This is a genomic window from Methanocalculus chunghsingensis, from assembly GCF_018132105.1.
GTDB classification, from domain to species: Archaea; Halobacteriota; Methanomicrobia; order Methanomicrobiales; family Methanocorpusculaceae; genus Methanocalculus; species Methanocalculus chunghsingensis.
The window spans coordinates 168084-225754 of record NZ_JWHL01000002.1 but is presented as its reverse complement, the minus strand read 5'-3'; the positions used below and the strand labels follow the sequence as shown (position 1 = coordinate 225754).

At 54.6% G+C, this 57671-nt stretch carries 52 protein-coding genes (2 of these 52 cut by a window edge); 26 read left to right on the top strand and 26 right to left on the bottom strand.

Annotated features, from left to right (window positions below):
- Positions 1-1150, top strand: partial view of a proton-conducting transporter transmembrane domain-containing protein gene (locus RJ53_RS02705; RefSeq protein ID WP_211530068.1) — the 3' portion only. 344 nt of this gene lie to the left of the window's left edge; 1150 of the gene's 1494 nt are visible here — the last part of the coding sequence; the start codon falls outside the window, past its left edge; the stop codon is at positions 1148-1150.
- Positions 1151-1152: 2 nt separating this feature from the next.
- Here the strand turns inward: RJ53_RS02705 and RJ53_RS02700 are convergent, their stop codons facing one another.
- Positions 1153-3114, bottom strand: a complete 1962-nt coding sequence (locus tag RJ53_RS02700) for a complex I subunit 5 family protein (RefSeq protein ID WP_211530067.1) — start codon at positions 3112-3114, stop codon at positions 1153-1155.
- A 473-nt stretch (positions 3115-3587) separates the two neighbouring features.
- Between RJ53_RS02700 and RJ53_RS02695 the strand changes: the two genes are divergently transcribed.
- Positions 3588-5012, top strand: a complete 1425-nt coding sequence (locus RJ53_RS02695) for a dihydropteroate synthase-like protein (protein ID WP_211530066.1) — start codon at positions 3588-3590, stop codon at positions 5010-5012.
- A gap of 7 nt (positions 5013-5019) precedes the next feature.
- Here the strand turns inward: RJ53_RS02695 and RJ53_RS02690 are convergent, their stop codons facing one another.
- Positions 5020-5373, bottom strand: a complete 354-nt coding sequence (locus RJ53_RS02690; RefSeq protein WP_211530065.1) for a hypothetical protein — start codon at positions 5371-5373, stop codon at positions 5020-5022.
- Positions 5374-5523: 150 nt separating this feature from the next.
- On the opposite strand from RJ53_RS02690, the gene RJ53_RS02685 reads away from it, so the two are divergent.
- Positions 5524-6423 (top strand): PPK2 family polyphosphate kinase, encoded by a 900-nt coding sequence (locus RJ53_RS02685; RefSeq protein WP_211530064.1) that lies wholly within the window; start codon positions 5524-5526, stop codon positions 6421-6423.
- A 122-nt stretch (positions 6424-6545) separates the two neighbouring features.
- Positions 6546-7250 (top strand): DUF4013 domain-containing protein, encoded by a 705-nt coding sequence (locus RJ53_RS02680; RefSeq protein ID WP_211530063.1) that lies wholly within the window; start codon positions 6546-6548, stop codon positions 7248-7250.
- On the opposite strand, the gene RJ53_RS02675 is transcribed toward RJ53_RS02680, so the two are convergent.
- Together RJ53_RS02675 and RJ53_RS02670 are read right to left on the bottom strand one after the other, a co-directional pair.
- Positions 7232-7486: a hypothetical protein gene (locus RJ53_RS02675; RefSeq protein WP_211530062.1), complete on the bottom strand. Its 255-nt coding sequence runs from the start codon at positions 7484-7486 to the stop codon at positions 7232-7234. The two genes, RJ53_RS02680 and RJ53_RS02675, sit on opposite strands and share 19 nt — an antisense overlap.
- Positions 7487-7586: 100 nt before the next feature.
- The gene (locus tag RJ53_RS02670) at positions 7587-8942 is read right to left on the bottom strand and encodes an MFS transporter (RefSeq protein ID WP_211530061.1); all 1356 of its coding nucleotides are present in this window, start codon (positions 8940-8942) and stop codon (positions 7587-7589) included.
- A gap of 26 nt (positions 8943-8968) precedes the next feature.
- Between RJ53_RS02670 and RJ53_RS02665 the strand changes: the two genes are divergently transcribed.
- Positions 8969-9586: a class I SAM-dependent methyltransferase gene (locus tag RJ53_RS02665; RefSeq protein WP_211530060.1), complete on the top strand. Its 618-nt coding sequence runs from the start codon at positions 8969-8971 to the stop codon at positions 9584-9586.
- Here RJ53_RS02665 and RJ53_RS02660 read toward each other — a convergent pair.
- The 3 genes from RJ53_RS02660 to RJ53_RS02650 form a co-directional block, all read right to left on the bottom strand.
- Entirely contained in the window at positions 9576-11078 is a 1503-nt protein-coding gene (locus RJ53_RS02660) for an MBL fold metallo-hydrolase (protein ID WP_211530059.1), read from the bottom strand. The genes RJ53_RS02665 and RJ53_RS02660 overlap by 11 nt on opposite strands.
- 77 nt (positions 11079-11155) lie before the next feature.
- Entirely contained in the window at positions 11156-11914 is a 759-nt protein-coding gene (locus tag RJ53_RS02655) for a PP2C family protein-serine/threonine phosphatase (protein ID WP_211530058.1), read from the bottom strand.
- A gap of 77 nt (positions 11915-11991) precedes the next feature.
- Positions 11992-12441: a ribonuclease III domain-containing protein gene (locus tag RJ53_RS02650; RefSeq protein WP_211530057.1), complete on the bottom strand. Its 450-nt coding sequence runs from the start codon at positions 12439-12441 to the stop codon at positions 11992-11994.
- 124 nt (positions 12442-12565) lie between these two features.
- Here RJ53_RS02650 and RJ53_RS02645 point away from each other — a divergent pair, with 124 nt between their 5' ends.
- The 8 genes from RJ53_RS02645 to RJ53_RS02610 all read left to right on the top strand — a co-directional run bounded on the left by RJ53_RS02645 (position 12566) and on the right by RJ53_RS02610 (position 24554).
- Positions 12566-13516 (top strand): FecCD family ABC transporter permease, encoded by a 951-nt coding sequence (locus RJ53_RS02645; RefSeq protein ID WP_211530056.1) that lies wholly within the window; start codon positions 12566-12568, stop codon positions 13514-13516.
- The gene (locus RJ53_RS02640; protein WP_211530055.1) at positions 13513-14784 is read left to right on the top strand and encodes an ABC transporter ATP-binding protein; all 1272 of its coding nucleotides are present in this window, start codon (positions 13513-13515) and stop codon (positions 14782-14784) included. Before RJ53_RS02645 ends, RJ53_RS02640 begins: the two co-directional genes overlap by 4 nt.
- 65 nt (positions 14785-14849) lie before the next feature.
- Entirely contained in the window at positions 14850-15848 is a 999-nt protein-coding gene (locus RJ53_RS02635) for a DUF4352 domain-containing protein (protein ID WP_211530054.1), read from the top strand.
- Positions 15849-16049: 201 nt separating this feature from the next.
- Positions 16050-17471, top strand: a complete 1422-nt coding sequence (locus RJ53_RS02630; protein WP_211530053.1) for a DUF4430 domain-containing protein — start codon at positions 16050-16052, stop codon at positions 17469-17471.
- A gap of 20 nt (positions 17472-17491) precedes the next feature.
- The gene (locus RJ53_RS02625; protein ID WP_211530052.1) at positions 17492-20758 is read left to right on the top strand and encodes an outer membrane protein assembly factor BamB family protein; all 3267 of its coding nucleotides are present in this window, start codon (positions 17492-17494) and stop codon (positions 20756-20758) included.
- Positions 20755-22710: a helical backbone metal receptor gene (locus RJ53_RS02620; RefSeq protein WP_211530051.1), complete on the top strand. Its 1956-nt coding sequence runs from the start codon at positions 20755-20757 to the stop codon at positions 22708-22710. The genes RJ53_RS02625 and RJ53_RS02620 overlap by 4 nt, the downstream gene beginning before the upstream one ends.
- Before the next feature lie 81 nt (positions 22711-22791).
- Positions 22792-23832, top strand: coding sequence for an ABC transporter substrate-binding protein (locus RJ53_RS02615; protein ID WP_211530050.1), 1041 nt, complete (start codon positions 22792-22794; stop codon positions 23830-23832).
- Positions 23829-24554 (top strand): sugar phosphate isomerase/epimerase family protein, encoded by a 726-nt coding sequence (locus RJ53_RS02610; RefSeq protein WP_211530049.1) that lies wholly within the window; start codon positions 23829-23831, stop codon positions 24552-24554. Before RJ53_RS02615 ends, RJ53_RS02610 begins: the two co-directional genes overlap by 4 nt.
- Before the next feature lie 11 nt (positions 24555-24565).
- On the opposite strand, the gene mmp10 is transcribed toward RJ53_RS02610, so the two are convergent.
- Genes mmp10 through RJ53_RS02550 form a run of 12 tightly spaced genes read right to left on the bottom strand, consistent with a single transcriptional unit; the run spans position 24566 to position 37903 of the window.
- Entirely contained in the window at positions 24566-25795 is a 1230-nt protein-coding gene (gene mmp10 / locus RJ53_RS02605) for a methyl coenzyme M reductase-arginine methyltransferase Mmp10 (RefSeq protein ID WP_211530048.1), read from the bottom strand.
- Positions 25796-25824: 29 nt separating this feature from the next.
- Positions 25825-26988, bottom strand: coding sequence for a DUF362 domain-containing protein (locus RJ53_RS02600; protein WP_211530047.1), 1164 nt, complete (start codon positions 26986-26988; stop codon positions 25825-25827).
- Positions 26989-27000: 12 nt separating this feature from the next.
- Positions 27001-28827, bottom strand: coding sequence for a threonine--tRNA ligase (locus RJ53_RS02595; protein WP_211530097.1), 1827 nt, complete (start codon positions 28825-28827; stop codon positions 27001-27003).
- A gap of 53 nt (positions 28828-28880) precedes the next feature.
- The gene (dcd, locus tag RJ53_RS02590) at positions 28881-29438 is read right to left on the bottom strand and encodes a dCTP deaminase (RefSeq protein ID WP_211530046.1); all 558 of its coding nucleotides are present in this window, start codon (positions 29436-29438) and stop codon (positions 28881-28883) included.
- 16 nt (positions 29439-29454) lie between these two features.
- Positions 29455-30171: an RNA methyltransferase gene (locus RJ53_RS02585; RefSeq protein ID WP_211530045.1), complete on the bottom strand. Its 717-nt coding sequence runs from the start codon at positions 30169-30171 to the stop codon at positions 29455-29457.
- A gap of 3 nt (positions 30172-30174) precedes the next feature.
- Positions 30175-30855 carry a phosphoglycerol geranylgeranyltransferase gene (locus RJ53_RS02580; protein ID WP_211530044.1) on the bottom strand — a complete coding sequence of 227 codons (681 nt, stop codon included), beginning with the start codon at positions 30853-30855 and terminating at the stop codon, positions 30175-30177.
- Complete coding sequence (locus RJ53_RS02575) at positions 30852-33641, bottom strand: DNA topoisomerase I (RefSeq protein ID WP_211530043.1); 2790 nt, start codon at positions 33639-33641, stop codon at positions 30852-30854. The genes RJ53_RS02580 and RJ53_RS02575 overlap by 4 nt, the downstream gene beginning before the upstream one ends.
- 17 nt (positions 33642-33658) lie before the next feature.
- The gene (gene gatB, locus RJ53_RS02570; RefSeq protein WP_211530042.1) at positions 33659-35071 is read right to left on the bottom strand and encodes an Asp-tRNA(Asn)/Glu-tRNA(Gln) amidotransferase subunit GatB; all 1413 of its coding nucleotides are present in this window, start codon (positions 35069-35071) and stop codon (positions 33659-33661) included.
- Positions 35068-36366, bottom strand: a complete 1299-nt coding sequence (gene gatA / locus RJ53_RS02565; protein ID WP_211530041.1) for an Asp-tRNA(Asn)/Glu-tRNA(Gln) amidotransferase subunit GatA — start codon at positions 36364-36366, stop codon at positions 35068-35070. Before gatA ends, gatB begins: the two co-directional genes overlap by 4 nt.
- Position 36367: 1 nt before the next feature.
- Positions 36368-36637 carry an Asp-tRNA(Asn)/Glu-tRNA(Gln) amidotransferase subunit GatC gene (gatC, locus tag RJ53_RS02560; protein ID WP_211530040.1) on the bottom strand — a complete coding sequence of 90 codons (270 nt, stop codon included), beginning with the start codon at positions 36635-36637 and terminating at the stop codon, positions 36368-36370.
- Positions 36627-37643, bottom strand: a complete 1017-nt coding sequence (locus RJ53_RS02555; protein WP_211530039.1) for an asparagine synthase C-terminal domain-containing protein — start codon at positions 37641-37643, stop codon at positions 36627-36629. The genes gatC and RJ53_RS02555 overlap by 11 nt, the downstream gene beginning before the upstream one ends.
- Positions 37644-37696: 53 nt before the next feature.
- Entirely contained in the window at positions 37697-37903 is a 207-nt protein-coding gene (locus RJ53_RS02550; RefSeq protein WP_211530038.1) for a hypothetical protein, read from the bottom strand.
- Between the two features lie 169 nt (positions 37904-38072).
- Between RJ53_RS02550 and RJ53_RS02545 the strand changes: the two genes are divergently transcribed.
- From RJ53_RS02545 to RJ53_RS02525, 5 genes are all read left to right on the top strand, one after another.
- Complete coding sequence (locus RJ53_RS02545; protein ID WP_211530037.1) at positions 38073-38468, top strand: DUF2178 domain-containing protein; 396 nt, start codon at positions 38073-38075, stop codon at positions 38466-38468.
- Complete coding sequence (locus RJ53_RS02540) at positions 38461-38667, top strand: helix-turn-helix transcriptional regulator (protein ID WP_211530036.1); 207 nt, start codon at positions 38461-38463, stop codon at positions 38665-38667. The genes RJ53_RS02545 and RJ53_RS02540 overlap by 8 nt, the downstream gene beginning before the upstream one ends.
- Before the next feature lie 114 nt (positions 38668-38781).
- Positions 38782-39450 carry an ABC transporter ATP-binding protein gene (locus RJ53_RS02535; protein WP_211530035.1) on the top strand — a complete coding sequence of 223 codons (669 nt, stop codon included), beginning with the start codon at positions 38782-38784 and terminating at the stop codon, positions 39448-39450.
- A complete protein-coding gene (locus RJ53_RS02530) occupies positions 39447-40616 on the top strand; it encodes an ABC transporter permease (protein WP_211530034.1) in 1170 nt (389 codons plus the stop codon). Before RJ53_RS02535 ends, RJ53_RS02530 begins: the two co-directional genes overlap by 4 nt.
- A gap of 59 nt (positions 40617-40675) precedes the next feature.
- Positions 40676-41065 carry a nuclear transport factor 2 family protein gene (locus RJ53_RS02525; protein WP_211530033.1) on the top strand — a complete coding sequence of 130 codons (390 nt, stop codon included), beginning with the start codon at positions 40676-40678 and terminating at the stop codon, positions 41063-41065.
- 1 nt (position 41066) lies between these two features.
- Here the strand turns inward: RJ53_RS02525 and purB are convergent, their stop codons facing one another.
- Positions 41067-42407, bottom strand: coding sequence for an adenylosuccinate lyase (gene purB / locus RJ53_RS02520; protein ID WP_211530032.1), 1341 nt, complete (start codon positions 42405-42407; stop codon positions 41067-41069).
- An 88-nt stretch (positions 42408-42495) separates the two neighbouring features.
- Between purB and RJ53_RS02515 the strand changes: the two genes are divergently transcribed.
- The 4 genes from RJ53_RS02515 to mobA all read left to right on the top strand — a co-directional run bounded on the left by RJ53_RS02515 (position 42496) and on the right by mobA (position 47062).
- On the top strand, positions 42496-43896 hold the full coding sequence (locus RJ53_RS02515; protein ID WP_211530031.1) for a sensor histidine kinase: 1401 nt from the start codon (positions 42496-42498) through the stop codon (positions 43894-43896).
- A gap of 95 nt (positions 43897-43991) precedes the next feature.
- Positions 43992-45989: an ATP-dependent DNA helicase gene (locus RJ53_RS02510; RefSeq protein WP_211530030.1), complete on the top strand. Its 1998-nt coding sequence runs from the start codon at positions 43992-43994 to the stop codon at positions 45987-45989.
- Positions 45980-46447 (top strand): methylated-DNA--[protein]-cysteine S-methyltransferase, encoded by a 468-nt coding sequence (locus RJ53_RS02505; RefSeq protein ID WP_211530029.1) that lies wholly within the window; start codon positions 45980-45982, stop codon positions 46445-46447. Before RJ53_RS02510 ends, RJ53_RS02505 begins: the two co-directional genes overlap by 10 nt.
- Before the next feature lie 12 nt (positions 46448-46459).
- Positions 46460-47062 carry a molybdenum cofactor guanylyltransferase gene (mobA, locus tag RJ53_RS02500; RefSeq protein ID WP_211530028.1) on the top strand — a complete coding sequence of 201 codons (603 nt, stop codon included), beginning with the start codon at positions 46460-46462 and terminating at the stop codon, positions 47060-47062.
- 2 nt (positions 47063-47064) lie between these two features.
- Here the strand turns inward: mobA and RJ53_RS02495 are convergent, their stop codons facing one another.
- Together RJ53_RS02495 and RJ53_RS02490 are read right to left on the bottom strand one after the other, a co-directional pair.
- Positions 47065-47832 (bottom strand): dihydroorotate dehydrogenase electron transfer subunit, encoded by a 768-nt coding sequence (locus tag RJ53_RS02495; RefSeq protein WP_211530027.1) that lies wholly within the window; start codon positions 47830-47832, stop codon positions 47065-47067.
- A complete protein-coding gene (locus tag RJ53_RS02490; protein ID WP_211530026.1) occupies positions 47825-48712 on the bottom strand; it encodes a dihydroorotate dehydrogenase in 888 nt (295 codons plus the stop codon). Before RJ53_RS02490 ends, RJ53_RS02495 begins: the two co-directional genes overlap by 8 nt.
- 53 nt (positions 48713-48765) lie before the next feature.
- Between RJ53_RS02490 and RJ53_RS02485 the strand changes: the two genes are divergently transcribed.
- A complete protein-coding gene (locus RJ53_RS02485) occupies positions 48766-49632 on the top strand; it encodes a malate dehydrogenase (protein ID WP_211530025.1) in 867 nt (288 codons plus the stop codon).
- Positions 49625-52030: a DNA-directed DNA polymerase gene (locus RJ53_RS02480; RefSeq protein WP_246495943.1), complete on the top strand. Its 2406-nt coding sequence runs from the start codon at positions 49625-49627 to the stop codon at positions 52028-52030. The genes RJ53_RS02485 and RJ53_RS02480 overlap by 8 nt, the downstream gene beginning before the upstream one ends.
- On the opposite strand, the gene RJ53_RS02475 is transcribed toward RJ53_RS02480, so the two are convergent.
- The 3 genes from RJ53_RS02475 to RJ53_RS02465 form a co-directional block, all read right to left on the bottom strand.
- Entirely contained in the window at positions 52025-52675 is a 651-nt protein-coding gene (locus RJ53_RS02475; protein ID WP_211530023.1) for a small multi-drug export protein, read from the bottom strand. The genes RJ53_RS02480 and RJ53_RS02475 overlap by 6 nt on opposite strands.
- 47 nt (positions 52676-52722) lie before the next feature.
- Positions 52723-53145 carry an S-adenosylmethionine decarboxylase gene (gene speD, locus RJ53_RS02470; RefSeq protein ID WP_211530022.1) on the bottom strand — a complete coding sequence of 141 codons (423 nt, stop codon included), beginning with the start codon at positions 53143-53145 and terminating at the stop codon, positions 52723-52725.
- A 270-nt stretch (positions 53146-53415) separates the two neighbouring features.
- Positions 53416-56220 carry a M1 family metallopeptidase gene (locus RJ53_RS02465; protein WP_211530021.1) on the bottom strand — a complete coding sequence of 935 codons (2805 nt, stop codon included), beginning with the start codon at positions 56218-56220 and terminating at the stop codon, positions 53416-53418.
- Between the two features lie 80 nt (positions 56221-56300).
- Here RJ53_RS02465 and RJ53_RS02460 point away from each other — a divergent pair, with 80 nt between their 5' ends.
- Positions 56301-56531 (top strand): hypothetical protein, encoded by a 231-nt coding sequence (locus RJ53_RS02460; protein WP_211530020.1) that lies wholly within the window; start codon positions 56301-56303, stop codon positions 56529-56531.
- A 219-nt stretch (positions 56532-56750) separates the two neighbouring features.
- On the opposite strand, the gene RJ53_RS11755 is transcribed toward RJ53_RS02460, so the two are convergent.
- Positions 56751-56882 (bottom strand): hypothetical protein, encoded by a 132-nt coding sequence (locus tag RJ53_RS11755; RefSeq protein ID WP_281412417.1) that lies wholly within the window; start codon positions 56880-56882, stop codon positions 56751-56753.
- A gap of 481 nt (positions 56883-57363) precedes the next feature.
- Here RJ53_RS11755 and RJ53_RS02455 point away from each other — a divergent pair, with 481 nt between their 5' ends.
- On the top strand, positions 57364-57671 hold the start of the coding sequence (locus tag RJ53_RS02455; RefSeq protein WP_211530019.1) for an ornithine cyclodeaminase family protein. Its footprint extends 631 nt past the window's final position; only the first 308 of its 939 coding nucleotides appear in the window; it begins with the start codon at positions 57364-57366; its stop codon lies off the right edge, out of view.

Sequence of the window (57671 nt, the reverse complement as noted above, 5' to 3'; positions counted from 1 at the left end):
GACACGCTATTATCTCTGTTTCGCTGTCTGTATCGCATCGACCGTCGGGATCGCATTCTCAGGGAATCTTCTTACATTCTTCATCTTTTATGAGATCCTGACCTTTGCCACATACCCACTCGTTGTCCATAGCCAGACGAAGGAGGCGATGGCTGCCGGGAAGAAGTACCTTGCATACCTGATGACCGGGGGGATCGTCCTCCTCTTTGCTATCATTCTTACCTACACGATGACAGGAACCCTTGACTTTGCCGAAGGGGGGATACTCGCCGGAACCGGAGGCACTGATATCCTCCGGCTCCTCTGCTTCCTCTTCATCGCCGGAGTCGGGGTCAAGACCGCGATCATGCCCCTCCACGGCTGGCTGCCTGCTGCGATGGTTGCACCGACCCCGGTGAGCGCCCTGCTGCATGCCGTTGCAGTCGTGAAGGCAGGGGCATTCGGCCTCCTCCGGATCATCATGTATATCTTCGGCATAGAGCTCTTCACTGAGATAGGTGCCGCACCGGTCCTTGCCGTCGTCGCCGGGTGTACAATTATAACCGCCTCATTCATCGCACTTGCACAGGATAACCTGAAAATGAGGCTTGCATACTCCACGATTAGCCAGCTCTCCTATATCGTCCTCGCTGTCGCCCTCCTTGCACCGGCCGCCCTTGAAGGAGGGATTGCTCATATGATGCACCAGGCTTTCATGAAGATCACACTCTTCTTCTGTGCAGGATCGATCTATGTTACAACCGGGAAGACCCGCCTCTCCGAGATGCATGGGATGGCCGATGAGATGCCCTATACATGGGCAGCCTTCACCATCGGGGGGCTAGGCCTCATCGGCATCCCTCTGACCGCCGGATTCATCACAAAATGGTTCATCATAACGGGTGCCCTTGATGCAGGAGCATGGATCTACGTGCTTCTCCTTCTCTTAAGCGCACTCTTAAATGCCGCCTACTTCCTCCCCCCGATCTACCATGCTTATTTCTCAGAGCCGGCAGAGTCCGGGGACTTTGAGGATCAGACAAGCTGGTTCATCAAATTCCCCCTGATCTTCACCGCCATGATGGTCATCCTTTTTGGAATATTGCCAAACGCACCCTACTTCCCTCTGGAGGTGGCAACTGCAATCGTCAGGAGTATCACAGGCATCTGATACTACCATCCGATGAATGGTGTGAGGATGATGATGATCAGATAGATCCCAAGGACCAGTGTGATCAGGAGGATACCGGTCCCGAATGTCGAGAGGTTCATCAGGGTTCGCCGGTGCCTGCGTGAGAAGAGATGCCAGCGCTCCTGAAAACGCTCATCTGCTGATCGGGTCATCTCCTGTATTCCGGAGAGGAGATCGATCCCGACAAATCTGCCGGTCGAATGAAAGGCCCCGGTAGCCCGGTAGTACCAGGCATCAGGGGAGATGAGGGATGGGACCTTCTTCTCCCAATGAAACCATCCCCAGAAGACATAAGCGATGAAGAGAAGGATCCCGACACTCACCTCAAGTATCGCATATCCGATATTTCCGGCCGAATAGATCCCTGCCCCCCCGTATCCGGCGTATCCGGCAATATATGTGATTCCTGACTCGGAGAATGGAAATATCATTGCTGCTGGCAAAATAAAGAAGATGGCAAGACCCGGGAGTATGCCAAGAAGTATGATCGCAACCGAGAGGGCGAAGAGTGCTGCCCTCATCGGGATGGGTGTTGTATCAAGAGGCAGTCTCTGAAGCTTCGTCTCACCAAAGAAGGTAAAGAGGAGGAGTTTCCCGGTCGAGGCGACGGTTCCTCCGCAGACGATGAAGAAGATCGCCTCGGCAGGAAGGAGAGTCCACCCTCCAAGGGCCTGAGCATCGATAAGGGCATGATGAATGAATGCCTTGCTGACAAACCCGTTGAAGCCCGGAATACCTGAGATCGCACAGACTCCGATTGCCATTGCCACCGCAGTAAACGGCATAGAGCGCCAGATGCCTCCGATCTTATACATATTCAGCTCATCTGTTGCCAGAAAGACGGCCCCCACTGCAAGGAAGAGGGAGGCTTTGAAGAGGGCATGGTTGATGAGATGATAGAGGCCCCCGGCAAACCCGGTCGATCCCGCATCTCCAAGATACACCACACAGGAGATGCCAAGGAGGATGAACCCCATCTGGCTGATGCTGTGGTACGCAAGCATTCTCTTTGAGTTGGTCTGCATCAGGGCGAGAAAGACGGCAACGATCATTGTGATGAGGGAGAGCCAGATCAGTACAAGACCAGCGGGGGACCCGGAAGAGGAGAGAGAGCCTGAGATGACGGAAGGCAAGAGGATGAAGAGGCAGACAACGAAGATTCCGTACGCACCAACCTTGATGATCAGTCCTGAGAGTATCGCTGAGGCGGGTGTCGGAGCGGAGCTGTGGGCATCGGGAAGCCAGATATGAACAGGGTACATTCCCGCCTTCACACCGAACCCAAGGATCATCAGTCCGGCAATGAGGAGGATCTGCGAGCTGGTCAGGCCTGAACCCACTGCAAGAGGGGCCACATCAACCGATCCAGTACCTGCATACAGGAGAGCCGCACCGGCAAGGATGAGAAAGGCACCGGATATACCAAGAAAGAGATATTTCTTCGCCGCAGCAACCGCATCATGCGTCTGGTAATGGATGATCAGCACAAATGCCGAGAGGGTCAGCAGTTCAAAGAAGAGATACAGGGTGATGTAGTCGCCCGAGATGAGTACACCGAGATCTGCAAAGAAGGAGAAGAGCCAGAAGGCATAGAACCGGTTCGTCCTCTCCTCCTCACCAAGATAGCCGGTGGCATAGACTGTGCCAAGCATCCAGACAAACGCAGTGACCAGAATAACCACATATGAAAAAGGATTGATCTGGATAACTGGTGTATAAAAGAGATACTCATTCTCAATGGCAATTCGCAGGCTGAGATCCGGAGAGAGGGAGGGGATGCCAAGGCCGGCGATCAGAAGAACAAGGGCAGGAGCAGAGACTGCAATCAGGTTACGGAGGGGAGGAGAGTAGCGTCCCATGAAGTAACAGAGAAAGGATCCGATGAATGGAACTGCCAGTAGAGCAATACCTGCATACTCTGGTTGGAATCCCATGGTCGCCATTGGCAATATGGTTATTCTGCCTTGTGATACATAAGGATACTGAAGGATTCATTCCTTTTCTCCAGAAAACCTGGTTTTCCGGGATAATTTCATAACCGTCTTTTATTCGTAATCTTAGGACATTCCATAACAAACGAAGAGGTTGTGCAAATGAACTGAAGAGTTCAGGGTTGACGGTCACCGAGACGATGGAGGTCAGGTCCTTTCCTGATGGAAATTCAGTCGATAAAGCGTTTGAATCAGGGAAGAAGATGGCAGATAAGATCATCGCCTGAGCTGCATCTGGTCTGGATTTCCCTATCTCCTGCTATACAGGCATAAGGCGTATCATGACAATTTTCCTTCTATTCGCCTTTTATATTTTACGTTTCTGATTCAAAAGCATCAAATCCAGAAATGCAAGTCGTACACCTGCTATCTCAGCCATAGACCAATTCGCCATCTTGATGTAGGGTCAGGTCAACCATTCATCCATGCGGATTCTTCTTATTACCGGAACCCAGACTGAGGACCTTGTCAGAAGGGCGGCCCGCGAGTCCGGCCATGACTGTGTCGTGGAGGTCATCGGCGAGGTGGCGTCATTCATATCCCCCGGACACCTCATCGACCTGATCAGGAGCTCTCACTTTGATCAGGTGATCGTCTCAGGGATGTGTACTGCAGACTTCTCCGGAGTTGAGAAGGAGACAGGGGTTCCGGTCTTCCTTGGACCACGGCATGCGAGCGATCTGGCAATGATACTGCCGGGGGTAGGCCAGATACAACTCTCACGCACCATACCGGCAGATGATCTCATCGCGGGGATGAAGAGGGAGCGTGCTCTTGAGCGGCTTGCTGAGATCGAAGATGAGGCCGACCCGGACTTTGTCATCAGGGGAAAGAAGATCGGTGGCGGCAGCAGGATGAAGGTCTGTGCAGAGATTATGGATGTCCACCGACATCCGGATCTCAGATCCACCGTTGCCGCACTCTTCATCAAAGGAGCAGATATTGTCGATCTTGGCTTTGGATTTGATGCCACCCCGGAGGATGTACGGCGTGTTTTCCGGGAGCTTGAAGGGATCGATGGGCCGCTTGCCATCGATACGCAGGATCCGGATCTGATCAGACCCGCCCTTGAAAGGGTGGATCTCATCCTCTCACTCCAGGAAGAGAATATCCCGATCATCGGATCTGCTGTGGCAGATGCCGGGGTTGCGGCTGTCGTCGTCCCCGGAGAGGTGGGCCTTCCTGCAAATATCGCGGCAGCTGAGGCCTGTGGAATAACCTGCCTCATCGCTGATCCCCTGCTTCCTCCTGCCGGATCAGGACTCGTCAGGGCACTGGCAGGGTATGCTGCGGCAGATACAGATCACCCACTCTTCTTCGGAGCAGGGAACGTCGTTGAACTGCTGGATGCCGACTCGCCAGGGGTAAACGGACTCCTTGCAGCGATGGCAAAAGAGGTCGGGGCCGCAGTCATCTTCTCAAGCGAACACTCGGACAAGACGAGAGGGTCGGTTCGGGAGATGCATATTGCAACGATGATGATGGCACTGATGGAGGGAAGACCATACCCGAAAGATCTCGGTATCGATCTATTTCTCATCAAGGAGAAGCGGCGGCGGCAGGAACCCCCGATCAGATATAATTCATTGATTCGCCCGAAAGAGGAAGAAAAGAAGCTCATCTATGACCCTTGCGGAAACTTCAGGATCGGGATTGCTGAAGATGAGATCATTGCTGAAAAGGACGGTATGGCAATCCGGGCCCGGGATTGGGCTTCCATATATAATGAGATTGAAGCCAGAGGCTGGATTTCACGGATGGACCATGCAGCCTACCTTGGGAAAGAACTCTATAAAGCCGAACTTGCCATCCGTTTCAACCGTAGTTTTGAACAGGATGGCAGGTTCTGATCAACAATTAAAAGATACCATACCAGATGGTAAACGCGGTGACTATCATGATGAGCAGAATGATGATCAGGGCTTTGGAGAGGCAGGGGGTGCAGAGACCCCCGGTCATACCATCTCTCTGTTTGGCTGAACAGAGTCGGCAGCTCTGCACCCTCTCCATGCGAGGGTGTATCTTCTGGTAAAGGGAGTGTATCTTCTCCTCCCTGTTTTCGGAGGTTCTGATACGGTTCCATTCCTCTTCGGAAAGCCCGATAAAGAGGTCACAGGTCCCGCATTTGATCCAGATCTCATTATCTGATGGCCGTTCTGCAAAAACGGTCATCTCCCCACACTGTGGACAGTGCAGACCTGATAGTACCATGGTGATTACATTGCAGATCAGCTATAAATAGTTGTTTCAGGGTTAAAGACGCCCTCCAGCAATAATGGATCTCCCTTATGATCAGCGACTGCTATTACGGCAATACCAACTGTTTTATTGCATCTCCTGAGCATTATTCCCTGAGAAGGAATGATTAAGGATAAATATATCGAAAAACTCCTTGTTAAGCCTGGAAAAAGCCTTACAATCACAGACTTCTATACCGGATGGGCACAGAACGATGCCCTGAAAGAACGGGGCAAGAATAATGTCAAGGCACGGGCTCAAGAGATCCTCGAAGAGAACCGAACCGCACTCGCAAACGCCCAGGAACTTCTATGGATAGACAATCGTTACTCGATCCTGATTATTCTCCAGGGTATGGATACTGCAGGGAAGGACGGAACGATCAAGCATGTCATGTCAGGTGTCAATCCCCAGGGATGCCGTGTTACGAGCTTTGGGGTGCCAACCAGATATGAGCTTGACCACTCCTTCCTCTGGCGTTTCTGGAAGGCGATGCCACGGAGGGGAGAGATCGGGATCTTCAACAGATCCTATTATGAGGATGTTCTTGTGCCAAAAGTACATCCTGAGATCCTCAAGGATCACCGGCTCCCCGTTGCTAAACCCGATGAGGAGTTCTGGAATACAAGATATGAGGATATCCGGGCATTTGAAAGGCATCTGATCGCAAACGGGACGATCATTCTGAAATTCTTCCTGAATATCTCAAAAGATGAACAGAAAGAACGACTCCTCTCCCGGTTGGAGAACGAAGAGAAGAACTGGAAGTTCTCCCTCTCCGATCTGAGCGAACGGAAGCGCTGGGACGACTATCATAAAGCATATGAAGAGGCTTTCTTTCAGACGAGCACAAAGGACGCCCCCTGGTACATCATCCCGGCCGATTACAAGTGGGCTGCACGAACACTTGTTGCAGATCTCATCGTCAAGGGGATCAACTCACTCGATCTCAGGTATCCAACGACGACAGATGAGATGAAGCAGGAACTGAAGAAGGCACGAGAGATCTTGGAAAATGAGTAGATCTTCATCCTGAAAAAGTGCAATCTCTTAAAGTGGAAAGAAAGCCATTATGATGGCATCATCCCTGGAAGCGGGCAGGGATGATTTATATACTATATTATCCAAAATCAGCCTGATTCATCATGTCTATCAGCACAATCGCATCAGAATCGTTCTCCTATGCCCAGGAGGCTGTCTGGGGAAAATGGAAGCAGTGGATACTGCTTGTCATCGCCTATCTGATAACAAGCATCACCCTCTATATTGTACCGGTCTTCAATGGATATCTCGTCTCTGTCCTCTCAGGGGCGGATCCGGCACCAGAGGTGGATGACTGGGGGAAGCTCTTTGTCGATGGCTGGAAGCTGAATATCATCGCCCTCATTTATATGATACCGATCATCGTCATCCTGCTGATCTTCGGCGCAGCAACGCTGCCGTTTATGATTGCCGGTTCGGCAATGGGCGATATGACCGGTGTGGTCCCGGATGAATTCATCCTTGGAGCAATAGCCGAATTATTTGCGGGATTACTTTTGGCATTCGTTGTTGCGATCATCATCTCATTCATTGCATACACAGGTGTCGTCAGATTTGCAAAGACAGATAACATTATGGAGGCATTCAATTTTAGTGCGATCTTTGAACATATTGCACGAATCGGTTGGGTCGACTATATCATCGCCATTATCGTTCTCTGGATCATCATCGCAGTCTTTGCGTTTATTATCGGGGCATTGTCGGCAATTCCAGTACTTGGATGGCTCATCGCCCTCTTCCTCGGCCCGCCACTCTCACTCTTTACATGGCGATACGTAACGATGCTCTATCAGACTGTTCCGGCATAGAGAAAATTTCCACTCTCTTTTTCCAACTCCCCATCCATCCTGAGAGCCGCGACAAATCCAGGGGATCGGACTCCGGTCTTCAGCATCATACCACAATGCTTCGATCCGGAGAGAAGCTTTCGCAGATCTGCATCATTGATCTCGATCCCGTCATGGCCGCTCCGATAGACCACATGGTACCCAGGATCGTCCAACCTGTCGATTACCCAGAAGGCCCGATCGCCACCCTGATACATTGTCCCTGAGTCCTTATTCCAAGTAATTCTTTATGCCGTGACTGCAGTAATACCGTCTCCTTCTTCAGAAATAATTTGTAGTATTCCGTTATTGACAACGTTACGGAAGATACCGCCTGATAACCGCAGACTGGAAGAGGATGATCACTGAGACTGCAAGTACTATGAGAAATATCACCGTGAAGGCCTCTTCTGCCGGGTACAATGTGAGTGCCGCACCGGCAACGATCGGGCCAAGGGCTCCTCCGATGCTCTGGATGGTGTGGAGGAATGCACTTGCGGTAGCGGTCTGGCCGGGAGGTGCCGAGGCGACAGCAATCATGTTATCGATGGTCAGAAGAATCGACATGCCCGCTGAGAAGATCATCCAGACAGCAACAAGCAGGAGAGGTGTCAGCTCGAAGAGGAAGAAGATCCCGCTACCGATGAGAAGGGCAATACTCCCGATGAGAAACGGCAGTACAACACCCTTTTTTGAAACCAGGTATCCTGCAAGAGGGCCTGAGACCATATCGGTGAGAGATCCGGGCATCAGAAGAATCCCCACAAAGATGATCGGTAGAGCAAGTCCGGCGGGATGTGAGATGATATATGGCATCAGCTGAAGGAGGATAAAGAAGGCGAAGACAACGAGAAATGCATTTATCGTGATCGCAGGGAACGGAGCTTCCCGGATCATCCCGATATCAAGGAGTGGATCCGGGGTCTGCTTCTCATGCCGGAGGAAGAGGATCAGAAGGAGGAACGAGACGAGAAACCCTCCCCAGACGATCGGATTTCTCATTCCGGAGAGGCCACCCTCTGTCAGTGCGATCATCCCGGTGAGGATAGAGGCAGCAAAGAGTCCCATCCCGATCAGATCGATCTTCCCCTGCCGGAGAACGCCATGCCTGGGGAGGATGAACCATGCGGCAATGATGATGAGGAGAACGACGGGTATCATGATCTGGAAGCAGGCACGCCATCCGATGGTCTCGATGATATATGCACCGAACATGATACCAAGGAAGCTCCCTGCCCCATAGGTGGCGGCAAGAACACCAATTGCCGTCGCCACCCATTCCGGAGGTGTCTCTTCTGCCACGAGTGCATACGCAAGCGGAGCGATGGCCAGGCCGACCCCCTGGAGCATCCGTGAAAGGAGGAGGATTGTCATATCCGGGGCATATCCTCCAAGGGCGATGCCGGCTCCATAGACTCCAAGGCAGGCGAGGATGACGCGGCGTTTTCCCAGTATATCGCCGAGGGATCCGATGGCAAGAAGGATGACGGCCCCGACGAGCATCACCGTCGGGAGGATCCATGCGATGATAACTGATGCAACGCCAAACTCCGCCTCTATCGCAGGAAAGCCGGCGATGATCATCGCTTCGGTCGCCATCACTGTCGCTATGATGACGCCAAGAAGGGCGAGGAGATGATGGTAGCGTTGCAGACCAGACATAAGAAGGATCATATCATCCCGCAGCGCCATGAATCTATATGAGCAGACTCGATCCAGGGGTCCTCAGGGAGGCCTGGAACACCGATTACCGGAAGAGGGGCGCACTCTATGGAGGAGCCCCGTTTCAACTCCCGGATCTCCCCCGGGAGACCTGTGTGCTCGATCTCGGATGCGGGAATGGGAAGCATCTTCCGGCGATGGAAGGGAGAGGCTGGGCGATCACCGGTATCGATGCAGCAGAGGAAGCAGTCAGACTCTGCAAAAGAAAAAGAGTGCATCTCATCATCGGTGATGGTCGTCATCTCCCCTTCAGGGAGGAGGTATTTGGCGCAGTCATCGGAATTCATATCCTTGGCCATCTGACCGAGGAAGATCGTCCTCTCCTTATAGGGGAGGTCAAACGGGTGCTGGGAGAGGGGGGAGTATTTCATTGCACAGTCTTTTCGAGGAATGATATGCGATGCGGGAAGGGTGAAGAGGTTGAAGCATTCACCTTCTCGCGTCAGGGAATTATCACCCACTACTTCACCGAAGAAGAGCTCAGAACTCTTGGAGAACCCTTTGAAGAGATATGCATCACCACGGAGAGTTATCAGGTACGGCTTTCAGGGAAGCTCTATACCAGAGAGTACCTCCATGCCGTCTTCAGCAGGTGATCTCCTCTCCGGTCTGTGGGATGACAACCTGCTCCCAACGTCTGGAATACCATTCCGGGGCAGTCGTATGTACCGGAATGATCAGATCGGGATCGATCCTGTCGACGATAGCCTCAAGATCCTGAGGCGACGCATGGCCGGATGCGTGAAAGCCTACGGCCTCCGGGGATCTGCCGGAAAGACCATGGCAGCAGATTCCAAAGCGGTCAAGCCACTCAACGAGGCGGGCGGTATCAAGTGCCATCTCCTCGTTAAATGCTTCGCATGTCGAAGAGATGTACGTCCCCCCCTCAGGAGCAATATCCGGGAGTGCGACGAGATCATACAGGGAGAAGCAGAGGATGTAACTACCAGGATCCCGTTTCACCTCATCTGAAGAGACCGGGATGATTTGATCAGACAGCCCCTTCTTCCATCCCGGTATACGGGGATCCGTAAATCCCCCGTACATCAGGAGCGAGGGCAGAAGATGTGGGTGGCCGCAGGCTGCCATTGCCTGGAGAAGATATGCATCCTTTGCTGTCACGACAAGCTGCCTTCCGCATGTATCTGCGATCTCCTGAAATATCATCAGCCGCTCGATGTTCCGCGGAGAAAAATCTGCTATAACAAGTCCTTCCTCTTCGGCAACAGCCTCCCGGCAGTTCACTGCAACCTCCTCCTCCGAGACCTCAGGCGAAGAATGGTCTTCTTCACGTAAGAGCCGGGTTCCCTCGATGATGAGTGTCCCAGTATCCCGTGCAGCATCCACAAAGCGTGATGTTGCCGCATTCTCCCTGCCATGCGTCCTGATATCCCCAGTATAGGCGATCGAGAGATCACCCCCAAGAAGAAATGCAGTTGCTCCCGGAATGGAGTGATCAACCGGATAGGATTCAATGGAGAAGGGAAAGTTCGATTCATGGAAAAGTGAGACGGATGCATTGATTCTGGCCCCCTTTCCCTGTGGAATGGTCGATATGAGGGATCTGAAGGAATCCGTTATATCATCCGTGACGATGAGATCACGCCCAATAGCGGCCTTTCTCCCAGCCACCAGTGTCCGCTCATCATGGGGAGTCCGCTCTTTTGTGTAAATAGGATCGGATCCTATCCTGGCGGGTCCGGAGTCCTGCATTGCCTTGATGAGGCCAAGGGTGGTGCCTGATGCGATGAGTGGAATTGTTGTATCAAGCATCCCGGCAAGGCCGACATGATCCATATGCGCATGAGAGAGGAGCAGGGCATCAACCGGGATCTGCGGCATTCCTTTCAGGGTGAGATCAGGGGGCGTGAGATCAGACCGGTAATTCGCAATCGGCGGGAGGAGGCCGAGATGGAGGTAGTCATAGATTCCCCGACCGCTTCTTGGCGTTAAGAAATCACCATAGAACCGCGAGTACATTGAGAAGTCAATACCAAAGTCGAGGAAGAGACCGGATGATCCCTCCCTGATATGAATCTTATTCCCACCGATTGATCCAGCACCACCATAGATCGTCACCTGCGCCATACTACAGAATTGATCAATGATCAGAAAAATGATTCGAAGATAAAATGAATGTTGGAGTCGCCAGGCAGATGATCCTGTTATTCTTTCTGCCCGATGGAGTAGACCGGGGAGCGATAGACGATTCCGGTTGCATTATCCCGTGTCACTGCAAGGACACGATGCATGAGCCGCCGGAGTATTCCTGCCGGATCATCCCGGAGTGACTCACAGCTGAGGATCTGCTCATCAAGATGTTCATAGAAGCCATCAGATGCAAGGAGGAGAACATCACCTGGATGGAGGGTGATACTCTTTGTCGAAACGGTAAAGTCCCCACCGATACTCCGCGTGATATATGACCGCAGCGGGTGATGAATCACTTCACTTGCATCAAGGAGGCCCCGTTGTACCATCTCAGCGACAAGGGAGTGATCGCGGGTGACCGAGACGACCCTGCCGGAGAGATGATATGCACGGGAATCTCCGGTATGCGCGATGATCGCTTTATTTCGCCTTATGAATGCAGCGACAAGTGTTGTCCCCATACCTTGTGCATCGCCGGTCGCGGCAGCTTTAACAGCTTTATCTGCTGCTGTGAACCCTCCTTCGAGTTTCCGGTGGCATTCATCCAGTTTGAGACCCCCGGTGTATGCCTCAGAAAAATAGTCACGAAGTGTTGTAATCGCGATCGATGAGGCCCGATCTCCTGCAACCTGCCCGCCGATGCCATCTGCCACTGCAATAAGATATCCATCCGAAAGAGGGAGAATTGTAAAGGAATCCTCGTTTGCCGGCCGCCCTCCCCGGCATGTGAGACCTGCTATCTCACTACCGACCGTCATCATTCGCCCGATCATAGCTTACTCCAAACCCCGAATTTTTGCCGGAGAGTCTTCATATGAATAACAATAGTAGCATCGCCGCCTACATTACTTCAACCTTTCCTATTTTCCCCGATGCCGGATGCTGCAATCACGGTTTTTACTTTGGACATTCCCCCGTCAATATAAAGGGCGCCGATGAGCGCCTCATAGCATTCGGCAAGAACCCTGCCGGATTCCCATATCTCCTGGCTCTTCTCACCCTTTCCCCAGAAGACATATGAACCGAGATCGAGAGATTCTGCGGCCATTCTGAGGCTGAGCATATTGACGGCATGTACCTTCCTGTTGGTAATAATACCTTTGTCATACTCACCTGATACTATGATCTCCTCAATGACAGAGAGATCGATGGCGGCATCGCCAAGGACGGCGAGCGCATCCATATGCTGCCCATCCGGGAGGCCTGCCTCGCGTGCGTACGCAGATCGCGTGAGGGCGCGGGTGAGGAGGGCCGGGTCTTTGAAGGTATAGTTGAGGCGGGCTTCAAGTGGGGTTGTCATTCCAAAAAGATGGATCAACCAATTGAATAAAACCATTGAAGCCGGAAAGGCAGGTGACCGGCAGCAAAACCGCAAAAGATTTTTAATAAACTATAATTACCTTAAATCAAGTACAATGACATGAATGAGCCCGCGGAATCCCCTGATCCTTATAGCCCTCTTTGTCACCCTCCTCCTGAGCATGGCAGCTGCCGTCCTGACCGGGCCGACAAGCATTCCGATCGGCTCCATCCTCACAAATCCAGTCTATTATCAGATCATATCGGAGATACGGGTCCCGCGTGTCATCGCCGCCGTGCTTGTCGGGGCAGCGCTTGCAACTGCAGGAACAGCAATGCAGGGGCTCTTCAGGAATCCGATGGCCGATCCCTATATCATCGGAACATCCGCTGGAGGGTCACTGGGGGCAGCAATCTCCATCGTCTTCCTCGCAGGCCTTGGTCTCCCCGTCTTCGCCTTCATTGGTGCGATCGGATCGACCTTCCTGGTCTATATGATTGCACGGAGAGGAGGGAAGGTCCCGGTTGAGACGCTCCTCCTGACCGGGGTTGCCCTCTCGATGTTCCTCTCGGCGATGCTCTCATTTCTCATGTATACCGCGGGAAAGAGCCTGCATCAGATCATCTTCTGGCTGATGGGGGGATTCTGGACGGTCTCCTGGAGCCAGGTTCATGTCGGTCTTCTGATTCCCATCGGGTGTGTCGCAATCTACATCTTCGCCCGTGATATCAACATCATCTCCCTTGGAGAAGAGGAGGCGATGCATCTCGGTGTCAATGTGGAGCAGCTCAAGGTGATCCTCCTCTTCATCAGCTCATTGCTTGCAGGGATTGCCGTCTCAATCGCGGGTGCGATAGGGTTCATCGGGCTGATCACCCCGCATATCATGAGAACTATCGTGGGTCCGGATCACCGGGTGCTCCTCCCTGCCGCCATACTCGCCGGGAGCATCCTCCTTCTCTGGGCTGATACCTTTGCACGGACATTCGGTAACGAGATGCCGGTTGGGATCATCACCTCATTCTTCGGGGCACCTTTCTTCATGTATCTCCTCAGGAGGCGGATGCGGGCATGAAAGCAGTTGAGATCACCGGGCTGGATGTACGCTATGGGGCAGCCAGGATCCTCGAAGAGATAGCATTCTCAGCAGAGCAGGGGGAGATGATCGGGATCGTCGGTCCAAACGGTTCAGGAAAGACGACCCTTCTCAAGGCGATGAGCAGGATCGTTACTCCTGAGTCCGGTGAGATCTACTATAATAATCAGGATATGGCGGATCTCACCTTCCGCCAGCTTGCCCGGGAGGTCGCCGTCGTTCCGCAGGAGATTGCCATCCAGTTCGATTATACTGTCAGGGAGATTGTAACGATGGGGAGGCACCCCTTCATCGGGAGATTTGCTTCCGAGAGCCGCGAGGATCATGCCATCTGCACCAGGGCGATGAAGCTGGCATCGGTTGATCATCTTGCGGAGACCTCGGTCAATGCCATCAGCGGGGGGGAGCGGCAGCGTGTCCTCATCGCCCGTGCACTTGCCCAGGAGCCAAAGGTTCTCCTCCTGGACGAAGCGACCTCAAACCTTGATATCAGCCACCAGATCGAGATCCTCAGCATTATCCGCCGCGAGACGGTCCGGGCATCGATCATCAGCGTCTTCCATGATCTCAACCTCGCTTCATCCTATTGTGACCGGATTCTGCTCCTGAAAGACCGGCAGATCCATGCGATGGGGCCGCCCGCAGAGGTGCTGACCAGAGAGAATATCCGGGCCGTCTATGGTGTGGATGTCATCGTCAGGAAGCACCCCCTCACCGGGAGACCCTATATCCTCCTGATGTATGATCATGAGAGGGGAGCTCCGCAATCCACAAGGATCCATATACTCTGTGGCGGAGGCACGGGATCGGAGCTGATGCAGACCCTGCATGCACAGGGGATGCAGATCACAACAGGTGTCCTCAATATTCTTGATTCAGACTATCTGACAGCAAAGGAGCTTGGGATTATGGTCATCAGCGAGCCGCCATTCTCCCCGATATCAGAAGAGTCAGTATCCATACTGAAGAGATGTCTCACAGAGGCGGACCTCATCATCCTCCTGAATATGCCGATTGGGAGGGGGAATATCGAAAATATCAGGGTACTGAATGGATATAAAGAGAAGGTTGTGATGTATGGGATGGATAGCGGGATTCAGGATTACTCCGGCGGAGAGGCGACCCGGCTCATCACTGATCTATGCGGGTGTGGAGCATTACGGATAGAAAGTATTCAGGAGATGCAGAGCTTTCTTTCATCCAAACGATTACATGAGAAAAAGGATAAGTCCGGGATGATCATATGAGATCGTCATATCGTATCTTTCTCATTGGGGTGTTCCTCATTTTTTCAGTCGCAGTTGCCGGCTGTATGACCATTCCGTCAGATGAGCCGGTTGCAGAAGAAACCCGTCCAGTGACCCTCCCTGATCAGGTGCCGTCCGGAACATGGGGAGGGGAGCCAATGGATGAACCCCTTATTGCCGGTTACGGGGGTACCCTCTGTGAGATCACCGTCTCTGGCATCATTTGCGGGCACCAGGCAGAGAGGCTCATCAGGGAGGCCAATATCTTCAACCCCTCTCCTGATGCAGGGAATGAATTTATTCTCATCAGCGTCACGATGCGTCGTCTCTCAGAATCACACGCATTACGTACCTCCCCTCACGACTTCCATCTCAGAGGAGGGGATGAAGACTATCGTAACGTCTTTGCCCGGATGCCGCCGACACACCCACACTACCCCGATAGCATACCTTCCCCGGAAGATGAGGTCAGTGGGTGGCTTCTCTTTGAGGTACCATCCGGCAGGGATCTGACACTGGTATGGAGTCCCCTTGGAGATCCTGCCGGGTTTATCCATCTCGGAAGAGGCGGCGGAGATGAGCTGGCTGAAAGGATACCTGGTCCGATCCTCTCACCCGGGACACCGTTCATCTACATGGATGCCCGGAAGAGCAATGAGCTCTCGATCATGTATCAGTATAGTACGTTCCGGAGCTCTTTTACGTATGAGTCTGATCAGGGGCTGGTGTCACAAAGCGCCAGGGACGGCAGCAAGTACCTTCTTACATGCCTTCAGGTGACGCACCGCGGCAACCATGATGGCCTCTATTACCTTGCGGAGATTCCCAGGATTTCTGCATTCACCCTTTATGGTCCGGAGACGATCTATACACCTGTGGAGATGCCGGGCAGGCGAAGTGATCATATCTCGCTCGGAGAATTGTACACAGAGACGATCCTTGAGCGAAAAGAGAATAAACAGGGTTTCCTTCTCTTTGAGGTTCCGGATGATTTCACCCTTGATGATGCATATCTTGGAGTTATTCCATTGAAGGAGACCGGGGAGGTCTTCTGGACCCTGTAATGATGTCATGCGATTATTGCCGTTAATCCCGGAGGTGGAGAAGCTATCCTTCTTTTCTCCGCTGAAATGACCTTTTTCCACAACTCTTCCAACCCAGCCGGTACCTGTCTCAAAGTGCCCGGCCCCTTAAACAATAATATTTGTCTTTGTACAAATCAAATAGTGCAAACTATATTGTATTAGTACAATTGTACTTGCATTATGATAATGAATGTACAGAAGCTGATGATACCACTCCTCCTGCTGGCAATGCTGGTAAGTTGTGCGAATGCAATTGAGTGGACCGGAACCGTCACCCTGACACCCGGAGAGACCTTCACCGTCATCCCGTTCAATGATGAGACAGCCGAGTACCAGGTGAACAGGACAAGTGCACTCGGCGCACTCGATACGGCATCCCGTCTCGGAGATTTCGACTATGCCATCCAGCAGACCGACTGGGGACCGTTCCTCTACGCAATCGATGATGTCGCGTATAATCCTGACACCTGGGACTCATGGCTCTATCAGGTCAATGGAGTGAGTGCCGAGGTCGGCGTTGCCGGGTATGAACTTGAGGACGGCGATCTCATCGAAATCTGGTATGGAGCATGGGGATCCACCCCGGAGACCGCAGAGTCCGTTGTCACCATAACGGCAGAGATCCGGGAGCCGGAACCCGCATCTTTCTCATGGACCGGAACCGTCACCCTGACACCCGGCGAGACCTTCACCGTCATCCCATTCAACAATGAAACAGCCGAGTACCAGGTGAACAGGACAAGTGCACTCGGCGCACTCGATACGGCATCTCACCTGGGTACCTTCGACTATGCCATCCAGCAGACCGACTGGGGGCCGTTCCTCTACGCAATCGATGATGTCGCGTATAATCCTGACACCTGGGACTCCTGGCTCTACCAGATCAATGGAGTGAGTGCCGAGGTCGGTGTTGCCGGATATGAACTCGAGGACGGCGACCTCATCGAACTCTGGTATGGAGCATGGGGATCCACCCCGGAGACCGCAGAGTCCGTTGTGACTATCACGGCACATATCCCAACGATGATGCCGGTACTCACCCTCCCATCTGGAACGGTCATGATGGACTCCCCGACGGTGCTGCCTCTCTCCCTGGCCGATATGACCGGAGCCACCGGCTTTGGCTTTTCCATCAACTATGATCCGGCATCCCTCAGTATCACCAATCTCACCCTGAATCAGACAGCCCTGCCAGATGCGGAACTGACGGTGGAATACCATATCAGCCATCTCATGGTGGCAGTCACCTCACCCCGGCTGATCGAGATCCCTGAGTCGGCGGTGATAGCATACCTGACGATCACCGCCACAGGCCATCCCGGTGAGATGGCGGGCCTGCAATCAATCCATGCAGAATGGAGTGATCTGGATTTCAACGATTATCCAATCTCCGTACAGCCAGGAATCATCCGGCAGATTGTGCGAGGTGACTTCAATAAAAACGGCCGGATCGATATCGGGGATGTTGCCCGTGTCGCCTACATGGCAGCAGATATGGTTTCTGTCGATCAGCGTGCCGACTTCAATGGTGACGGCGTCGTCGATGGAGCCGATGCGGCATTGATCGCCTATGCCTATGTGGGGAAGATCCCCCACCTCTGATCTGTTGTATGGTGGGCAGCATGAGAGACGGAACATCTTTTGAGGAGGGGGGGGTACGAAAGACGCTGAAGAGGATTGGTATCAGCATCGCCATCATCTGCAGCCTGATGATCCTCACTGCCCCCCTCACCTCAGCGTATATACCGGACGATGGGGATTCAGGAGATATTATTTCTTCCAAAGAGAATCAGCTGAATGCACCGATTCTCTGGCAGAAAGAACTCGGAGAGTTCATAGGAGCATCACCAGCAGTCGCTGACGGCAGGATATACATCGGAGTCTGGCCTGATATGGTCTTCACTCCCGGTGAAGAGTACCATCTCTTCAGTCTGGATGCAGAAACCGGTGAGGAGATCTGGAGAAATCCCCTCGGCATCGGTGAGGGGACCGTCTCGGGTGCGGCAGTAACGGATGATCTCGTCTTCATCGGGTGCATGGATGGAAGACTGTATGCTATCGACCGTATGGATGGAAGCACGCGCTGGAGCAGGGGGGTAGATATCGGACGGTCGAACGGAAACTGGCATGGTCTTGCATCCACCCCGGCTGTCTGGAATGATAGGGTTTATGTAACCTCCCTCTCAAACGGAACCCTCCATGCCATCTCAACCGAGGGAGAGACGCTCTGGAGATATGAGACCGGAGGGAGAACGTTTGCATATACATCACCCGCCTATGCAGACGGCATGATCGTCTTTGCAGGACACCGTGATGATCACCTCCTTATTGCCGTCGATGCCATCTCCGGTGATGAGATATGGACAACAGCCCTCGACAGCCAGATCAGATCAAGCCCGGTCATATCCGGGGATACCGTCTATCTGACGACTCTTGATTACCTCTATGCATCTGAGATCGGGTCAGGGGAAGTGCAGTGGCGTATCCCAGTCAGTGGAGCATGGGGGTCACCCGCCATCCATGAGGGATCCATCTATCTTGGAACAAATGCAGATCACTCCCTCCACCGGCTTGATGCGGCAACTGGTGATCACATCTGGTCGTTCCAGGTGGATGGAAAGGTGGATACAACACCGGTCATCGCAGATGGAACCGTCTATTTTGCATCAAATACTGCAGGCGGAACAATCTACGCCGTAACGACCGACGGTAAGGAGGTCTGGAGATACCCGACATCCAACTACATCATGTCATCACCATCATACGCAGATGGCATACTAATCATTGGAACTGATGAAGGCATCCTGCATGCATTTGGCGATGCCGGGGAGCCGCCTGAAGGGGAGCGGGCTACTGCATCCTTTACGACCGAAAGAAGTCGTGGAGAGAGCCCTCTTGCTGTTCAGTTCTATGATACCTCCACGGGATCTGATCCCCTCACCTGGTTTTGGGATTTTGGAGATGGAAATACCTCAACCCAGCAGCACCCTGAAAACACATACATATCTTCGTCTGAAGGCCTGCAGGTCTATCACGTCAGTCTGACCGTGAGTAATCCGTTCGGACCGGATTCGGTTGCACATGACACGATAACGGTCGTATCGCCCCCACGTACGTATGATATCAACCAGTCCGTCAATAGCTCAACAGGAAGAACAACAGAAGAGATCAACATCAGGTATTCAGAAATCAGCCTCCATATTGCAGGGAACACATCCCCCATGCGTAATGGGACGGTCGTAGCTGATCTCTCTGTGGGGATAGCCCCGGAGATCCCTGTCCCCCCTGCAGGTTCGACCCTCAGGCTGGCTGATCATATCTATATCCTCGGACCTGCCGGTACGCACTTTGATCCTGCAATTGGTCTGACGTTTGGCCCTTTTACGGATGAAGAATGGGCGAGTCTCTTCGCCACAGGATTCAGGACATCAATCCACAGATACGATGGCTCGAACTGGTTTGCTCTCGACGATCAGGTCATCGATTCAGGCAACCAGACCATCACCGGATATGCCTCCCCATTCAGTATCTTTGCCCCGATCACCATCGCATCCGGAGGCGGTGGTAGCGGTGGTAGCGGGGGAGAAGGACTCCCTTGGCGGACGATTGTACTCCGGCCCGGAACCTTCACCGCGACCGCCGATAATAGTGGCAAAACGTACGAGGTCGATACCCTGACCGCCTTTGGTGCCCTCCATGCATCAGGGAATGCCTATACCATCGATGACTCGTATTTTCATGAGTACGGGTCGCTCTTCATCAACTCGATAAAAGGGAGAGCGAACCGGGGTGCAGAGGGGTGGATGTACCAGGTCAACGGCGTATCACCAGCCGTTGGTTCAAATGTCCATACCGTCGGGGAAGGTGATGAGGTCATCTTCTACTGGAGTGAGAGCATGTCCTCCACGCCGGAGTCATCCTCTGATGTGATCGCACTGAGGATCGCGGTACAAGGCTCCCCCCATCAGCCGGGGGGATCCCAGGCAGGTCCGTCCCAGGAACTCCGGCAGGAGGAAGGGGGCGCCAAAGAGATATCCGGTGAGAGGATTCCTCTCCTCCTTCCGGATGGAACAGAGCTCATCCGGGGTGATGACGGGCTTACGATAGCGATCGACAGAGATGAAGCTGCTGCCGGTGGAGGAGAAGTGACCATCCTCTCTGACGCTGTGCATCTCGATCTCAGCAAATACACCCTCACCTTCCACATACGAGGGGGTGAAGAGAAGGATGGGATCTATAGGGCTGACGTTACAGGCATCAGGGTTTCGTTCGCTCCGGCAGAGGCCGAATATCCGGGCATCGGGAATGTCTCCGGGTCGCTGGATCTGGATCTTGCAATCTTCCCCGATGATGCCGGCATAGCGATCCGGCTCGATGATGAGATCACTCTGGAGAATGTCCAGCTCCTCCGCTCCCTGGCAGACGGGGAACGACACCTGATCACCGGGATGGCATACCTGATGCATGCCAGGGCTGAAAACCTCCAGAATGGCCGTGATATCAGGACCGCCACTATTTCGCTCTCGATCCCCGGGTACTGGGTTATGGAGCATGGGGGGGCCGAGTCCATCCGGATAGCGCATATCAGGGATGATGGAACAGGGGAGATTCTCCTCCCGGAGCAGATTGAGGATGCTGACACCGACGTCATGACATTCCGGGCAGTATCTCCTTCCGGCCTCTCTGCCTTTGCGCTCATTGCGGTCGAGGAGATCCCGGTGATTGTGAGATCAGAGGCCCAAGAGAAAGACATATCGGAAGAGACGGGTTCAGCGCATCATCAAAAGACATCAGATACCGGCAATGCGGCCATACCGGCCGCCTTCATCATTCTGATCATTCTTGCCGGTATCGTTCTTGAATATCAACGAAGGAAGGGGAAGGAATGAAACACTACCTGATAGCGCTCCTCTGCATCCTCCTCTGTATCGGATGCGTCGGAGCATACCCACTGCATCAGGAAGATGATGCAGTCAGAAACGCACTTGATTATCTGCGAAACTGCCAGCAGGAGGACGGGGGATTTGGTGAGGCAGGAAGGGGGAGCAGCCCTGGGACGACCTCATGGGCAATCCTCGCCATCTTTGCGGCAGGTGAGGATCCACGAACATGGGTGAGAGATGGCAACTCTCCAGTCGATTACCTGACGATGATGAACAGGGAGACCATCGGGAAGGGAGGGACAACGGACATCGCCCGGACAATCCTGACACTCCATGCGGTATCTGAGGATCCACGGAGCTTTCATGGGGTGAATTACGTGCAGGATCTGAAAAGCCGGGTGAAGCCGGACGGACAGGCAGGGGATCATGTCTATACCACAATCTGGACCATCATCGGGCTGGCATCCGCCGGGGAGGATACCTCCCGGTCGGTCAGCTGGCTTATTTCTGCCCAGAACCCTGATGGCGGATTCCCCTGGACACCAGGTGCCGAGAGCGATCCGGATGACACCGGGGCTGCACTCCAGGCACTCATCGCCGGGGGTGTATCCCCGGATGATCCGGTCGTACGGAATGCAGTGGAGTATCTCCGTTCAATGCAGCGGGATGACGGCGGGTATCATTACGGCGGGACGAGTGCATCCAACTCAGCATCGGATGCATGGGTGATCCAGGGACTGGTCGCAGCCGGGGAAGATCCCCGGGATTATCGTCAGAATTCACGGAGTGTGATCGATCACCTCCTGAGCCTCCAGAATCCGGATGGATCGTTCCGCCACACCGCCCACGTCACCGATAACCCATGCCGGATGACCGCAACCGCACTCCCCGCGCTCCTCGGGGCACCCAACCCGATCATGACGCCTGCCGTCTCCTCAAAAGGACCCACACAGCATCGGGCACCACCTGTCGATCAGGATCTTCCTGAGGTGAAAATAATCCGGACGGAAACGGATCGGATCGTGTCGATCCGGGATGATTTCGGGGAAGAGATAACGATTCATGGGTATCCGCAGCGTATCGTCTCCCTTGCTCCATCCAATACCGAGATCCTCTTTGCACTCGGCCTCTCCGGGAGGGTTGTCGGGGTAACCGACTACTGCGACTACCCGGCCGAGGCAGCTGCCTATCCCAAAGTCGGAGGATACAGCACAATAAACCTTGAAAAGGTCATCGCGGCAGAACCCGATCTTGTACTTGCGGCATATGGAAATACTGAGGATATGATCACCCGGATGCGCTCGCTCGGTCTTGTTGTGGTGGCACTCAATCCAACCGATCTTGAGGGGGTCATCGATAATATCGAACTGATCGGAGAGATCACCGGGGCAGATGCCGAAGCCTCCACTCTCTCTGCTGATCTCAACGAGAGGATCGGAGCTGTTCATCAGAAGACAAGCCGGCTGGATACCCGCCCATCCGCAGCACATCTGGTCTGGTATGATCCACTCTGGATCTCGGGTGGCAGGACATTTCAGAGCGAGGTAATTCAGATGGCCGGAGGTACAAACTCCTTCGAATATATGGAGGAGTGGAGTGTCGTCGGATTTGAGGACTTCATTATGACAAATCCGGAGTACATTTTCGTCAGTTCGGGCACCGGAATGGGGAGCAGCGGGTATGATGTCATTTATGAGTACGTGATGAACGAACCCAGATTCCAGAATCTCGATGCAGTGAAGAAGGACCAGGTGATCCTCATTGATGCCGACATTATCAGCCGTGCCAGCCCGAGAATCGTTGACGCACTGGAAGAGGTGGCAGCCGCGATGCATCCCGATCTCTTTGAAGCCCCTCCGGTCAGCGAAAACTCCCCGGTGCAATCCCCGATCTCCGGTCTCATTCCTCTGGCTGCACTCCTCTGTATGATCATCCTCCATGGAAGAAGGGGGATCTGACTCCCGGGATAATCAATATTTTTTTAGTTTACAACAGACAAGTAGATCATCTTATCTCCTCCCCTCTCACATAGAAGAGGTATGAAACCCAGTACAAGGATGATACTTCTTCTCCTCCTCCTTGTGACCCTGTTCGCACTCACCCCACCAGTCTGTGGTGCTGAGAACCCCGATCATGACCGGGTGATCAGAATCACCGATGATCAGGGGACTGTGGTGACCATACAGGGGTATCCGCAACGCATCGTCTCTCTGGCACCCTCAAATACCGAGATCCTCTTTGCACTCGGTCTTGGGGAGCGCGTTGTCGGGGTTGCCGACCTCTCGGATTATCCCCCTGAGGCGGCAGCGGTTCCACAGGTCGGCGGGTACAGCACGATCAGTGTCGAGAGGGTCGTTGCTCTTGAGCCTGATCTCATCGTCGGGGTGGAGGGCAATAGCGAAGAGGTCCTCAGCCGTCTCCGTTCTATGGGGCATACCGTCATCGTCCTCAGTCCGGAGACGATGGATGAGATCCTCGATAATATCAATCTCATCGGTGAGATCACCGGTGTCCGGGAGAATGCTCTGGCTCTTACAAATGAATTAGAGCTGCGGACCACGACGATAACCGACAAGACCGATACGATTCACGGACGCCCCACCGTGGCCCATGTCGTCTGGCATGAGCCGGTCTGGGTCTCGGGAGACCGGACATTCCAGAATGAAGTGATACGGGCTGCCGGAGGGGAGAATGTCTTTGCTCATCTCGATGAGTGGGAGATCGTCGGTCTTGAGGAGTTCATCGTCACAAACCCCGATTACATCTTCGTCAGTTCAGGGACCGGGATGGGAACTGCAGGCCAGAATGTCATCTATCAGTATTTTATGACCGAGCCGCGATTCCAGAACCTCAATGCGGTGAAAAATCATCAGGTGATCCTCATTGATGCCGATATCATCAGCCGTGCCGGCCCCCGGATCGTCGATGCACTTGAGGAGGTGGCAGCCGTAATACACCCGGAACTCTTTGACGCCACAAACGGGAAGGAGCAGCCCCCTGCCGAAGCCCCGGTATCAGTCGTTATCCACGCCATGGCACTCCTCCTGGCCACCGGGCTCTTCCTGGGGAGACGGGTGTGACAGGGTCATCCACGTACTGCCTCATCGATCATCCTCTTGATGAGGCGCTCACACTCCTCTCCGACTACACCAGCCGGGTTGAGATCCTCTCTGATGGCCTCCATTCGCTCTTCTATCATGAGGAGGTCTGTTATTCATATGATCTCAAGTACAGCGTCCATGCGCCATGCGGGGATATCAACCCTGCATCGGTGAATGAACGGATGCGGCGGGCTTCCATTGAAGCACTGTCAGATCTCTCCCTGATCGCTGACCGGATCGGTGCCGACCGTCTGGTCGTCCATCCGGGCCATCTCGTTGAGAGCGGGATGCGGGATGCCGCAGAGGCCGCCCTTGACCGGTCGCTCGTCGATCTCGCAGCAGTACAGGAGGAGCGGGTGGTCCGGTTTGCACTTGAGAATATGGGGAGCTGGGACCCCTATCTCTTTAAAACTCCGGATTTTGCCGGGAGGATCACCGGTCTGGGCCTTGGGATCACCCTGGATCTCGGTCATGCCCATCTCAATGGCCTTGCCGAGGCATTCCTTGAGACCGATGGGATCATCCACCTCCACCTCCATGACAACTGCGGGGTCTTCGACTCGCATGATGCCATTGGAAACGGAACAATCCCGTACCCGGATCTCATGCAGACATTTCCTGACGATGCGACAGCCGTCATTGAGACGCAGCGGATGGACCAGTTCATTCAGAGTCTTCATTATCTTGACGGGCTCAGCTGACGCTCGCCAGCTCACCTCCCATAGAGGTTGATCATCCCGATCAGATCCGTAAACCCGCAGAACTCCATCTCAAGCACCCCGTCACGGGTCATTCCCATACTCGTCTCGGCATCGGCGGTGAGCATCTCAGGCCCACGGATCACCTGCCGGTGAATACCATCTGCCGAGAGGATCGCCTCAGCCTCGGGGAGGAAGACGAATGATCGGCCGGGGATGATGACCGTCCCGGCAAGGGTGCTCAGATCAAGCCCCCGGAGATCATCGGCGGTGATCAGGCAGGCGATCTCTTTTGCCACCGGGACGACATCGCAGCCGCCGCAGGCATCAAGTATCTCCCGGATGAAGGGGGCGGCGACACTCCCGGTGATGACGGAGGCGGCCCCTTCCACCCGCGGGAGTCGGGCGAGGAGATCCGGCTCATGCCGGATCGCAAACGGTGATCCGAGATCGGGATCGGCAAGCGGGGTCCCGGATACCTTCATTGTACAGCCAGCAGCGGCCGATGCGACCATGGCAGAAAACTCCTCCACCGTCTGAACAGGATGATCAGCAATGATGGGACCATTCCCAAGGATCAGGCCCTGATCGGTCGTGTTGGCAAACCGCATCAGAATATGCCCTTTTACCCCGATCTCCTCAAGCCAGCGGCAGGTCTCCCGAAGCACAGTACCATCGTTGACGCCGGGCAGGATCACCGAGGCGGCATAGACATCGATCGATGCAGCAAGGCCTCTGATAATCTCAAGAGAGACCTCCGGGGTCGGATCATGCATGTACCTCCGTCTGAGCGCGGGGTCGCTCGCAAAGACGGTGAATGAGATCTCCGTCAACCCTGCATCGATGAGAATATCGGCAATCCCGGGATCGTCAAAGCCTTTCCCGCTTGTATACCCGATATGCAGCGGCGCTTCAAGGCTTGCGAGGAGATCAACGAGATCGACAAACTCCGGGTAGCAGCTCGGATCCCCACCGCCGCTGATGGTGACACGGGTGATATCTCCCCTGACAGACTGAATATCGGCAAGGACAGTGTCGGCGACCTCGCGGAGGGGTTTGAAGCCCGGATACTCTTCTTTGACACCCTTTCTGCAATAATCGCATCCCTTCACAAACGGAAGGCAGTACCTGCATCCAAACGCCGGGATCTCTCTATTACCTGTATGCCGGAAGTAACAGTATGCACAGAAACCACGGCAGTCGATCCCCGGCCGCCCACCGATATCGACCGTCAGCTGAACCATTGGGAAATATTCGGTTCGAGAGGTTATAATTACTGCCGACTGCCGAAGAGGAGGCGGGAGAGAAGAGAGTCCCTGATCCCGATTGCTGCAGCCTCACAGGACTCATGACAACAGTAGCAGCGGATACAGAGGGAGAGATCGATCTCTGCTACCCGGTTTCGTAGAACGGCGGCATCGACAGGGCAGATACGCTCGCAGGCGCCACAGCCGATGCAGGCAGCGGGGATGACCGCCGGATAGGGGGTGATACTCCGGCCGGAGTGCTGGAGACGGGAGAGGATTCTACGCATCATCTTCATTCGGAGGCCGGCCGGCCGTTTTGTATCAGGAAGACGAAACGGTGCGAGATGGAGCGATGCGGGATCATCCCCGAGGATCAGAGGATCCGGAGAGAGAAGCCCCCGTCGCTTTGCCGCCGAGATCGTCGGGATGCTCTCCGGCGGTATCCCGATGACTGATGAGACGACATAATCGAGCGCATGTGGATCAGTTGATCCAAGGAAAAGCCCGATATCACGGGGTTTCCCTGACATCGGTCCGTTCCCTTCCATCCCGGTGACGGCATCCATCAGGTGAAGAACCGGGCGGACGGCGCCATGGAGATCGATGAGCATCTCGGAGAAAACTTCGGCCTCAGGAAAACGGGTATGAAAGAGCGACTTCTCATGGCCGGGGATGAGGCCGAAGAGGTTCTTAACCGCACCTGTATAGGTCGTCAGGAGATGGGTCTTGGGCTTGGAGATGGTGATGATCGCATCGGCAGATACCGCCGGGGAGATGATAAGGAACCGCTTCACCACCGTGCCATCCGGGGATGCACAGGTGGTGTGGGAGACATCGTAGTTGAGGGAGACACCCGGTATATTACCAAGGGGTGTGATCCCGGATCGCCTGTATGCCCGCCTGAGGGATGCCGGGGTATAACGGACCCCGGCACCCGGACTGTCCCCGATGAGAACACTGCAACCATGCGCAATCAGGATCCGTGCAACCGCTCCGATGATCGTAGGATGGGTCGTCACTGCCTTTTTCGGATCGGTGCCTGCAAGGAGATTCGGCTTCAGAAGGACGGTCATACCGGGCCGGACGAATGACCCGATCCCACCGAGGAGATCAATTGTGCGCCGGACCGCGGCATCCACCTTCTTCTCATCATATGAATCGCAGAAGACAGAGGCGACGGTTGTATCCATAAAAAAAGTGGGTCAGATATATCGCGGCTTCTTCGAGAGGAGGCGCGGGGTATAGAGCGGACGGAAGGGTTTGTCAACAGTCTCACCGCGAACAAGCGCGATGAGATCCTCTGCCTTCAGCTGCTCCTTGAACGGCTTCTTCGGCTCGGACTTTGACCGGATTGTCACCGTCAGGAGATCGGATTCCATCTCCTGATCACCAACGACAACAACGAATGGAACCCAGTCCATCCCGGCTTCACGGATCTTCTTCCCGACTGATTCGTCACGATCATCGAGGTCGCACCGGATGGCGGCAGCATTCATCTGCTCCATCAGATTCTTTGCATATCCGATATGCCGCTCCGCAACCGGGAGAATACGTACCTGTGTTGGTGCAAGCCATACCGGGAATGATGGCACAGCCATCCGGCCTGTCCCTTCAAGCATCGCACAGATGACCCGCTCGATCGATCCGGTCGGTGAGCAGTGAAGGATCGGAGGGTGGATCACCTGACCGTCACGGTCATGGTAGGAGATGTCAAACCGGTGTGCGCTCTCAACATCGATCTGGACGGTCGGATTCTCGATCGGCCTGCCCTGGCTGTCGATTGCGGCGAGATCAATCTTTGCAACCCAGTAGTGCATCCTCTCCGAGATGATCTCGATGAGGAGAGGTCGGCCGGAGAGTTTCACAATCTTTTGGACCCAGTCTGCATGCTCATCATAGAAATCTCGGGTGCACCGGAATGCCCCTTCAAGTGGAGTTTCAAGATCCGCACCGCTCTTCCACCCCATCAGGAGCTGCTCTTCAAAGCAGGAGAGGGCATCTGCCATATTCTTTGTGAGGGTATGCATATCCGGCATCGTGAAGGTACGCAGACGCTTCAGACCGATCACCTCTCCCTTCTGTTCATGGCGGAAGGAGTACGTCGAAAGTTCGTACATCTTCATCGGAAGGGTATTTGGGGAGATATGCATATCATGCATAATCGAGAACATACCGAAACATGCAGCAAACCGGAGCATCATATTTCGGTTATTTGATTTAAACCGGTACTGACGCTCTCCGAACTTGGCGGCATGTTCATAGATGGCGGGATCGCCGAGATCATACATCACCGGGGTCTCAACCGGTGATCCCCCGTATTCAAGGACGGTATGAAGACAATAATCAGCCAGAAGATCCCGGATCAGTTTGCCGCGTGGGAGCCATCTGAGGTTGCCGACATCGGATCTCGCCTCGTAATCAACAAGCTCCTTTGCCCGCATCAGTTCGACATGGATTGGGTCACCGCCGACCGTACCCCCTGTTCCGGTCTCCTTTGCCACAAGACGGCCGAAGTTCGAGTCATCGATATACCCGCTGATATCCTTCTTCTCACCCTCCGGAGTGAGGACGAACCATTCGCGGCTCACCTCTTTCTTTGCAGGTGCATCGGCACCACCAGGGACAATAGTCCGCGAGAGTTCGGAGAGGGGATGGCCCTTACAGGATAGTTTGAAGGATTTATACCAGCCAAACGGTGCCCTCTTCACCTCGATCCTCTCAGAGAGAGCACTTTCAAGTGCCTTGAGAGCAGCGACCGCCCGATCCGGTGTTGCAAGATCGTTTGAGAGATGGGCATACGGGTAGATCATCACCCGTTCTGCATTAACCTTCTCAGCAGTTGCCAGGATCTCGGCTGCCGCCTGGGAGACGACGTCGCTGAGATCCTCTTCATCGATCGATTCTACAGCACAGAAGGCGGTGATAGCATCATTGAGTGAATCCTTTCCGAGAATATCCTCTTCTGCCATCGCCGTCTTCTTCTGTGCCTCATACTCAATATAATCCGAATGTATCAGAAGAAGCCGCATGATTGAACCATCCAAATCCTGTACATGTGCGTATTGATTATTTATATATCAACTCAGTCCTGCCGCTTATTCGCTGCATACCGGGAAAGGGTCGCCTGCCGCTGGTCCATGTATTTCGCATCCGGTTTCTTATCGTACGGGCATGCCGCGCGCTCGGTTGTATAGAAGACAAGCTGGCCGACAGGCATCCCGGCATAAACGCGGACAGGACGGACATTTACATTACACATCTCAAGGGTGATCGTACCCCGGAATCCTGCGTCAATCCAACCACCGGTCTGGTGAAGCTCAACACCGAACCGTGCGATACTGCTCTTCCCTTCGATACTTGCCACGATATTATCGGGAAGTCCGATCGTCTCCATCGTTTCTGCGAGTACAAACATACCCGGCGCGATATCAAAATAGGGAGCATTCGTCTCTTCGGTCTCAGATTCGATACTTGATTTGTCGTAGGGGTCGATGACCCCGTCTCCGGGACGATACCAGACAAAATGGTCGCCAAGCCGAATATCAAGGGAATTAGGCTGAACCAGTCCGGGATCGTAGGGATCAATCAGAATATGGCCACGATTGACACGATCGATGATCTGCCAGTCAACAAGGATCATTCCTCTTCTGTGGCACTTACTCTGACTTATCGCTTCCTTCCGGATTGTCGAGATGCCACTCTGTCCTCCTCAGGAGGCCATGGAGCGTGCTCGCCTCCCGTGCAGTGAGGAGGGTTCTGCCAAGGACACGCCGTACAAGAAGAAGTGTCGTCGCCCGTTTCTCCGGCGGGTGTTCGATCCGATCCAGAAACGAGCTGATATGCTCATAGAGACAGTCCATCTCGAGCCTGCTTGCAAGCAGGTATTCACCGCGGGGAATACCGGCGAGCTCGTAACAGATGATCCCGATGGCATGGGAGATATTGATGATCGGATACACAGGCGATGTCGGGATGGTGCAGATAATATCAGATCGCCGCACCTCATCGTTATTCAGCCCCCAGTTCTCCCTTCCAAAGAGGATGGAGACCCGCCCGTCAATCGGGGTGATGATATCACGGAGCTCGGCCGGATCATAAAACGGCATCCGCATCGGGTTGGTCACCGACTTGCCGAGTGTGCCGGTCGTTGCGATGGTGACGGCACTTCGCTCAAAGACCTCTTCAAGGCTGATCCGTTCTGCAGATTCGAGAATATCACGGGCATGGGATGAACGGGCGATCGCTTCGTCACCGAGCGGACAGGGGTTCACAAGGACAAGGTTCGTAAACCCGAAATTCTTCATCACCCGTGCGGCAAACCCGACGTTCCCTTCATAGAGGGGTTCGACGAGGACGATATCTACGTCGGGCATCCCCTATCGAACCGCCCTGACCGTCGCCTTCAGCGCCTCAATGCCGGCCTCATAGACGGCATTACCGACGACGATGGTATCTGCATATGCGCTCATCTCTGCGGCACGCTCTGCATTGTTAATCCCGCCGCCATAGAAGATGCGTGCATCAGAAACATTCTCCGAGACAGCCTTTACGACATCCGGGTCTCCGTATGTTCCTGAATACTCGATATAGACAACAGGGAACCTGAAGTACCGGTCAGCGACAGTTGCATAAGCAGATACTGCCTCGGCAGAGAGGCTGCAGTCAGATCCGGTCACCTTCGCAACCGATGATGCCGGATTCAGGACAATATATGCCTCAGGAACAACCCTCTCCCAGTCTATGGAATAGTTCCGGACCCACCGCTGATGCTGGCCAACGATCCAGAGGGGGTGTGAAGCATTCAGAACGCTTGGAACAAAGACGAGATCGATCCCCTCAAACCGTGCACCACAGGGATCTGCCGGTTCAACGACGATCGGCATGTCATAATCTCTCACCAGGTCATAGAGTTCAGCCTGATTCTCTGGCGTGACATTCAGCGTACCAGAGAGCATCAGCGCATCGGTTCCGCTTGTTGCCACGATCTCTATTGCATCCTTGTCGAGGTATCTGTCAGGATCTAACTTTGTTATATGAACCCAGTCTTTCCAGCTCATGCAATTTCCGCCTTCTTCTTCATCTTTGAGATCACATCAGGAGAGATACCGGGGATATCGTCTCTCACAGCGAGAAGAGTCTCCCGGTTATATACTCCTGCATCAGCCAGCTTCAGGAGCGTCGCCTCCCCAACACCCGGAAGGTCGGTGAGTTCCTTCTGCCCTTTCAGAAATGCTCCTTTGGTGATCTTCCCCGGAGGTGGCCGGTTATACTGTTCACAGATGAGTGAAACGTGTTTGATCACGGTCTCGATCGAGACGCCCGATGCAAGGGAGATACCTGCCGGATGCCTGTTCAGGAAGGCTTCGGGGGAGGTGATCCCGGCCTCACGATACTTCTTCAGTGATATGGCAGGGATGCCGGCATCCTTGAGGATGCGGGCATCACTCGCCTCTTTTGCCGACCCGGTCACCTCCAGAGCCTCCGTCTCGGAGAGTCCTGCCTTCCTGAGAAGGCCGGGATCAGCCTTCCCCAGGGCAGTGATATCGCTGACATCCTCCTCGATCAATGCCTTGACGATCTTTGCAGGGCTCCTCCCCTTCCGTGGAGTGATGGTATCGCGGATGAACTTCTTCATCTCTGTCCGGAGACGAAGTTTATTGATGACGTCCCCGGCACCCAGAATGATCTCTTCTGCTTTCTGCGTCGGTATGCCGATGAGCCCGGAGAGTTCAAGAGGAGTTCTGGATGTCAATTCCGTAATCGCATAGAGATGGTGCTCATGGAGGGAACGGATAAGCTCATCATCACACCCCGGGATCATGGCAATCGCCTCCTTGTTCGATGCGATGTGAGAACAGAGGGGGCAGCCGAGATCCCAGGGGCGGGCACCCTTCCGTACGAGCCGGATGTGGTTTAAGGAGTGAGTCGGGCAGACCTCCTTCGTCCTGACTGCGCCACCCCATGTGCCAGGAGGGAGGCTCATATTAAAGGTGCAGTCAGGATAGTGCATACACCCGATGAACTGGGATGACCCCATCCTCCTGATACGAAGAGAATGACCACAGATGGGACAGGGGCCAACGATGGACTCCTCGATGGTCATCTCCATGATATCCTCACCAATCAAGGACTCATTGCCTTCAAGCTGATCAAAGACCCGGTCGAGCATCTCCCGTGACTCGGTGAGAACATCGTCGGATCGTTTCTCACGGACCTTGATCATGTTCATATGATCCTCAAGGGCACGGGTCATCTCCGGCCGGGTGATCGTATCAGCATACTGCTCCAGAGTATCGGTGACAGCCCGTCCGACAAGTGTTGGACGGAGAGGATTGCCTTCAACGTATTTCCGTCCGATCAGCTTCTGGATCACCTCATGGCGGGTACTCTTTGTCCCGAGCCCAAGCTCCTCCATCTTCTGGATCAGCCTGCTCTGGGTATATCTGGCCGGGGGCTGGGTCTCCTTCTCATCGAGATGAACCGCATTGATAGGAAGTGTATCTCCAGCGGTGAGTTTTGGTAAAATCCGCTCTTTCGCATCGGAATACTGGTACACAGTCCGATAGCCGGGCTCAACCAGCCTCCCTCCGGTCGCTGTGTATGGCTCACTTCCCGCAGACATATTCACCTTCAGGGTCTTCCATTTCGCATCTGGGGAAAGGGTGGCAAAGAATCTCCTGACAATGAACTCATAGAGTTTCCAGGCATCCTCTCCAATCTTCTCCGGGCTTCCATATCCGGCAGGGTGGATGGGTGGGTGATCGGTCGTCTCCTTCTTGCCACGGGTAGGTTTAGGCCGCATATTCTCTGCAACCCATTTCCCGTCCTTTGCAAAGACCCCTTTAGAGAGATCCGAGACGATGCCATTGAGATTAAGGCTTGGGGGATAGACCGTGTTATCGGTCCTCGGATACGAGATGTACCCGTTCATATAGAGATCTTCGGCAACCCGCATCGCATTCGCCGCTGAGTACCCAAGCCTTCCGGCGGCGACGATCAGCGATGTCGTATCAAGCGGTGTGGGAGCACGATCGGCCTTCTCACCTTCAATCACCTCATTAACGGTGAGAGGGGGGAGAGAACCGGCAACCGCAGCCTGAGCCTCCTCCTTCTCTTTGAACCGGCCATGGGTATGTCGCGCCTCAATCGGGAGGTGATCCTTCTCCGAGTCGAGCCGGACCATCCAGTATGTCTCCGGGACGAATGCCTCGATCTCCTTCTCACGATCGACGATCATCGCAAGGGTAGGACTCTGCACCCGGCCTACCGACAGAATATTCCCCCCACCACGCTTGGCCGCAATCGAGATGAAACGGGTGAGCGATGCTCCCCAGACAAGATCGACGATCTGCCGGGTCTCACCGGCAGCTGCCAGATGGAAGTCAAGGGGTTTGGTCTCTGCAAAGGCCCGGTGTATCTCATCCGGAGTGATCGCTGAGAAACGCGCCCGATCAACCTCAACGGTGTTATTGACGGCACGCACCAGTTCGTATGCCTCTTTTCCGATCAGTTCACCTTCGGTGTCATAGTCGGTGGCGATTGTGACGAGATCGGCTTTCCGTGCCACCTTCTGGAGGATCGAGACGATCTTCTTCTCCGTCGGCCTCTTGATGATCCCGGCATCAATAAGGGTTCGTGGGGGATGGGTAGCACTCCGCCAGTTGTCATAGCCGGGTTCAAAATCCACCTCGACGACATGGCCACGGAGCCCGATCACCTTCGTATCGCCGAATTCATAGAGGTTCGCAGATCCATCTTTTTTTGCGGATACCTTCGCTTTCCCTGCCAGTATCTCGGCAATACGCCGTGCAGCAATATTTTTCTCGGCTATGATCAGGTGCACTGATATTCTCCCCTGTACTACTCTTTGAGGAGATCATCGATGATCTCCCGAATCTCTTTTGGATCGGCCTTTCCTCTCGTTGCCTTCATCACCTGGCCGACGAGGAAGTTGATTGCCCCATTCTTCCCGGCACGATGATCAGAGACGGCGGCATCATTATCGGCGAGGACCGTCGCAACGATCTCCCTGAAGGATTCTCCGGACTCCTTCGCCAGTCCGAGACGGGAGATGATCGCTCCCGGCTTCTCAGGATCTGATCCTTCCATCACCTGGTTGAGGATGAGCCTGAGGATCTCAACAGCCGAGGTATCAGTGATTCGCCCGCTTCCGGCTTCATCAAGGAGTTCCCGATACTCCTGTACAGGAACCTTTGAGACCGGCATATCCCGGTAGTTCAATTCCCCAAGAAGGATGTCTGCGGTCCAGGGAGCGGCGATCTCAGGACTGTCACCGACGATCTCTTCGAAGAACTCGGCAAGCCCGAGATCACCGGTGAGTGTGCGGGCATGATTTAAGGAGACCCCGTACTGTTTCATAAACCGGTCACGCCGGGCATCTGGCAGTTCAGGGAGGGCAATCTCATCCACCCATGAACTGACCCGCATCAGGGCGAGATCCGGCTCAGGGAAATACCGGTAATCATGCTCAAGCTCCTTTGACCGGGCTGAGGTGGTCACACCCCGCGCCTCCTGGTAATGCCGGGTCTCCCTGACGATCTGGGCGTTCCTCCTGATCATCCCTTTCTGCCGGGTGATCTCAAAGGTGAGCGCCTTCTCGACACCCTTATAACTGGTGATATTCTTCACCTCAACCCGCTCGTAGCCTTTGATCGAGATGTTCGCATCAACACGAAGCGATCCCTCCCGTTCGGAGTCATAGATCCCGAGGTACTCAAGCGTTGCCCTGAGTTTGTTTAGGAAACGGCGTGCCTCTTTCGGTGAGGAGAGCTGTGGTTCGGTGACGATCTCAATGAGCGGGATTCCGGATCGGTTGTAATCGACGAGGGTATAGCGGCCGCGATCCCCGCTCCCCATATGGACGAGCCGGCCGGGATCCTCCTCCATGTGAATCCTCGTCAGTTCAACCCGCTTCTCCCGGCCGTCCTCACCCTCGATATCGACATAGCCGCCGAGGGCAAGGGGCTTGTCGTACTGGGTGATCTGGTATGCCTTGGCAAGATCCGGGTAGAAGTAATTCTTCCGGGCAAACTCAGAGACCTCAGGAACCTCACAATGGAGGGCTTTTGCAACTTTGAGAGCATAGATGACCGCCTGCCGGTTTGTTACCGGCAGTGATCCGGGCAGGCCGAGGCAGACCGGGCAGACATGGGTATTTGGCCCGTCATCCCGGTAGTCGGTCGAACAGCCGCAGAAAAGCTTTGTTGCAGTATTCAACTGACAATGGATCTCAAGGCCGATGATGACGGTCATGCCGATCCCTCCTCATATGCAAGAGCAGCAGAGAGGATCTCATCCTCGGCAAAGTGCCTGCCCATCAGCTGAAGTCCGACCGGAAGATCGTGAGCCTCGCCACACGGTACCGATATCGCCGGTATTCCTGCAAGGTTCGCAGGAACGGTCAGGATATCGGCAAGGTACATCGAGAGGGGATCTGCCGCTTCACCGAGGCGGAAGGCGACGGTCGGCATCGTCGGGCCTGCGATGATGTCAACCTCAGCAAAGAGTCGGGCAAAGTCGTCCCTGACCATCTGTCGTGCCGCCTGTGCCTTGGCATAGTACTTCCCCTGATACCCGGCAGAGAGGGCGAAGCTACCGAGCAGGATCCTCCGCCGCACCTCCTCACCAAACCCGGAACGCCGGATGGCAGAGAATGCCTCATGCCAGGGCTGAACCATCTCCGGGGCCATTCCATACCTGACCCCATCATATCGTCCAAGGTTTGAGCTTGCCTCGCTCATCGAGGTGACATAATAGGCGGCAAGAGCATACTTCATCGATGGCATGGTGCAGGGTACGATCTCAGCGCCGAGATCGGCGAGCTTCTCAATCGCTTCTGTAACCGTCTCAGCAACTGCCGGATCCACCCCTTCACCAAAGTACTCGGCAGGAACTCCGATCTTCTTTCCGGCAATCACCGGGCTGACAGGGGCCGGGGCAGGCTTGTCAACGCTTGTTCCATCCCGGGGATCATAGCCTGCAATAACCGAATAGAGGAGGGCGCAGTCCCTGACATTGGCCGCCATCGGTCCAATCTGCTCCATCGAGTTGGCATAGGCGATCAATCCGTACCTGGAAACACGGCCATAGGTCGGCTTCAGCCCGACGATCCCGCAGAACGAGGCAGGACAACGGACTGACCCGCCGGTATCTGTTCCAAGAGCCAGCCTGACAAGCCCGGATCTGACTGCCGCCGCAGAACCGCCGGAAGAGCCGCCCGGTGCCCGGGTCGGATCGACCGGATTTTTCGTCGGGCCGAAGGATGAAGTCTCGGTGGTGGTACCCATCCCAAACTCGTCCATATTCGTCTTCCCGACGATCGCCGCACCTGCAGATCTGAGGAGGGTGACGACATGGGCATTATATGGGGGAATGTATCCTTGCAGGATATGTGAACCACAGGTCGTTTCGATTCCGGAGGTCGAGATATTATCCTTGATACCGACAGAAATACCGGAGAGAGGGCCTTCACCATAGGTAATGTTCTCACAGATTTTGATGAAGGCGTTGCATGGGTCCGGGCGATCAAAGGTGAAGGTCTTCTCCATCTCAGATCACCCTCGGGGCCCGGATAAACCCGTCTTCCGGATCTGTCGAGTTTCGGAGGACATCCTCCTGAGAAAGCGATTGCACGACAACATCCTCACGGAATATGTTCGTCGGCCCGACAGGCTCGCCATTACCACCCTCGACGGAGTCAAGGATATCAAAATATTCAAGTATTGCATTGAACTGCCCTGTGAAGAGCTTCAGTTCAGATGCATCGACGCCGACATCTGTGATCGCGGCAATATGTGCAACATCCTCTTCAGAAACCATGCTCTGCCCTACCTTCCTGCAACTGATTCATGTACCCTTGTACTGCCCTTTTAAAACCACTTTCCCGTGCGAGATCCCGGATAACCTTCCAGACACCGCTGCCATACTGCATTGCTTTCTTCTCATATGATGCGATATCAGCTGGTAGAAAGGCTCTGGCAGCCGAACGGAGCGGGAATTTTCTCACCCCGGACCGGATCATCTCATCGATCGGGATCTCCTCTGCGGCGCGCATCACCCGCATGTCCAGGTATGGTAAGGAGATCCAGATCCCGAAGAGTCCGGCGACCCCCTGGTCCCGTGCCATCTGCCTCGGAAGATCAGCAATATCTGCGGCACGATCTGCCTTGAGATCCCTGCTCTCAAGATACCGGTTGTATCCGCAGAAGATCTCATCTGCCCCCTGGCCGGAGATGATCCGAGCATAGCCGAGGTCCGATGCTGCCCTGCAGAGGAAGTACGCAGTCACCGCAATCGAGGCATCAACCGGGCTTGGAGAGGGGAGGAGCGGGAGTACGCGTCTAAGGGCATCCTCCACCTCATCCGGGTCGATGAGGACAGGGGTGAAATCTGATCCGATCACCCGGGCGACATCCCGGGCGCGAACGAGATCATGAGAGCCCTCGATCCCGACACCGATGGAGGGTCTCCCCGAGATGGCAGCGATGATTGACGAGTCGACACCCCCGGAGAGAGCAACAACACTATCAGGACTGCTCCGTAAACGGACCGCGGTCTCGATCGCCTCTTCAAGAGGGAGAATTGCAGGCTCGGGGGAGATCCGGCAGATTACCCTGCCATCCTCTTCGAAGATGCCGGGGGGAGAATCACCCGGGACGACACCAAAGTGATCGCGGAGCCGGTATCCCCCCCAGGTGATGGAGAACTCTCCACCCAGATGGGAGATCCGATCATGATGGCTGGAGACGATCGATCTGATCTCATCCTCTGTGAGGACTTTTCCATCATCCTCGACCCATCCACGAATATGGAGTTCAGCGTCCATAGCAAACCTATCCGTACACTCTTCACCAGTCAGAGATAAACCTGTGGTTCCGTCTACCCCCGATAGACGACCGACTCGATCTCATCCCTGACCGCATTTCGAATCATCCGTTCGATCTCTTTTGGATCATTCGGGGATGATCCCTTCTCACGAAGTTCACGGATGAGGGCGTCCATCACCCGTATCCCCTCGCTGAGGGTGGGAGCATACCCGGTTGCGATCTCATAGGCATCATCTGCGATTCTCACCACTCTGGACATGGATAGAAGATTGGGTCTCATACTACGTTAATGTTACATTTTGTAACAGATGTAGGCAGAGGATGTTACATAATGTAACAATAGGGAGGTATAGACGTTACAAAATGTAACAAGAGGGGATGACTGCTCCGGTATCTATTATTAATCAGATTACGCATTGAGAATAGAGATGAATCGAATCGTTTCATGGGTGGCTCTCTTCGCCGTTGCAATCGGCATCCTCGCCGGTACATGGGCGGCAGTCATGATGGAGAATCTGAGGCTACTTACCTATCTGCTTCTTGCTCTGGCACTCTTCCTCTTCTGGATCTGGCGAAAGATGAATGTCATCATCGATGAACGGCTGGTATTGATATATGAGAAGACGGCGGTCCGGACACTCGAGATATCAATCCTGATTCTCTTCCTCTTCTCGGTCTTCATCCTCGGTATCGGGCACTGGGAGGACGCTCCGGCCCTCCTCGACCAGGGCTTTGCCATGATCCAGAATATTCTCCTGATCATCCTCGTCTTCATCATCTTCGGGTTCTATTATTCCCGGAAATTTGGAGTCTTCGATGAATAACAGAATCAAGATCTACCGGACAGAACACGGCCTGACACAGGAGGAGCTTGCGGTTGCTCTTGGCGTCACCAGGCAGACGATCCTTGCCATCGAGAAGGGGAAGTATGATCCCTCGCTTGAACTTGCATTTAAGATCAGCCGGTATTTCGGGGTCACAATGGAAGAGATCTTTCTCTATGAGGATGAGGATCGCTCGTAATAATAACGATCTTCTTAGATGAGTTTCCAATGAGTACCAACAACCCATATATAACAAAATGTACAATGTACTTTACATTATCATGCTGCCCTGCACCATGAACGGAGAGAATTAATGGAGATCTGTATCCGGCTTGAAGATGTCAAAAGGATCTACCCGATGGAGGCGGGGGATGTCTATGCGTTAAACGGCGTCACCCTCGATATTGGTGTCGGAGAATTTGTTGCGATCATGGGTGCATCAGGCTCGGGGAAGACAACACTCCTCAACCAGATCGGATGCCTTGATCAGCCCACCTCAGGAAACCTCTATATTGAGGGGAAGAATACCCGCGAACTCTCGGATTATGAACTGACGAATCTCCGGAGGGATGCAATCGGCTTCATCTTCCAGAAGTTTAACCTGATCCCCCTCCTCACCGCATTTGAGAATGTGGAGTACCCGCTCATCCTGAAGACTGGTGCCAGGGATACAACCGGCAGGCCAGCCGATCTCCTCAGGCTCGTCGGCCTTGATGGAGGACATATGAAACATACGCCAAACCAGCTCTCCGGCGGCCAGCAGCAGAGGGTGGCGATCGCACGGGCACTCGCGAATGATCCACGAATCATCCTCTGTGATGAACCGACGGGCAACCTCGACTCAAAGACAGGAAACCAGATCATGGACCTCCTGACTGATCTGAACAGGCAGGGGAAGACGATTGTGATGGTCACCCATTCAGATGAGATCGCAACGTACGCTGACCGCCTCATCACAATACGAGACGGGGTGATCCAGTGATCAATCTCGGGATGACATTTGAGCTTGCACAGCGTAATGTCCGCCTCCATCTCTTCCGGTCAATTCTTGCTGCCATCGGGATCATCATCGGTGTTGTCGCGATCACCTCGATGGGGCTCCTCGGAGGCGCACTCGAACAGTCCGTCTCTGATGAGCTGATGAATATGGGTAATACGATCATCATCACCCCGGCAGGCCCCTCGGTAGGGGATGAGAAGGCCGGGATCGATGAGCGGGATATTCGGCAGATAAAGCTTATCGCCGGGAGAAACCCGACAATTGCCTTTTACAATACCTATGATCAGGTGAAGGTGGGTGATTCACAGGGGTACTCCTCGGTCTACGGCGTTGATCCCGGTGAGCTCCCTCCGATAACAACGCTCATATCCGGCCGGTATATCTCAGGCACTGAGGGTGTGATGATCGGCCAGACACTTGCCCGGAATTATGGTATCAGGGAAGGCAACTTCATCACTGTCGGAATCGGCGCCCGTGAACAGCGGATACGGGTCGTCGGCATCCTCGAAGATACCGGCTTCTCAGGGGGAATCCAGACAGATAACGCCATTATCGGGTCTGAGCGCTGGTATGAGGCAACATATAGTGGCAGAGGCAAATATGATCAGGTTGTCATCACGGTCCATAACCTGGATGATATCGATGGAATAAAAGACGCTATTGATGCCCGCCTGAACAGGCGTGAGGATGTCGTCAATATTATGGACTTCCGATCCCTCATCTCCTCGATTCAGGAGGCCATCGGACAGATATCCCTCTTTGTGATGGCAATCGGGGGGATATCACTTCTCGTCGCGGCAGTCAGTATCCTCAACGTGATGCTCATCTCGGTGAACGAACGGATCAAGGAGATCGGGATTCTCCGGAGTATTGGAACGCAGAAGGCGGATATCAGCAAGATGTTCCTCTATGAAGCAGCGATCCTCGGCCTCATCGGATCGGTCTGCGGCGGTCTCCTCAGCCTTGTTGGAGGGGGTCTGCTGATTATGCTGATCATGCAGGATATCAGCTATCTACTGACGATGCATACCGTCATCACGGTCATCTACGGCATGATCATCGGAACAGTCATCTGTATCGCGGCAGGGGTCTATCCAGCCCACCGGGCAGCGCAGCTGAACCCGATCGATGCACTCTCAAACGACTGAACCTCCCTCAATAGGGAAGACGCATCTCCTTTTTTCTGCTCAGAGGGTGATTATCTGCTATGCTCAGTACACAGACGAAAGACCAGATAGAGGATCTCCTCGACCAGTTCACCGCTGCATGGGAGAGGAGGGATATCCCTGCCATCCTCGGGATCTCCGCCGATGATATCATGGGCTATGACCCCGGCGATGATTGGAGGGTACACAATAGAAGAGAGTTTGAAGCTGTTCTGAGGAAGAGATATGCGATGGCAGAGACGTTCTCTCTCCGAAGGGGTGCATGTACAATAAAAGCGGAGGGGATGATCGCATGGGTGATCGGGGATCTGGTCCTCACCATCGATGAAGAAGTCCTTCCATGCCGATTCACCATGGTCCTCCGGGGTACCGGCCACCGGTGGGTGGTGGTCCAGTACCATCTATCCAGGTCTGCACCCTCCAATACCTGATTTACGAGGTGAGCGGGGCGAGTTTCTGGAGTACCCGCTCCACCTGCCGGACTGATGTTCCGATGTACCGGTCAGGCAGGAGTGCGTCCTCGATCTCCGCTTTTGATATGAGTTTTGTGACCTCCGGGACGGCAGAGAGGATCTCGGCGAGCGGCCTCTTCTCCTCAAGTGCCTGCATGCTCGTCGTCCGGATCACCTCATGGGCCTCCTGCCGGTCCATCCCCCGCCGGGTCAGTTCAATCATGACCGATTCGGCAAGGTTGACACCATGCAGGAGATCCAGATTTTTCCGAACATTCTCCTCTTTGATGATCAGCCCGGTGAGTGCATCCGTCATCACCTTCAGGCAGTGATCGCAGAGGATCGTCGCCTCGGGAAAGATCACCCGTTCACAGGAGGAGTTGGTGAGATCCCGTTCATCCCAGAGTGTGTTGTTCTGAAGGGCGGGTTCGACGGCTGAACGGATCACCCGTGCAAGCCCCCCGACCTGCTCGCTCTTGATCGGGTTTCTCTTATGTGGCATCGTGCTTGATCCCACCTGCTTTTTGGCAAAAGCCTCCTCAACCTCTGCAATCTCTGTCCGTTGCATGGAGCGGATCTCTATCCCGATCTTATCCAGGGTGGTTGCGATATTGGCGAGGAGGAAGAAGTATTCTGCATAGCGATCCCGGGAGATGACCTGGTTTGAGACATCCACAGAACCGATACCGAGGTGCTGCATCATCGCCGCCTGGACCTCGATTCCATCCTCTCCAAGGGCCGCCTGGGTTCCGACAGCGCCGGTCATCTGGCCGACAACGACACGGGGCCTGATCTCGCGAAGCCGTATGATATGCCTCCCCACTTCACTTGCCCAGATAGCAAACCTGAGCCCCCAGGTTGTCGGTACACCAATCTGGCCATGGGTTCTGCCGGCACAGACGAGCTCCTTCGTTGCGGCACTCCGATCCATCAGGACAAGAAGGAGCCGCTGAAGCTTCTCCTCGATGCAGTCGAGTGCATCCTTCAGCTGAAGAGCTGTCGCAGTATCAAGGATGTCGTTTGAGGTTGCACCATAGTGTACCCATCGGCCGGCCGGGCCGGATACCTCGGCAAGCGCCTTGACGACGGCCATCATATCATGATTGATCTCGGCTTCGATCTCGTTTGCGCGACGGAGGGAGGCCTTCGGAACCGCTGCTTCAATGGCTTCAGCCGCATCGGCGGGGATGAGACCGATCTCGGCTTCTGCTACGGCAAGTGCTGCTTCGGCGCGGATGATCGCGTTGAACCGTGCCTCTTCACTCCAGATACGGCGCATCTCCGGGGTGCCGTACCTGTAATCTATCGGATGGATCGCCATGGGTGTATATATGGGGGTGTGGTGGAATTAAACCGATCCATCCCGGGAACCGGAGAAGAACTATCTCTTCAGATTCTGATATATTCTCATGCATTCTTCGCATCTTCCGGTAACAACCCTGAAAGTGAGCAGGAACGGGGAGATCCATGCATCAGAGGGGGAGGGGGGAGCTATCCATGATCACCCCCTCTTCGCCGGGATCAGCGATCAGATCCTCGGGGCAGGGGAGGAGGTCCATCTTTCAGGCAGGGCAACAGGTCTTTCCCTTCCATCCGGTCATAATCTTCTGATCACGCCCGGACCTGATGACGATCTCATCTATTACCTCTCGCCATCAGTCGATGCCTGCACGGAGAGGAAGGCACTGGAAGAGGCGTACCAGCAGCTCCGGATCCTGCATGCGGTCGTCGAATCGGCATCATCAAAACATACATGCCAGGATATCCTTCAGACCTGCCTCTGGGAGACGATCCGGCTCATTGATGTCGATTGTGGTGCGATCTACCTCCAGACAGACGATCCGGACAGAATGGAACGTCGTGTGATGGCAGGATATATCGAATACTGCTTCGGCAGTCGTATGTGTATTGACGTATCATCGCCACCCTTCTCATCTGTCATGACCGGAAAGAAACCGGTCTTCCTTGAAGAATATATGGACCTCGACCATGCAGACGGGGAGCTTGGGGTCTATTCGCTTGCGATACTCCCCATCCTCTCCCGTGGGGAGGTGATCGGGGTGATCTGCTGTGCACACAGCAAACCACGACGATACTCCCGGCAGGAAGAAGATATCCTCACTTCCATCGGGCGATCGATCGGTGGTGCGGTGCGGCGGGCGGTTCTCCAGCAGAAGTACAATGATGCTATGGAGGAGAATACCCTCCTCCTCGATATTATGGAGCATGATATTCGCAATGCCAACATGGTCACCGAAGGATATCTCGAGATGCTCCTCGGGACACCGTCTGAAGAGTATCTCCGGAGGGCACAGGCGGGAATCCGGCAGTCGAGTGGTATAATCAGGAATGTTAATACGATTCGGCTTATCGGATCTTCAGAGAAGCGGCTTGAGCCGGTATCCCTCGACCGCGTCATCGGGGATGAGACGGGTCTGTTTCCAAAAGCAGAGATCGCCTGGGAGAAGAGCGGGATCATCGTGTATGCCGATGATCTCCTCCCCCGGATCTTCAATAATCTCATCGGAAACAGCCTCAAGTTCGGGGGTGACGAGACCCGGATAACAATCAGCGTCAGGCCGGAGGGCGATCGCGTCTGCATCACCGTCCAGGACGACGGACCGGGAATCCCCCCGGATCTCAGGCCGATCCTCTTCTCCAGATATACCCCGGGTGATGATCGGAGGAGCGGATCGGGCCTCGGCCTGTATATCGTCCGGCAGCTCGTACACCGGTATGGAGGGGAGATCGCAGTGATCGATCAGCCAACCGGGGCAGGCATCTCGTTCTGGCTTCGAAGGGCAGGGTAACTTTCACCCCCGGGTCGCCATCCCTTTATAATCTCCGAATAAAAATGATCCGGAGACAACTGAAATTCAATTATTAACCAATTAAGGAGCCCCAAATGAGTGATATAAACGACTGGTTTCCCTATCCGAAGTACCGTCCCCATCAGGAGGAGATGCTCAATGCCGCTGCCGGGACCGCACGCCAGGGCGGGGTTCTCTTAATCGATGCACCGACTGGAAGCGGTAAATCGAGCGTTGTTTCCGCACTCCTTGCCGAATCGAGCGGAAGGACGATCCTTGTTGCCGTCAGGACGATCAGCCAGCTCAATACTTTTATCAGGGAGCTTGATATGATTCGGAGGAAGAAGGCGGGGCTGAAGTTCACCTACTTAATTGGAAAGAGGGGAATGTGCCCGCTCGGCGGCCTCGGGGATGTTTACCGGCGCTGCGAAGGGGTGAAGGCCTTTACCAATGCACTGATGCGTGAGCGGGCGATGAAGGGTTCCCTCGTTCCCGCACAGGATCCCGAGATCATCAAACAGATCAAGCGGCAGGATCGGGACAATCCCCTCATCTGCCCCTACTTCGTCAGGAGCCGGGTCTTCCTTGAGGGGGATGAGGGGCTCAGGCTCGTTCCATCCCAGGAGATCAGAAAAAAAGCCGAGAAGGCCGCAAGCTCAGTTGTGAACCCGGATTCCCTGCATGCGTACGCAGGGGGACTCTGCCCGTACGATATGATGATCACCTCTGCAAAGAATGCCGATGTCGTCATTGTGAACTATCATCATCTCTTCAACGATGATATCAGGGAGCAGCTTCTCGTTTCACTGAATGTCGAGCCGAAGGATCTGATCATTCTTGTTGATGAGGCACATAACGTCGGGGATGTCGTTCAGGGAATCCAGAGTGTCTCCCTCGATGAACGCGACATCCAGCAGGCATCCCATGAGCTCTCATCACTGAAGACGAAGGTGAAGGGAGTGGAGGCTGTCCGGCATGTCCTCCCGAGGATCCGTGACTTCATGGACGGGCTCCGTCGCTCAACCGAAGTGGAAGACTGGTTTGACCCTGCCATCTTTGACCGGATACTGACGAAAGGCTCCCTCTACCCCTCGATGGCAGCGATTGTTGAGGATATCATCGCAATCAGCGATGCCATCCGGGAAAAGAGCCTCCAGAATGCAGACTTCCGGGAGTCTGCTATTGAACGGCTCTGCGAGTTTCTCTTTCGGATACATTGCTCGGCGACCGATCCCGCATACCTGACCCTCTTCAGGAAGGATGACGAGTCGGTCATCCTCGAAGTCAGGAATATCGATCCCGCCGGAAAACTTCAGGAGATTGCAACCGCACACCATGCCCTCCTCTTCATCAGCGGCACCCTCTCCCCGCTCGAGAGTTTCAGGCAGTACTATTTTGCGGATCTTCCTGTCACCACTCTCTCTATCCCAAACGCCTTCCCGCAGAAGAACCGGCTTCTTCTTGCATCTGAGGATATCACGACCGCCTACCGGATGCGGCAGGATAAGGGGAATATCGACCGGACCGTCAGGATGATCACCGCATTTTCAGGTCATCCAGGCAATCTCGCTGTTTACTTCCCGTCATACCAGATCATGGCCGATTACGCCGCCCGCTGCAGACTGATGAAGAAGAAGGTCTTCATCGAGCCGCGTGATGCCGCAGAGGCGAACGAAATGCTGGCTGAGTTTCTCAGTCTCCCGAAGAAGAAGAAGTCCGGGATACTCTTTGCCGTATGCGGCGGCAAGTGGAGCGAGGGGCTTGATTACCGGGGCGATCTCCTGGCTGGTGCGATGGTCGTCGGCCTCCCGCTCGCCCCCTATACCCAGGTCCGGGCGATGGCAATACAGTACTTCAAGAGGAAATTCGGAAAGGAAGGGGAGTTCATCGCCTACACCCTCCCTGCCATCAATAAGGCGACGCAGGCACTCGGGAGGGTGCTTCGGACACCGGAGGATCATGGCCTTCTCATCCTTGGAGACAGCCGGTTTCTGGAAGATGATGTAAAGGCGGGTCTCCCGCCATGGATGCAGCAGGAGATGAAACCCGTCACCGCAGATGTCACGGAAGGAATTATTACACGATGGCGATGAGAGAGGGGAGCGGAAGGTTTGGCCTCTGGCCGGTATCGGTCGCCTGGGATGGAAACTGTATTCACCGGGTCTGGTTTGGTCGATCCGGCGGGGGAGATCCGATACCACCTGAGATCACGGGATATCTCGCCGGAAGAAGGACCGACCTCTCGCTCTTCTCCTCCCCTGCAGAGGAGGGGGATGGGGTCTCCGCACGAATCTACCGGATCGTCAGGGAGATCCCATACGGAGAGACACGGACATACGGGGAGATCGCAGCATCTGCAGGGACGCATGCCCGTGTCGTCGGGGGAGCCCTTGCACGGAACCCGACCCCGATCATCATCCCCTGCCACCGGGTCATCGGAAAGAGAGATATCGGCGGATTTACCCCGGATAAAGCGATAAAAAAAGAGCTTCTCGATCTTGAGGCAAGGACGAGACGAAAAGACAGCCTTAACAGCGAGCAGTCCAAATAATCTTAGAACGATATGCCAGGGGAGACAACAGCTCTGATCCTCGTTGGGGGCGAGGCGCGGCGATCAGGCGGGAAGGAGAAGTACTTCTTCAGCTACAAAGGGAGATCTTTCATCTCCCATCTTGTCGAAACGCTATCAACCGTCGTCGATGAGATCATCATCGTCGCCAGGGATGACGAACAATGTGGTCGTTTCTCGGATATTCCCGGCATCATGACCGTAGCAGATGAGATCAGGGGGATCGGACCACTTGGGGGGATCATAGCCGGTGTCGCGGTTGCGAGCCATGAGCGGATCTTTATCACCGCCTGCGATATGCCCTGTATCCGGGCAGATATTGTCAGATACCTCTTTGATGAGCTGCATGATGCGGATGCGGCCGTTCCCAGCTGGAATGAGGATATGTTCGAGCCGCTTCATGCTGTTTATCGAAGATCTGCCATTCTGGACTATCTTGCCTCTCCACCCTCCTATTCTATCCGGAAGATGGTGTGGAGCATTCATACCAGGTTCATTCCGATTAATGAGCTCCGGGCAATCGACCCGGAGCTGGTGACCTTCACAAACATCAACGATCTCGCGGATCTTGAGGCGATCAACGGCACCCTCCCCTGAACTCAGGGCCTTTTCTTCCTCCCGCTCGCATCCCGGGAATAGACTCCGAACTCGGAGTTAAGAATCTGATCACCGGTGAAGACCGGACCGTCCTTACAGACCCGGAGCCCGTCCGGATCGATGGAGCAGGAACCACAGACCCCGACACCACACTTCATGTACCGGTGCAGTGAGAACTGGCCACGTCCGGCGATCCCTGCCGCATCAAGCCGGTCGAGGATCCCTTTCATCATCATCTCAGGGCCGCAGACACAGATGGTATCATACGAGGAGAGATCGATCTCCTCATCGATGATCCCGGTGACGAAGCCATGATATCCCGCGGTTCCATCATCGGTCGCGATCCTGAGATCTGCAAGGGCAGCAAGGGGAGTTGCGAAGGTGAGTTCCTCTGCCGTCCGTGCACCAAGGATGAAGGTCTCAACCACCCCTGCCGCTGCAAGGGGATAGAGCGGAGCGACACCGACACCCCCGGCGATGGCAAGGAGCCGTCCCTCTGGTGAGAAGCCGTTACCGAAGGGGCCCCGGATACCAAGCCGATCCCCGACAGCAAGGGAGGTGAGGGCAGCGGTCGCCTCACCAACCCGCTGGACGGTGATGGTGTCCGGGGATGAGTACCCCATCGGGATCTCATCGACGCCGGGTGCCCAGACCATGCAGAACTGGCCCGGCCGGATGGAAAAGGGATGATCAAAACGGATCGTCCGAATCGTCGGGGTCTCGTCGATGATCTCTCTCACCGTCACCACAACCGGCATCCCGTCATGCATGGGCGCACCCCACGATCTCATCTGCGGCAAGGCCATCATCCGCGTACAGTGAGGCTGCGATCTGCTCAAAGATGGCGATATCGTCATAGACGGCGCTTCCTATCTGGACGGCCGAGGCGCCAGCCATCATCATCTCGATGACATCCTCTGCCGAGCTGACGCCGCCACACCCGATGATCGGTAGTGAGCAGGCATCATAGAGATCATAGACGCAGCGGAGCGCGATGGGGAAGATCATCGGACCGGAGATGCCGCCGAACCTGTTCCCGAGGACGGGGCGGCGGAGATCGATCGATATGCGCATCCCCCTGACCGTATTGACAGCAACGATGGCCGATGCCCCCCCCTCTTCTGCGGCACGGCCGATGACACCGATATCGGTGACATTTGGCGTCAGCTTCACCCATGTCGGGATGCCGTATGCCGCCACCTCCTCAGTACATGCCCGGACAATGGCGGGATCCGCACCGATGGCAGCGCCGTACCCCTCGGCATGCGGGCAGGAGAGGTTCAGTTCAAACCCGACCGCCGTATCTGCAAACCAGGATGCAACCTCCCCAAACTCCTCTGGTGTGCCGCCAAAGATACTGATGATGACTGGTTCATCCCGAAGATGGGTGATCTCATCGAGATAGTCTCTGGAGGGATTTGGAAGACCCATCGCGTTGAGGAGACCGCCGTTGAGCGGGATGAGGCAGGGGCCGGAATGCCCCGCCTTCGGCTCAGGGCCGATCGACTTGGTGACGACACCCCCTGCACCGAGCCTGAGCATCCTCCCAAGTGATGCGCCGGTCGTCCCAAGGACACCTGCTGCAAGGATGAGATGGTTATGAAGGGTGATCCCGCCGATATGGACAGGACCTTTCTGAAGAGTGATCATCCCTCTGGAATTGGTGCTGTTTAATAATGAGCATACCCCATAGTACCACTACTATGACGAGTCTCGCAGTGCTTGGCGTTGGACGCATCGGGGGAGAATGTGCCTTTGCGGCATCCGCTCTTGGGATCGTTGACGAACTGATCCTCGCAGATGTCTATGAGCCTCTCCTCCGCGCCCAGGTCCTTGATCTCTCCCACGCCCCACTGGATATTCCGATCACAACCGACCGCTCCCGTATCAGGGAGGCAGATATCTGTATCTTTGCGGCGGGATCGCCCAGAAACCCGTCGGTGAAGACCCGGGCTGATCTCTTCGATGCAAACCTTCCGGTGGCAGAGGCATGTATGAAGCACCTCAACGGCTTCTCCGGAACGCTCATCGTCGTCTCAAACCCGATGGACGTCTTCACCTACTACTTCCAGAAGAAGCTTCAGATCCCACGGGAGCGGTGCATAGGGTTTGGCGGCCAGCTCGATTCCCGAAGATTTGAAGTCGCACTCCGGAACCGGAGAATGGACGGAGACGGATGGGTGATCGGAGAGCATGGTGAACACCAGATCCCCCTCTTCTCAAAGATCGGGATCCCTGTTCCAGATGCCGAACGGGATGCGATCCTGACAGAACTCCGTGGCGCGAGTATGGCTGTTATTCAGGGAAAAGGTGGGACTGCCTTTGGACCTGCGCTGCATATCACTGATCTCATCAGGATGCTCACCGGGGAGAAGGATGCGACGATCACCTGCTCGCTCTCCCTTGAGGGTGAATATGGGTTCTCGGGATGCGCAATGGGAGTGCCTGCCCGGATCTCCAGAGGCGGTGCAGAGGTGATAGGAGACTGGGAACTGGATCAATGGGAGGAAAAGCACCTCCATGAAGCAGGCGGTTTCCTTCAGTCTCTCTGCCGGAGGCTTGATGTCTGAGCACGAGATCGCCGTCATCCAGGTCGAGTACAGTAACGCACCTGGCGGTCCCCTGATCCATATCTTCGGACGGGATCGGGACGGGGCTGCCGTTGCCGTCGAGGTGACCGGGTTCCGGCCGTACTTCTATGTACCTGTGGATGAGGCACGCCGGGCACACCATCCCGATACCATCGAGGTCTCGGAGATCAGGTCAAAGACGATCAAAGGCGAGGAGGTTGTACGCCTCTACACCGTCCGGCCAACAGATGTCCGCGAGGTCCGTGAACGGTACCACCATTACGAGGCGGATATTCCCTTCGCCACCCGGTTCATGATCGACTGTAATGTGACGGGAGGAGTGATCGTTCCTGGTTCAACCGTCGACTACAGGGAGGTTCGCCCCGCCCCAATCGATGCCCCGGCCCGTGTCTGCTTCCTTGATATTGAGTGTGACGACTCTGAGGGCTTTCCCGAGGCTGAGAAACAGCCTCTCTTCTGTATCACCTGCCACGACTCCTTTGACCAGAGGTACACCACCTTCCTCATCTCGTCCAGGGATGCAGAGACCGATCACCAGAGAGAGATAAAGAACGGAGGGTATCCAAACGGCTGTTTCACCGAGGGGATGCATACCATCTGCTCATACCCGGATGAGCGGTCGATGCTCGCCGCCTTCATCGTCCATATTCGGGATACAAACCCTGATATCATCAGTGGCTGGAATGTCCTCGACTTCGATGTTCCGTATATCATGAAGCGGATCTCGGTCCTCGACCTCGATCCCACCGATCTCTCACGCCTCCCCGGCCAGACAGAACGAAACGCCATCAGGGGAAGGGTCATCTTCGATCTCCTCCAGGCATACAAGAAGATGCAGGGGTCGCAGAAGGAGTCATACCGACTTGATGCAATCGCAGAGGAGGAGCTTGGTGAACGGAAGGTCAGGTACACCGGAACGGTCCATGATCTCTGGAAGAAGGATCCCGTCAAGCTGATCGAGTACAACTATAAGGATGTCGAGCTCTGCGTCGGGATCGATGAGAAGAATACCATCATCCGGTTCTACCAGGAGATCGCACGGTACGTCGGCTGCCCCCTTGACCGGACACTCAACTCATCTAATGTCATCGATATCTTTATCCTGAGGAAGGCGGCCGGCCAGTTCGTCCTTCCATCGAAGGGAAACGCGGCTGCTGACGAGTTTGAAGGGGCGACGGTCTTCGCCCCGGCAAGCGGGCTTCGGGAGAATGTCATCGTCCTTGATCTGAAGTCCCTGTACCCGATGGCGATGATGACGCTCAATGCCTCCCCGGAGACGAAGGATCCGAAAGGGGAGATCAGGGCGCCAAATGGTATCCGGTTCAAACGATCCCCTGACGGCCTGACGCGGAGTATCATCTCCGAGCTTCTTCTGGAACGGGATGAGAAGAAGAGGATCAGGAATACGCACCCCTATGGTTCTGATGAGTACATCCTCTATGATCTCCAGCAGAATGTCCTGAAGGTGATCATGAATACCTACTATGGTGTCTCAGGGTACTCCCGGTTTCGGCTCTATGATCGCGAGATTGGATCAGCCGTCACCTCTGTCGGGAGGGCGATCATCCAGCATACCCGGGATGTGATCGCCGGGATGGGATACCTCGTCCTCTATGGAGATACCGACTCCTGCTTTGTCCAGCTCCCGGAGAGCGATATGGAGACGACAAACAGGATCGCACGTGAGATTGAGGATGCCCTGAATAACAGCTTCGGTTCCTTTGCCCGCGAGGTCCTCGGGGCAGAGACCCATTACTTCTCGATCAAGTTTGAGAAGGTGTACCGCAGATTCTTCCAGGCGGGAAAGAAGAAGCGGTATGCAGGCCATCTCGTCTGGAAGGAGGGAGCGGATGTCGATCAGATCGATATCGTCGGCTTTGAGATGCGGCGGTCGGACTCGCCCCAGATAACAAAGGTCGTCCAGAGGACGGTCATCGAGATGATCCTCCGTGGTGAGGGGTTCGATGCGGTGAAAGAGTACCTTGGCGAGGTGATCCGCCACTACCGGGCCGGGCGATGTTCCCTTGAGGATGCCGGAATCCCCGGCGGCATCGGGAAGCATCTCGATGATTATGATACAAAGGATGCGCAGATCCGTGGTGCGATCTACTCAAATACCTACCTGAAGACCGATTTTAAAAAAGGGAGCAAGCCAAAACGGGTCTATATCAGGAATGTGACGAGCACGTACCCTAAGACCGATGTTCTCTGTTTTGAATATGCCGACCAGGTTCCCCCTGAATTTATCATCGACTGGGAGACGATGCTTGAGAAGACGGTGAAGGGGCCGATATCCCGGATCCTTGAAGGACTCGACTGGGAATGGTCTGATATCGATCCATCGAATACGACACTGGCAATGTTTGGGATCTCATAGTCTCCTCCTTCTGATCGCCCGGAAGGAGAGATACCCGGCGAACATGATGCCTGCAAGAAGAAGGATGATGGCGATCCCAAGGACGATATTGCCGATGAGAAGCAGGCGGAGGGCATCAGAACCCAGTGCCATCCCAAAGGATCCAACCAGTGATCCGATGACGATGATGGTAAAGACCCGCCAGGGATCGATGCCAAGGAACCGGCCGATAACCGATCCCATCAGTGCCCCGGCGCCCTGTATCGGGAGGGTGAGATAGAGGAGGAGGGCGGCTTCGGTGAACCGCTCAAGCCAGGGATGGGTACTGAGAATGTCTTCGATTCTTTGGATGACCCGTTCCATGATCGGGCCGAGGCGGGGGAGCGAGAAGAGATATCCGAAGTTCCATGCCATGAAGAGGGCGCCGAGGATATCGAGGAGCCAGATGGTGAGACCGGCATACCACCAGGGAAATCCAAGGGCGATGGCCATCGGGATGATCCATCGGCCGATCGGGGAGATAATATAGGTGATGACAATCGAGAGGAGTGCAACAAAAAGTACCGGGGGGAGGAGGAGGGAAGAGACTGCAATATAGATAAGAAGAAGAATAAAAGGCAGGATCACCCTGATGATCTCATACTCGTCCCGGATTGCTGTTTCCACAGTATCAGGGTTGATGTCCCGGGAAGATAAAGCTGGGGGAAAAAAGATTAGATTGAGCGGAAGAAGACCGTTGTTTTGATCTCCTCTGCTCCGAAGAATTTCTTGCAGAACTCGGCGGTGATCTGCGGCGGGTACTCTTTGCAGCTGAATATATCGATGTATGCACTGCTTGTATCGTTTGCAAAGTGGCCGGAGATACAGGAGGTCTCAATGAGCTGGACGAGCGAATATCCTGCTACACGGTCATTTGCACCGAAGTTGACGATGAGTGGTTCACCGAAACGCTTCATCTCGATGAGGTCGCAGACTTCCACGACGAACTGGTGAATCTGCTGCGGGTCACGGATGGTGTCGGGGTTACAATTCTTCAGATCAATTGCAGTACAGAGACCCCACATATTCTCTTCTCTGAACTGGTTCATGATCTCGATGTCGGTCATCTCTTTTGTTATCTGAATGCTCTGGGTCATGGCGTCGCATCTCCCTGTTTGGATACTAATAGGTTGAAGAGTTCAGTATTTAAAGTTTTCTGTTGTAAAAAACGATTATAATCAGCCATTTAGACGACTCAATCGATTTTTTCGATTAAATTCGACTAATTTGAGTTTTTTGTGATTGAATTTGAAATATGACATTGTAATATGATTGATTTTCAAAAAGGTCAATTTTGCCATCGATAAAAAAATGAGGTATTTTCAGGTCTTGCGCTCTTTCCTGAGAGTATCAGTATATAAACAGGATCACTCCATTCCGGGGATGGAACCATGCATTCCGATGTATGAAGCGGTGGCAGCCGGATTGCCCGCGATGAGCCGTTGAACCGTCTGCCTGATAGCGGGTGACTGCGTCTCCCGGAAGAGGGAGACAAGGATGCCGATAAGGGAGATATGGTGTGCCGCATCCATCTGATCAATATGGGCAAAGACAGCGAGGAGGTTGACTGTTGAGTACTCATTGACGGACTGGAGCCTGGAGAGAATCTCTCTTAAATAGACCCGTCCTTCAGCAGTCTCAAATGATATCTTTCTGTTGCGGGCAAACCTGCCATAGAGTGCCCGCTGATCATTTGCCTGATCGATCCGGAAGTACGGGGACGCCTCGATCTCCCGAAGGAGGGAGACGAGATTCTCAGCATCTGATGAGGCGGTCGCGGCGAGGAACTGCTCCCATGCCACGAGATCATGGCTCGACTTCTCCATCATCTCTCCAAATACCAGATGCCTGTCAGGGTCGGTTGAGTTGAGGAGGAGAATATATGCTGTCATCCGATCTGTTGCAGAAAGGCTCTTTGTGAACTGGTCCCGAATGAGTGCATGGATCTCCGGTGTGCCGATCCGTGCCAGGATGCGGAGGCAGAGGTTCTTCACCTGCCTGTTTTTGATATTCCGTGCCATCCTCCCGATTGATCGCCATCTCCCATCGCCTTCCTGACAGGCGCGATACAGAGAACGGAGGATAGCTCCCTCTGCATGGGCAATCCCGCTCTCGAGCCGGACCCTTAGATCATATAGCTCCCGGTACCGGTGCGCAGATGCAGGATCCCCACTCCCCTCAAAGATTGTGAGAAGTGGTGCACCCGCTTCCGACATCAGCCCGGTGTCCGATAGGAGTTCGATGAAGAGGGCGATGAATGCCGGGGAGGGGGGGGCAGCCGGATCTGCCGCAAGTGACTGCATCTCACGCTGGAGAAGGGCCTGGAATGCACCGAACCGGGCGATGATATCAGGATCGGTCCTCGCCTGGATGAAGAGGGCGGCATCGTCTGCTTCATAGTCGACCGTGCCGTAGAAGGAGAGGCCCCGGTTGAATGAATAATATGCGGGCGGCTGGCAGGGCGAGATGGTGATCTCTTCTTTTCTCCCGGTGACGATATGATGGAACGTCTCGATCTCCCTGCCATCGGCACTCATGAGGGCGCCGTCGAAGGGGAACTGCCAGGGCGTTCCATCTCCGGACTGGAGGAGGCTGATACGGCAGGATCGATCCTTCTCATCATACCCGGTGGTTATCGAGAGGGTCGGATACCCCGCCTGTTTCAGCCACCCTTCTGCCATCGGACCGAGATCCGTCCCGGCGATATTACTCATCAGGCTGATGAAGTCATCCCTTCCTGCGTTTCCATGGGCAAACGTTCTATGATAGATCGAGAGTGCCCAGGCAAAGGCCTCCTTCCCGAGGATTGACTCGATCATTCTTATGAACTCAGGTGCCTTGACATAGGTGACCGGGGTGATGAGATCATTTGGATCATTGAATCCGTCAGGCTCTATCGGCATCGCAATGGCACCGGTATCGCGGGAGAAGGTGCCGTCCACCGGATCCAGAAGCGCGATTGCCCGCTGGAGCCGTGTATACTCCTCCCCAAAATGGAAGGCATGGTACTGATCCTCGATATGGACGGTGGCCGCCTCATTCAGCCAGATCTCAAACGGAGTCTCGCCCGTCACCTCGGAGCCGTTTAAGTTATGGTAGAACTCATGCACCTTCACCCTGAGGAGGTATTCGAACCCGGCGTCGGTCATTTCAGGAAACGGCATCAGTCGGTTCGTTGATATTGTGGTGTTCCCGACGTTCTCCATCCCCCCGAAGTCTGAGTTCTGCATCCCGATCTCGCGGTAGACCGAGCCGGTGTAGGCGTACCCGCAGACGATCTGGTCGTCAAGCTTCTTCATCTCCCCGGTCAGCTGTTCGAGATCGCTCTCCTGGGCACCGCCACGCCGGAGATAGGCACGTTTCTTAAAAAGCCGGTAGATCCCGTACCGGATCTCCAGCTGATCATACTGGTGCGGACCAGTGAAGAGATAGACCCAGATGATGCTGTCTTCAAGGATATCAAGGGCCTCTTCGGCCCGTTCCGGATCTGATCCCGGCGGGCAGAGGAGTTCGAGGAGGAAGGTTGTGCCGGAGGGGTATTCGAAGGTTCTCTGGAAGGAGTCATAGGTCCCCGCCCCGAGGAAGAAGAGGTACGGCGCCATCGGAGTGGTGATATTCTCGTATGTGACTGCATCGCGGTGTGGCGAGACCTGGTGCCGGGGGATGGCGACATCCCCGTTTGAGATGAGGTGGGTGTACCGGGAGTCGGCGATGATGGTTGTCCGGTACGTGCATTTGGCGGTCATCTCATCGATGCAGGGGAGGAGCCGCTGGAACCCCCACTGCTGGCACTGGGTGATCTGGGTCGGGGGAGCCCCGGGCGGGGTCTCATCATAATAGAGCCCTTCGAGGAGGGTGGATGTGGGGCGGCAGATCGTCTCGCTCTCGATGATGAACTCGGTCTGCTCCGGGATCTCCCTGAGGAAAGAGATCTGAATGCCCTCCTCGTCCTGGGCAATATCGATGGAGTGGCCGGGGGAGGAGAGACTCAGGATCTCAAGATCCTTTGCATTGAGACGGAAGGTTCGGATCGGCTCATCCCGGGATCGAAACCGGGTCGCGGCAACCACCCGGGTATGATCGTCCTCCACCTGGAAGGTGAGATCCATGTGCATGACATCGACAGGTGCAGGGGTGAAGTCTGAACGGTAATACCGGAATCTCGCGGGCATGGGGATGTATTCGATCCGGAAGGGGTAAAGCATGCTGGTGGATGAATGCCATTGAATACCCCGGTCGCCCATATTCGACGATGGTACCACCAATCCAGATTCGGCCGGAGACAAAAGCATGGCTGGATGAGGCGAAAAAGCATCCGGAAGAGACCGATGATGAGGCACTGAATCGCATCCTCGATGAGGTAGTTGATACCGAACCGATAGGTGAAGAGACGCTGGTCAGGATCGAAGAGGCTATTGCTGATCTGCGGAAAGGAAGGTGCCGCCCATTTGAGGAGGTCGTACAGAAGCATGGCCTTCGATGATCCGGGGGCTGAGGGCGATCTTATCAGGCTCTCAGGTTCCAAAAGGCATCAGACCATAATACTCACTCCTTTCATCGGGCAGAGAGAACGCATATGATCGAATTGATGGATGAATGGGGCGAATCTGAATCCCACGTGAAAAGAATTGCAGGCGTATTTGTCATCGGGGATGTTGAGACGATAGATAAGATGGCTGATTCTGAAGTATTTTGTCTATGGCTATACTAATCCCCGAACATCCTCCGGGGGGGCACTGCCATCCCCCCTTCGGAGTTCGGTGAGGGCGACCTGAAGGTCACCAAGCGGGGCTGGCCGCCCCGCAAATGAGGATAGGTGGCGCTTCGCGCCCACCTTTTGTTCCAGGTCGCTCTCCCTCTCAAAGACAGTGTATCTTCAACTGCTGTTTGTGGAGAAAGGGATCTGCCGTGAGGACGACCCCGGAATATCACTATCAAACAGGCAGGAAGCCCACGACTTTAGTCGTGGGGGGGAATGCCATTAAATCCATATATTCAGTAGGCGATGCTATTGTGTGCAAGGCACTTCCTCCGGGGAGACAACGGTTATTATGCACATATCTACGGGCTGTCTATCAACCAGCCTATCGCACTCCACTCTGATCCAACCCGGATCAGAGAGATGGAAGGGCAAACCAACGACTTTTGTCGTTGGTAGTTGATGTTGGTATCTGCTCAGGGATCAGCGATCCCGCCGATCAGATATTCGGAGACGAATCAGAGTTTTATTGCATAATCATGGAAAAGGGATGGGATGAAACTGCCCTGAGTGCAACCGGCATCCAGAAATACCCTCATCTGCTAATACCCACTTCATGAGATACTATCCTGATGCCAGTGCCCACCTCACCTGGAAGGAAGTAAATGATGCAATTGAAGAGGTCTTTGCAGAACATGGGCGGGGAAACGTCCAGATGCCGTCGAAGGTCTATATCACCTTCCCGGACGGCGACTTCAGGACGATGCCCGCCGCCATCCCCTCCATGGACCTCGCCGGGGTGAAGATCGTAAACGTCCATCCCAGAAACAGGGAGCTGGGCCTCCCGACGGTGATGGCGACGACACTCCTGCTGGATCCGGCGACCGGGCTGCCGACGGCTTTTCTCAATGCGACCGCCCTCAC

Excerpts from the sequence above, each read along its gene's own strand:
- purB (WP_211530032.1), bottom strand. The coding sequence starts at position 42,407 with ATGGCGATCCATCCGATAGATTACAGGTACGGCACCCCGGAGATGCGC.
- RJ53_RS02630 (WP_211530053.1), top strand. The coding sequence starts at position 16,050 with ATGATAATGAATGTACAGAAGCTGATGATACCACTCCTCCTGCTGGCA.
- RJ53_RS02670 (WP_211530061.1), bottom strand. The coding sequence starts at position 8,942 with ATGATCCTTCTTATGTCTGGTCTGCAACGCTACCATCATCTCCTCGCC.
- RJ53_RS02660 (WP_211530059.1), bottom strand. The coding sequence starts at position 11,078 with ATGGCGCAGGTGACGATCTATGGTGGTGCTGGATCAATCGGTGGGAAT.
- RJ53_RS02490 (WP_211530026.1), bottom strand. The coding sequence starts at position 48,712 with ATGATCACTCTTCAGAAAGGTCCTGTCCATATCGGCGGGATCACCCTT.
- RJ53_RS02535 (WP_211530035.1), top strand. The coding sequence starts at position 38,782 with ATGGAGATCTGTATCCGGCTTGAAGATGTCAAAAGGATCTACCCGATG.
- RJ53_RS02625 (WP_211530052.1), top strand. The coding sequence starts at position 17,492 with ATGAGAGACGGAACATCTTTTGAGGAGGGGGGGGTACGAAAGACGCTG.
- RJ53_RS02600 (WP_211530047.1), bottom strand. The coding sequence starts at position 26,988 with ATGGATACAACCGTCGCCTCTGTCTTCTGCGATTCATATGATGAGAAG.
- mobA (WP_211530028.1), top strand. The coding sequence starts at position 46,460 with ATGCCAGGGGAGACAACAGCTCTGATCCTCGTTGGGGGCGAGGCGCGG.
- RJ53_RS02645 (WP_211530056.1), top strand. The coding sequence starts at position 12,566 with ATGAGCCCGCGGAATCCCCTGATCCTTATAGCCCTCTTTGTCACCCTC.
- RJ53_RS02480 (WP_246495943.1), top strand. The coding sequence starts at position 49,625 with ATGTCTGAGCACGAGATCGCCGTCATCCAGGTCGAGTACAGTAACGCA.
- RJ53_RS02580 (WP_211530044.1), bottom strand. The coding sequence starts at position 30,855 with ATGAGCTGGAAAGACTGGGTTCATATAACAAAGTTAGATCCTGACAGA.
- RJ53_RS02700 (WP_211530067.1), bottom strand. The coding sequence starts at position 3,114 with ATGGCGACCATGGGATTCCAACCAGAGTATGCAGGTATTGCTCTACTG.
- RJ53_RS02695 (WP_211530066.1), top strand. The coding sequence starts at position 3,588 with ATGCGGATTCTTCTTATTACCGGAACCCAGACTGAGGACCTTGTCAGA.
- RJ53_RS02650 (WP_211530057.1), bottom strand. The coding sequence starts at position 12,441 with ATGACAACCCCACTTGAAGCCCGCCTCAACTATACCTTCAAAGACCCG.
- RJ53_RS02510 (WP_211530030.1), top strand. The coding sequence starts at position 43,992 with ATGAGTGATATAAACGACTGGTTTCCCTATCCGAAGTACCGTCCCCAT.
- RJ53_RS02685 (WP_211530064.1), top strand. The coding sequence starts at position 5,524 with ATGATTAAGGATAAATATATCGAAAAACTCCTTGTTAAGCCTGGAAAA.
- RJ53_RS02485 (WP_211530025.1), top strand. The coding sequence starts at position 48,766 with ATGACGAGTCTCGCAGTGCTTGGCGTTGGACGCATCGGGGGAGAATGT.
- RJ53_RS02620 (WP_211530051.1), top strand. The coding sequence starts at position 20,755 with ATGAAACACTACCTGATAGCGCTCCTCTGCATCCTCCTCTGTATCGGA.
- mmp10 (WP_211530048.1), bottom strand. The coding sequence starts at position 25,795 with ATGGTTCAGCTGACGGTCGATATCGGTGGGCGGCCGGGGATCGACTGC.
- RJ53_RS02525 (WP_211530033.1), top strand. The coding sequence starts at position 40,676 with ATGCTCAGTACACAGACGAAAGACCAGATAGAGGATCTCCTCGACCAG.
- dcd (WP_211530046.1), bottom strand. The coding sequence starts at position 29,438 with ATGATCCTTGTTGACTGGCAGATCATCGATCGTGTCAATCGTGGCCAT.
- RJ53_RS02540 (WP_211530036.1), top strand. The coding sequence starts at position 38,461 with ATGAATAACAGAATCAAGATCTACCGGACAGAACACGGCCTGACACAG.
- gatA (WP_211530041.1), bottom strand. The coding sequence starts at position 36,366 with ATGGAGAAGACCTTCACCTTTGATCGCCCGGACCCATGCAACGCCTTC.
- RJ53_RS02615 (WP_211530050.1), top strand. The coding sequence starts at position 22,792 with ATGAAACCCAGTACAAGGATGATACTTCTTCTCCTCCTCCTTGTGACC.
- RJ53_RS02680 (WP_211530063.1), top strand. The coding sequence starts at position 6,546 with ATGTCTATCAGCACAATCGCATCAGAATCGTTCTCCTATGCCCAGGAG.
- RJ53_RS02555 (WP_211530039.1), bottom strand. The coding sequence starts at position 37,643 with ATGGACGCTGAACTCCATATTCGTGGATGGGTCGAGGATGATGGAAAA.
- RJ53_RS02675 (WP_211530062.1), bottom strand. The coding sequence starts at position 7,486 with ATGTATCAGGGTGGCGATCGGGCCTTCTGGGTAATCGACAGGTTGGAC.
- RJ53_RS02550 (WP_211530038.1), bottom strand. The coding sequence starts at position 37,903 with ATGTCCAGAGTGGTGAGAATCGCAGATGATGCCTATGAGATCGCAACC.
- RJ53_RS02495 (WP_211530027.1), bottom strand. The coding sequence starts at position 47,832 with ATGCATGACGGGATGCCGGTTGTGGTGACGGTGAGAGAGATCATCGAC.
- RJ53_RS02640 (WP_211530055.1), top strand. The coding sequence starts at position 13,513 with ATGAAAGCAGTTGAGATCACCGGGCTGGATGTACGCTATGGGGCAGCC.
- RJ53_RS02655 (WP_211530058.1), bottom strand. The coding sequence starts at position 11,914 with ATGATCGGGCGAATGATGACGGTCGGTAGTGAGATAGCAGGTCTCACA.
- RJ53_RS02460 (WP_211530020.1), top strand. The coding sequence starts at position 56,301 with ATGGTACCACCAATCCAGATTCGGCCGGAGACAAAAGCATGGCTGGAT.
- RJ53_RS02585 (WP_211530045.1), bottom strand. The coding sequence starts at position 30,171 with ATGCCCGACGTAGATATCGTCCTCGTCGAACCCCTCTATGAAGGGAAC.
- RJ53_RS02515 (WP_211530031.1), top strand. The coding sequence starts at position 42,496 with ATGCATTCTTCGCATCTTCCGGTAACAACCCTGAAAGTGAGCAGGAAC.
- RJ53_RS02465 (WP_211530021.1), bottom strand. The coding sequence starts at position 56,220 with ATGCCCGCGAGATTCCGGTATTACCGTTCAGACTTCACCCCTGCACCT.
- gatC (WP_211530040.1), bottom strand. The coding sequence starts at position 36,637 with ATGGTTTCTGAAGAGGATGTTGCACATATTGCCGCGATCACAGATGTC.
- gatB (WP_211530042.1), bottom strand. The coding sequence starts at position 35,071 with ATGACCGTCATCATCGGCCTTGAGATCCATTGTCAGTTGAATACTGCA.
- RJ53_RS02595 (WP_211530097.1), bottom strand. The coding sequence starts at position 28,827 with ATGCGGCTTCTTCTGATACATTCGGATTATATTGAGTATGAGGCACAG.
- RJ53_RS02635 (WP_211530054.1), top strand. The coding sequence starts at position 14,850 with ATGACCATTCCGTCAGATGAGCCGGTTGCAGAAGAAACCCGTCCAGTG.
- RJ53_RS02505 (WP_211530029.1), top strand. The coding sequence starts at position 45,980 with ATGGCGATGAGAGAGGGGAGCGGAAGGTTTGGCCTCTGGCCGGTATCG.
- RJ53_RS02665 (WP_211530060.1), top strand. The coding sequence starts at position 8,969 with ATGAGCAGACTCGATCCAGGGGTCCTCAGGGAGGCCTGGAACACCGAT.
- RJ53_RS02545 (WP_211530037.1), top strand. The coding sequence starts at position 38,073 with ATGAATCGAATCGTTTCATGGGTGGCTCTCTTCGCCGTTGCAATCGGC.
- speD (WP_211530022.1), bottom strand. The coding sequence starts at position 53,145 with ATGACCCAGAGCATTCAGATAACAAAAGAGATGACCGACATCGAGATC.
- RJ53_RS02690 (WP_211530065.1), bottom strand. The coding sequence starts at position 5,373 with ATGGTACTATCAGGTCTGCACTGTCCACAGTGTGGGGAGATGACCGTT.